At 71.7% G+C, this 56,112-nt stretch carries 53 protein-coding genes (2 of these 53 only partly in view); 36 read left to right on the forward strand and 17 right to left on the reverse strand.

Going from position 1 to position 56,112, the window contains the following annotated elements; translation table 11 throughout:
- The 3 genes in view from ORV05_RS10185 to ORV05_RS10195 are tightly spaced (at most 2 nt apart) and all read right to left on the reverse strand, a layout consistent with a single transcriptional unit that may run on beyond the window.
- A protein-coding gene (locus ORV05_RS10185; RefSeq protein ID WP_268758203.1) for a DUF58 domain-containing protein crosses the window boundary here: on the reverse strand, positions 1-258 show its 5' end (the start). It extends 867 nt beyond the left edge of the window; 258 of the gene's 1,125 nt are visible here — the first part of the coding sequence; it begins with the start codon at positions 256-258; its stop codon lies beyond the left edge, outside the window.
- 2 nt (positions 259-260) lie between these two features.
- On the reverse strand, positions 261-1,214 hold the full coding sequence (locus ORV05_RS10190) for an AAA family ATPase (RefSeq protein ID WP_268758204.1): 954 nt from the start codon (positions 1,212-1,214) through the stop codon (positions 261-263).
- Positions 1,186-3,339, reverse strand: coding sequence for a fibronectin type III domain-containing protein (locus ORV05_RS10195; protein ID WP_268759751.1), 2,154 nt, complete (start codon positions 3,337-3,339; stop codon positions 1,186-1,188). The genes ORV05_RS10190 and ORV05_RS10195 overlap by 29 nt, the downstream gene beginning before the upstream one ends.
- Positions 3,340-3,752: 413 nt before the next feature.
- Here ORV05_RS10195 and ORV05_RS10200 point away from each other — a divergent pair, with 413 nt between their 5' ends.
- The 6 genes from ORV05_RS10200 to ORV05_RS10225 are packed head-to-tail and all read left to right on the forward strand — an operon-like array spanning position 3,753 to position 12,060.
- Positions 3,753-5,456, forward strand: a complete 1,704-nt coding sequence (locus ORV05_RS10200) for a S1 family peptidase (RefSeq protein ID WP_268758205.1) — start codon at positions 3,753-3,755, stop codon at positions 5,454-5,456.
- The gene (locus ORV05_RS10205) at positions 5,453-7,702 is read left to right on the forward strand and encodes a serine/threonine-protein kinase (protein WP_268758206.1); all 2,250 of its coding nucleotides are present in this window, start codon (positions 5,453-5,455) and stop codon (positions 7,700-7,702) included. The genes ORV05_RS10200 and ORV05_RS10205 overlap by 4 nt, the downstream gene beginning before the upstream one ends.
- 10 nt (positions 7,703-7,712) lie before the next feature.
- Entirely contained in the window at positions 7,713-9,155 is a 1,443-nt protein-coding gene (locus tag ORV05_RS10210) for a VWA domain-containing protein (RefSeq protein ID WP_268758207.1), read from the forward strand.
- Entirely contained in the window at positions 9,152-10,348 is a 1,197-nt protein-coding gene (locus ORV05_RS10215) for a hypothetical protein (RefSeq protein WP_268758208.1), read from the forward strand. The genes ORV05_RS10210 and ORV05_RS10215 overlap by 4 nt, the downstream gene beginning before the upstream one ends.
- Positions 10,339-11,706: an ABC transporter substrate-binding protein gene (locus ORV05_RS10220; RefSeq protein ID WP_268758209.1), complete on the forward strand. Its 1,368-nt coding sequence runs from the start codon at positions 10,339-10,341 to the stop codon at positions 11,704-11,706. The genes ORV05_RS10215 and ORV05_RS10220 overlap by 10 nt, the downstream gene beginning before the upstream one ends.
- Before the next feature lie 21 nt (positions 11,707-11,727).
- Positions 11,728-12,060 (forward strand): CU044_2847 family protein, encoded by a 333-nt coding sequence (locus ORV05_RS10225; RefSeq protein ID WP_268758210.1) that lies wholly within the window; start codon positions 11,728-11,730, stop codon positions 12,058-12,060.
- Between the two features lie 110 nt (positions 12,061-12,170).
- Here the strand turns inward: ORV05_RS10225 and ORV05_RS10230 are convergent, their stop codons facing one another.
- Positions 12,171-13,355 carry a patatin-like phospholipase family protein gene (locus ORV05_RS10230; protein ID WP_268758211.1) on the reverse strand — a complete coding sequence of 395 codons (1,185 nt, stop codon included), beginning with the start codon at positions 13,353-13,355 and terminating at the stop codon, positions 12,171-12,173.
- Between the two features lie 142 nt (positions 13,356-13,497).
- Here ORV05_RS10230 and ORV05_RS10235 point away from each other — a divergent pair, with 142 nt between their 5' ends.
- The gene (locus tag ORV05_RS10235; RefSeq protein ID WP_268758212.1) at positions 13,498-14,202 is read left to right on the forward strand and encodes a hypothetical protein; all 705 of its coding nucleotides are present in this window, start codon (positions 13,498-13,500) and stop codon (positions 14,200-14,202) included.
- A 21-nt stretch (positions 14,203-14,223) separates the two neighbouring features.
- Here ORV05_RS10235 and ORV05_RS10240 read toward each other — a convergent pair whose 3' ends face one another.
- From ORV05_RS10240 to ORV05_RS10250, 3 genes are read right to left on the reverse strand one after another with little or no spacing between them, the layout of a single operon-like run.
- Positions 14,224-15,225 (reverse strand): Gfo/Idh/MocA family protein, encoded by a 1,002-nt coding sequence (locus ORV05_RS10240; protein WP_268758213.1) that lies wholly within the window; start codon positions 15,223-15,225, stop codon positions 14,224-14,226.
- Positions 15,226-15,266: 41 nt separating this feature from the next.
- Entirely contained in the window at positions 15,267-16,760 is a 1,494-nt protein-coding gene (locus ORV05_RS10245) for a CoA-acylating methylmalonate-semialdehyde dehydrogenase (protein WP_268758214.1), read from the reverse strand.
- 7 nt (positions 16,761-16,767) lie between these two features.
- Positions 16,768-17,751 (reverse strand): LacI family DNA-binding transcriptional regulator, encoded by a 984-nt coding sequence (locus ORV05_RS10250; RefSeq protein WP_268758215.1) that lies wholly within the window; start codon positions 17,749-17,751, stop codon positions 16,768-16,770.
- Positions 17,752-18,105: 354 nt separating this feature from the next.
- Between ORV05_RS10250 and ORV05_RS10255 the strand changes: the two genes are divergently transcribed.
- From ORV05_RS10255 to ORV05_RS10295, 9 genes are all read left to right on the forward strand, one after another.
- Complete coding sequence (locus ORV05_RS10255; RefSeq protein WP_268758216.1) at positions 18,106-18,984, forward strand: TIM barrel protein; 879 nt, start codon at positions 18,106-18,108, stop codon at positions 18,982-18,984.
- 32 nt (positions 18,985-19,016) lie between these two features.
- Positions 19,017-20,012 carry a sugar ABC transporter substrate-binding protein gene (locus tag ORV05_RS10260; RefSeq protein WP_268758217.1) on the forward strand — a complete coding sequence of 332 codons (996 nt, stop codon included), beginning with the start codon at positions 19,017-19,019 and terminating at the stop codon, positions 20,010-20,012.
- Positions 20,013-20,025: 13 nt separating this feature from the next.
- Positions 20,026-21,069 carry an ABC transporter permease gene (locus ORV05_RS10265; RefSeq protein ID WP_268758218.1) on the forward strand — a complete coding sequence of 348 codons (1,044 nt, stop codon included), beginning with the start codon at positions 20,026-20,028 and terminating at the stop codon, positions 21,067-21,069.
- Complete coding sequence (locus ORV05_RS10270) at positions 21,066-21,851, forward strand: ATP-binding cassette domain-containing protein (RefSeq protein WP_268758219.1); 786 nt, start codon at positions 21,066-21,068, stop codon at positions 21,849-21,851. The genes ORV05_RS10265 and ORV05_RS10270 overlap by 4 nt, the downstream gene beginning before the upstream one ends.
- Positions 21,848-22,780 carry a 5-dehydro-2-deoxygluconokinase gene (gene iolC / locus ORV05_RS10275; RefSeq protein WP_268758220.1) on the forward strand — a complete coding sequence of 311 codons (933 nt, stop codon included), beginning with the start codon at positions 21,848-21,850 and terminating at the stop codon, positions 22,778-22,780. The genes ORV05_RS10270 and iolC overlap by 4 nt, the downstream gene beginning before the upstream one ends.
- A gap of 2 nt (positions 22,781-22,782) precedes the next feature.
- On the forward strand, positions 22,783-23,685 hold the full coding sequence (locus ORV05_RS10280; protein WP_456062019.1) for a Cgl0159 family (beta/alpha)8-fold protein: 903 nt from the start codon (positions 22,783-22,785) through the stop codon (positions 23,683-23,685).
- Entirely contained in the window at positions 23,682-24,578 is an 897-nt protein-coding gene (iolB, locus tag ORV05_RS10285; RefSeq protein ID WP_268758222.1) for a 5-deoxy-glucuronate isomerase, read from the forward strand. Before ORV05_RS10280 ends, iolB begins: the two co-directional genes overlap by 4 nt.
- Positions 24,575-26,410 carry a 3D-(3,5/4)-trihydroxycyclohexane-1,2-dione acylhydrolase (decyclizing) gene (gene iolD / locus ORV05_RS10290; RefSeq protein ID WP_268758223.1) on the forward strand — a complete coding sequence of 612 codons (1,836 nt, stop codon included), beginning with the start codon at positions 24,575-24,577 and terminating at the stop codon, positions 26,408-26,410. The genes iolB and iolD overlap by 4 nt, the downstream gene beginning before the upstream one ends.
- Positions 26,411-26,548: 138 nt before the next feature.
- Complete coding sequence (locus ORV05_RS10295; RefSeq protein ID WP_268758224.1) at positions 26,549-27,826, forward strand: aminotransferase class I/II-fold pyridoxal phosphate-dependent enzyme; 1,278 nt, start codon at positions 26,549-26,551, stop codon at positions 27,824-27,826.
- A 55-nt stretch (positions 27,827-27,881) separates the two neighbouring features.
- Here the strand turns inward: ORV05_RS10295 and ORV05_RS10300 are convergent, their stop codons facing one another.
- Complete coding sequence (locus ORV05_RS10300) at positions 27,882-28,691, reverse strand: TIGR02452 family protein (RefSeq protein ID WP_268758225.1); 810 nt, start codon at positions 28,689-28,691, stop codon at positions 27,882-27,884.
- 153 nt (positions 28,692-28,844) lie between these two features.
- Here ORV05_RS10300 and ORV05_RS10305 point away from each other — a divergent pair, with 153 nt between their 5' ends.
- From ORV05_RS10305 to ORV05_RS10320, 4 genes are all read left to right on the forward strand, one after another.
- Positions 28,845-29,330: a carboxymuconolactone decarboxylase family protein gene (locus tag ORV05_RS10305; RefSeq protein ID WP_268758226.1), complete on the forward strand. Its 486-nt coding sequence runs from the start codon at positions 28,845-28,847 to the stop codon at positions 29,328-29,330.
- An 86-nt stretch (positions 29,331-29,416) separates the two neighbouring features.
- Complete coding sequence (locus tag ORV05_RS10310) at positions 29,417-31,054, forward strand: ABC-F family ATP-binding cassette domain-containing protein (protein ID WP_268758227.1); 1,638 nt, start codon at positions 29,417-29,419, stop codon at positions 31,052-31,054.
- Between the two features lie 59 nt (positions 31,055-31,113).
- Positions 31,114-31,500, forward strand: a complete 387-nt coding sequence (locus ORV05_RS10315) for a nuclear transport factor 2-like protein (protein ID WP_268758228.1) — start codon at positions 31,114-31,116, stop codon at positions 31,498-31,500.
- 63 nt (positions 31,501-31,563) lie between these two features.
- Positions 31,564-31,875, forward strand: coding sequence for a winged helix-turn-helix transcriptional regulator (locus tag ORV05_RS10320; protein WP_268758229.1), 312 nt, complete (start codon positions 31,564-31,566; stop codon positions 31,873-31,875).
- Between the two features lie 90 nt (positions 31,876-31,965).
- On the opposite strand, the gene ORV05_RS10325 is transcribed toward ORV05_RS10320, so the two are convergent.
- Both ORV05_RS10325 and ORV05_RS10330 read right to left on the reverse strand, forming a co-directional pair.
- Positions 31,966-33,342: an acyl-CoA dehydrogenase family protein gene (locus tag ORV05_RS10325; protein WP_268758230.1), complete on the reverse strand. Its 1,377-nt coding sequence runs from the start codon at positions 33,340-33,342 to the stop codon at positions 31,966-31,968.
- A gap of 108 nt (positions 33,343-33,450) precedes the next feature.
- Positions 33,451-33,978, reverse strand: coding sequence for a DUF5946 family protein (locus ORV05_RS10330; RefSeq protein ID WP_268758231.1), 528 nt, complete (start codon positions 33,976-33,978; stop codon positions 33,451-33,453).
- A 222-nt stretch (positions 33,979-34,200) separates the two neighbouring features.
- On the opposite strand from ORV05_RS10330, the gene ORV05_RS10335 reads away from it, so the two are divergent.
- From ORV05_RS10335 to ORV05_RS10345, 3 genes are all read left to right on the forward strand, one after another.
- The gene (locus ORV05_RS10335) at positions 34,201-36,006 is read left to right on the forward strand and encodes an alkyl/aryl-sulfatase (RefSeq protein WP_268758232.1); all 1,806 of its coding nucleotides are present in this window, start codon (positions 34,201-34,203) and stop codon (positions 36,004-36,006) included.
- 78 nt (positions 36,007-36,084) lie between these two features.
- Complete coding sequence (locus ORV05_RS10340) at positions 36,085-37,941, forward strand: ABC transporter ATP-binding protein (protein WP_268758233.1); 1,857 nt, start codon at positions 36,085-36,087, stop codon at positions 37,939-37,941.
- Between the two features lie 130 nt (positions 37,942-38,071).
- Positions 38,072-40,312, forward strand: a complete 2,241-nt coding sequence (locus ORV05_RS10345) for an MFS transporter (protein ID WP_268758234.1) — start codon at positions 38,072-38,074, stop codon at positions 40,310-40,312.
- Between the two features lie 103 nt (positions 40,313-40,415).
- On the opposite strand, the gene ORV05_RS10350 is transcribed toward ORV05_RS10345, so the two are convergent.
- Together ORV05_RS10350 and ORV05_RS10355 are read right to left on the reverse strand one after the other, a co-directional pair.
- Positions 40,416-40,967, reverse strand: a complete 552-nt coding sequence (locus ORV05_RS10350) for a TetR/AcrR family transcriptional regulator (RefSeq protein WP_268758235.1) — start codon at positions 40,965-40,967, stop codon at positions 40,416-40,418.
- A gap of 14 nt (positions 40,968-40,981) precedes the next feature.
- Positions 40,982-41,797 carry a mycofactocin-coupled SDR family oxidoreductase gene (locus ORV05_RS10355; RefSeq protein WP_268758236.1) on the reverse strand — a complete coding sequence of 272 codons (816 nt, stop codon included), beginning with the start codon at positions 41,795-41,797 and terminating at the stop codon, positions 40,982-40,984.
- A 115-nt stretch (positions 41,798-41,912) separates the two neighbouring features.
- Between ORV05_RS10355 and ORV05_RS10360 the strand changes: the two genes are divergently transcribed.
- From ORV05_RS10360 to ORV05_RS10380, 5 genes are all read left to right on the forward strand, one after another.
- Positions 41,913-42,479 carry a TetR/AcrR family transcriptional regulator gene (locus ORV05_RS10360; RefSeq protein WP_268758237.1) on the forward strand — a complete coding sequence of 189 codons (567 nt, stop codon included), beginning with the start codon at positions 41,913-41,915 and terminating at the stop codon, positions 42,477-42,479.
- Between the two features lie 79 nt (positions 42,480-42,558).
- The gene (locus ORV05_RS10365; RefSeq protein ID WP_268758238.1) at positions 42,559-43,602 is read left to right on the forward strand and encodes a medium chain dehydrogenase/reductase family protein; all 1,044 of its coding nucleotides are present in this window, start codon (positions 42,559-42,561) and stop codon (positions 43,600-43,602) included.
- A 109-nt stretch (positions 43,603-43,711) separates the two neighbouring features.
- Complete coding sequence (locus tag ORV05_RS10370) at positions 43,712-44,218, forward strand: hypothetical protein (protein WP_268758239.1); 507 nt, start codon at positions 43,712-43,714, stop codon at positions 44,216-44,218.
- Positions 44,215-44,697 (forward strand): mycothiol transferase, encoded by a 483-nt coding sequence (locus tag ORV05_RS10375; protein ID WP_268758240.1) that lies wholly within the window; start codon positions 44,215-44,217, stop codon positions 44,695-44,697. The genes ORV05_RS10370 and ORV05_RS10375 overlap by 4 nt, the downstream gene beginning before the upstream one ends.
- Positions 44,694-45,875 (forward strand): MalY/PatB family protein, encoded by a 1,182-nt coding sequence (locus tag ORV05_RS10380; RefSeq protein WP_268758241.1) that lies wholly within the window; start codon positions 44,694-44,696, stop codon positions 45,873-45,875. The genes ORV05_RS10375 and ORV05_RS10380 overlap by 4 nt, the downstream gene beginning before the upstream one ends.
- A 16-nt stretch (positions 45,876-45,891) precedes the next feature.
- Here ORV05_RS10380 and ORV05_RS10385 read toward each other — a convergent pair whose 3' ends face one another.
- Positions 45,892-46,428, reverse strand: coding sequence for a CGNR zinc finger domain-containing protein (locus tag ORV05_RS10385; protein WP_268758242.1), 537 nt, complete (start codon positions 46,426-46,428; stop codon positions 45,892-45,894).
- A gap of 112 nt (positions 46,429-46,540) precedes the next feature.
- On the opposite strand from ORV05_RS10385, the gene fgd reads away from it, so the two are divergent.
- Together fgd and ORV05_RS10395 are read left to right on the forward strand one after the other, a co-directional pair.
- Positions 46,541-47,545 (forward strand): glucose-6-phosphate dehydrogenase (coenzyme-F420), encoded by a 1,005-nt coding sequence (gene fgd / locus ORV05_RS10390; protein ID WP_268758243.1) that lies wholly within the window; start codon positions 46,541-46,543, stop codon positions 47,543-47,545.
- A 139-nt stretch (positions 47,546-47,684) separates the two neighbouring features.
- Positions 47,685-48,050, forward strand: coding sequence for a VOC family protein (locus ORV05_RS10395; RefSeq protein WP_268758244.1), 366 nt, complete (start codon positions 47,685-47,687; stop codon positions 48,048-48,050).
- Here ORV05_RS10395 and ORV05_RS10400 read toward each other — a convergent pair whose 3' ends face one another.
- Positions 48,051-48,758, reverse strand: coding sequence for an SDR family oxidoreductase (locus tag ORV05_RS10400; RefSeq protein WP_268758245.1), 708 nt, complete (start codon positions 48,756-48,758; stop codon positions 48,051-48,053).
- A 103-nt stretch (positions 48,759-48,861) separates the two neighbouring features.
- Here ORV05_RS10400 and ORV05_RS10405 point away from each other — a divergent pair, with 103 nt between their 5' ends.
- The 3 genes from ORV05_RS10405 to ORV05_RS10415 all read left to right on the forward strand — a co-directional run bounded on the left by ORV05_RS10405 (position 48,862) and on the right by ORV05_RS10415 (position 51,378).
- Positions 48,862-49,701 (forward strand): helix-turn-helix transcriptional regulator, encoded by an 840-nt coding sequence (locus ORV05_RS10405; RefSeq protein WP_268758246.1) that lies wholly within the window; start codon positions 48,862-48,864, stop codon positions 49,699-49,701.
- Between the two features lie 100 nt (positions 49,702-49,801).
- Positions 49,802-50,770, forward strand: a complete 969-nt coding sequence (locus tag ORV05_RS10410) for an SLAC1 family transporter (protein WP_268758247.1) — start codon at positions 49,802-49,804, stop codon at positions 50,768-50,770.
- Between the two features lie 38 nt (positions 50,771-50,808).
- Positions 50,809-51,378, forward strand: a complete 570-nt coding sequence (locus ORV05_RS10415) for a TetR/AcrR family transcriptional regulator (protein ID WP_268758248.1) — start codon at positions 50,809-50,811, stop codon at positions 51,376-51,378.
- A gap of 105 nt (positions 51,379-51,483) precedes the next feature.
- Here ORV05_RS10415 and ORV05_RS10420 read toward each other — a convergent pair whose 3' ends face one another.
- Both ORV05_RS10420 and ORV05_RS10425 read right to left on the reverse strand, forming a co-directional pair.
- Entirely contained in the window at positions 51,484-51,909 is a 426-nt protein-coding gene (locus tag ORV05_RS10420) for an SRPBCC family protein (RefSeq protein WP_268758249.1), read from the reverse strand.
- A gap of 31 nt (positions 51,910-51,940) precedes the next feature.
- Positions 51,941-53,377 carry an aminotransferase-like domain-containing protein gene (locus ORV05_RS10425; protein ID WP_268758250.1) on the reverse strand — a complete coding sequence of 479 codons (1,437 nt, stop codon included), beginning with the start codon at positions 53,375-53,377 and terminating at the stop codon, positions 51,941-51,943.
- On the opposite strand from ORV05_RS10425, the gene ORV05_RS10430 reads away from it, so the two are divergent.
- Entirely contained in the window at positions 53,376-54,275 is a 900-nt protein-coding gene (locus ORV05_RS10430; protein ID WP_268758251.1) for a DMT family transporter, read from the forward strand. The two genes, ORV05_RS10425 and ORV05_RS10430, sit on opposite strands and share 2 nt — an antisense overlap.
- 6 nt (positions 54,276-54,281) lie before the next feature.
- On the opposite strand, the gene ORV05_RS10435 is transcribed toward ORV05_RS10430, so the two are convergent.
- Positions 54,282-55,352, reverse strand: a complete 1,071-nt coding sequence (locus ORV05_RS10435; protein ID WP_268758252.1) for a carboxylate-amine ligase — start codon at positions 55,350-55,352, stop codon at positions 54,282-54,284.
- Between the two features lie 134 nt (positions 55,353-55,486).
- On the opposite strand from ORV05_RS10435, the gene ORV05_RS10440 reads away from it, so the two are divergent.
- Together ORV05_RS10440 and ORV05_RS10445 are read left to right on the forward strand one after the other, a co-directional pair.
- Positions 55,487-55,672, forward strand: coding sequence for a CsbD family protein (locus tag ORV05_RS10440; protein ID WP_268758253.1), 186 nt, complete (start codon positions 55,487-55,489; stop codon positions 55,670-55,672).
- 171 nt (positions 55,673-55,843) lie between these two features.
- Positions 55,844-56,112, forward strand: the 5' portion of a protein-coding gene (locus ORV05_RS10445) for a toll/interleukin-1 receptor domain-containing protein (protein ID WP_268758254.1). 457 nt of this gene lie beyond the right edge of the window; the window shows 269 of its 726 coding nt (coding positions 1-269); it begins with the start codon at positions 55,844-55,846; its stop codon lies off the right edge, out of view.

Below are 56,112 nucleotides of genomic sequence, written 5' to 3' on the forward strand. Positions count from 1 at the left end.
GCCGCCGTGCCGCCGCCCGGTCCCGTTGCGGACGACCAGGGTCGCCAGCGCGGGACGGCCCCGTTCGATCCGGTCCGGGTAGACGGACCGGGTGACCTCGACCTTCGGCCGGAACCGGGTGAGGGCCACCGCCGCGGCCACGGCCCCCACCGCGATCCCGGCGATCGCGCGGAACAGGGTGTATCCGGCCAGCTCGCCCAGGAGGTAACAGCAGGCGGCCCCGGCGAGAACGGCGAAGCCGCGGCGGGTCAGCCGCACCGCTACCGTCCGATCGCGACAGTAGGCGCGGCGGTGTCGGCCAGCAGTTCGTCCACCACTTCCCGGGTGTTCCGCTGGTTGAGCTCCGCCTCGGGGGTGAGCACGAGGCGGTGGCCGAGCACCGGGTGCGCCACGTCCTTCACGTCGTCCGGGGTCACGAAGTCGCGGCCGTGGGTCGCGGCGAGGGCCTGTGCCGCGCGGATCAGCGCGATGCTGCCGCGCGGGCTGGCGCCGTACCGGATGGCCGGATGGGTCCGGCTGGCCGCGGCCAGCCGGACCGCGTAGGAGACGATTTCCGGCGCCAGATGGGACCGGCGGACCTGGGCGATCACCTGCTGCACGTCGTCGATGCCGAGCACCGGCCGCACCTCGTCCGGGCTGATCCCGGCGCAGTCGCCCAGCACCACCAGCACCTCGGCGTCGTGTTGCGGATAGCCGATCGACAGGCGCATCAGGAACCGGTCCAGCTGGGCCTCGGGCAGGCGGTAGGTGCCCTCCATCTCGATCGGGTTCTGGGTGGCCACCACCAGGAACGGCCGCGGCACCTCCTGGCTGACCGAGTCGACGGTCACCCGGCGCTCCGCCATCACTTCGAGCAGGGCGGCCTGGGTCTTCGGCGTCCCCCGGTTGATTTCGTCGGCCAGCACCACGTTGGCGAAGATCCCGCCGGGGTGGAACTGGAACTGCTCGGCGTTCTGGTGGTAGACCATCACGCCGGTGATGTCGCCGGGCAGGAGGTCCGGGGTGAACTGGATCCGGTTCCAGCGGCCCCCGATGCTGGCCGCGATGCACCGTGCCAGCGTCGTCTTCCCGACTCCCGGCACATCCTCGATCAGCAGGTGGCCCTCGGCGAACAGGGCGGCCACGGCCAGCCGGACGGTGTCCGGATGGCCGCGCAGCACCGTCTGCACGTTGTCGGCGATGAGGTCATAAGCCGCTTTGGGCGTGGGAGTCACGACGTACCTTTCTTGCGTTTCGCCGCTTTTTGCGGCCCAGCAGGGCCGGGAAGAACCAGAACACGAAGCCCCCGGTGGTCACCTGCGGAGTGCCCGTCCAGCTGTCCGTGCCGCTGCCTGCCGAATTCTTGATCGTGACCTTGATCGTGATGGCACCGGCCCACAGGACGTTCGAGATGGTCAGCTGGGTGGGACCGGAACAGGGCGTCCAGGGGGACGTGACTCCCATGAAGCTCGCCTGGCAGGTCGCGGCGCCGCCCTTGCCGTCGGCGTTGACGTTCACGAGCAGGGCGTTCGTGCTGCGCACACTGGTGATCTTCACGGTGGGCGGTCCCGTCGCCACGGCGACCTTCGCCGAGCCGGGGCTTCCGGTGAGCACCGCCGAACCGGCCCCGCCGTAGCGGGTGACCGCGCGGACCGTGACGGTGACCGCTCCGGTCAGCCCCTGGTAGGACGTGGTCGTGCCGGTCACCGAGCGGTCGCCCTGGCCCGAGGCGCTCACCACGTAGTGGTCCAGGGTGGCCCCGTAGAGGTTCGGGGTGGTCCAGCTGACCGAAACCCCGCCGGAGCCCGCGGTCGCGGTGACCCTCGGCGCATCCGCCGCGTGTCCCGGCACCACCGCGCCGGCGCTGACCGCCGCCCCGCGGCCCGCCGAGTTCTCCGCGGCCACGGTGATCACGTAGGACTTGCCGTTGACCAGCCCGGTCACCGTGGTGCTCGTCCGCGACCCGTCGACGGTCGTCGAGCCGCCCGGCCAGGACAGCCGGTACCGCAGGATCTTCGCGCCGTTGGCGGCGGGCGCGGTCCAGCTCACCCTGGCCGAGCCGTCGCCCGCCACCGCGCTGACGTTCCTCGGCGCGCCGGGCGGGCTCGCGGCGGCGACGGGCTGGGTGGGCTTGGCGGGCGGCGCCGCCGGGGGTGCCGGGTCCGCCGGACCGGCCGGTTCCGTGGCGGCGGGCGGGTTCGCTTCGGTGGTTCCGGTGGTGTGGTTGCGCGTCTGCTCGTCGACGTTCACGTCGTCGGCCGAGCCGTCCTTGCCGTCGACGACCAGGACGTGCGAGCCGTCCGGGCTGTCCACGTAGATCCGGCCGTCCTGCCCGAGCGCGGGCCGGACCTTGCCGTCCTGGCCGGGCACGTTCTTCACGCCCTTCAGCGAGCCCCTGCCGTCGTAGCTGAGCACGTTGTGGTGGGCCTCGTCGACCAGCACGACCGTGTGCGAGGTGGCGAGCGGTGCGGTGAACTTCCCGTCCTTGGGCAGATCGACCGTGACGGGAGGGGCCACCGGTCCGCCCTTGAGCAGCCCGGCGGCGTCGATCAGCTGCAGCTGGCCGCGATCGGGGTCGACGACGGCAAGGCGCCCGTCGACGGAGTTGCCCGCGATCTGGGCCGTGGACGGCAGGTTGATGCCGAGGTCGGCCGGATCACCGAGCCCGTCCTTGCCGACCGGGTTCAGGAGACCGGCCCTGAGGTCGACGGCCACCGGACGGTCGTCGACGACGGTCAGCGCCCCGTCGTGGCCTTGCGGCAGCCGGGCCGGGCAGGCCAGCAGGGCGGCGCCGCGCGGCAGCTGGCAGAGCGAACCGTCGTCGATCCGGTGGAGCCAGACGGTGCCGTCGGAGGTCGCCACCGGTGCGGACAGCGGCCCTCCCGCCGGGACCGTCGCGGCCGGGTCGCCGAGGCGCACGACCTGGCCCGCGTTGCGGTAGACCAGGTACGGGCCGTCCGCGATCTCCAGCACCACTGGTTCCTCGGGGGCCGGGGCAGTGCGGCTGCTTTCCACCGTGAGCGTCGACTTGCTGAACTCGGTGATCCGCGACCGTTCGACCACGTATCCGGAGCGCGCTCCCTGGGCGACGGGGCTGCCCTGTTCGGCACCGGGCACGCTCGCCCGCCCGTCCACCTGTCCGGTCGAACCGTCGACGTGGACCGCCGCCTGGGACGCGGTGTTGTAGACCCAGTGGCCGACCTGGATGAACTGCAGGCCGGTGGGCAGCGGTGCCTGGCCGGTCACCGCGACGCCGAGCGTGCCAAGGCAGCCGACGACCAGAACGACGACCGCGGCGCGGCTCCGCAGCGCCGCGAAGATCCGGCGCCGCGCGGGGGATTTCGGGCTGGTGGTGTCCATGGTCACCCGGCGACCCTAGACACGGGTGATACAGCGGTGATACATCCCGGAACCGGGCCGTGCCCGATGGGCACGCCGGGGCGCCACAGCGTTGCGTACACGAACGGTGACGCTAGCGGCGGGCGATGAAATATCGATGAACGGGGCCGTGTCATCCCGCGGGAAAGCCCTTTCCCGGATCCGGGGAGGTCCGCGTGACCGATCCTGGCACGACCCTGGCGCGCGAGCGAGTCCGTGTACCGGTGCCGCCGAACGGCCGAACGGCCCATTCCGCCCTTTGCTCATTGAACAATCTGCCAAGAAAATCGGGGCGGCGTTTGTCAAGTACCTGGGGAAGCGGCCGGAAGAAACGAAAGGGAAATGTGTGCGAAAAAAGGTCAACAACGCGGTGATCGAGCGGTTAGCATCGGGGCGTGGGAGATTATCCCTGGCGAGTGGGCATCGTGGGCCACTCGGGCGCACTGGTGGGGGCAGGGGTACTGCTGTCGGACCGGTACGTTCTGACCTGCGCGCATGTTCTCGCCGGTGACGACGAGGAAGAACCCGGGCCGGAAATCGGCATCGAGTTCGTCGGTATGCCCCACTGCCCGCCCGGCCTGGCCGGGGTGGCCGAAGACGGGTGGATTCCGCGGCGCGGGGACGAATCCGGCGACCTCGCCCTGCTGGAACTGAAGGATGTCGTGCCGGGCGCCCGCCCGGCGCCCCTGCTCGACATCGCCCTGCGCGACCGCGACCTCAAAGTGCAGGGCTATCCCGGCGGAAGCAGTTTCACCGCGGTGTGGGCCCGGCTCTGCCCGGCGGGCCCGAGCGGGCCCCACGACGAGTGGGTGCAGGTCGATCCGCGCGGCGCGGGGCCGAGGGTGCGCCGCGGGTTCAGCGGGGCCGGGGTGGTGGACGAGCGGACCGGCCAGGTGGTCGGCGTCCTGGTGGCGGCATCGAGCCGGACCGATCCGGACTGCGCCTGGCTGATCCCGGTGGACACGATCGCCGGTTACCTGGCTCCGGTGGCGCGGCTGGTGGCCGGTGAAGCGGCGACCGACCCGGTCTTCCTCATCTCGGCCCAGAGCCGCCTGGCCGAGGTGAGCGGCGGTGGGCGCCGGGGCGGCGCGAACGAGGGCATGGTCCGGGCTTCGCACGTCGTGGCCGACTGGCTGCGCCCGGCGGAACGGGGCGTCGTGGCGAACCTCGTCGGGCCCAAGGCGGAGCGGGTGGGCGTGCTGGCCGCCATCGTCGCACTGGCGGATCCGGTGTCCCGCAGGCGGTTGCCCGCCGAAGAGGTCGCGGTGGTGCCGCCGGAGCTGATGCTGCCGCTGCGCAGTGTCGATCTCGCGCTGGACGCGACGGGCCGGACCACCGCCGAGGTCGCGCGGAAGATCGCGGAGCGCATCGGGATCGATGCCGGGGCCGGTGACCGGGAGTCCGTGCCCGGCGTGGTGGCCGCGGCCGCCTCGATGTCGCTGGTGATCGACTCCGCCGACGAGGCGGCCACGCCGGATTCCCTGGCGCACGACCTGCTCGGCCCGCTGGCCGAGCGCGCACCCGGCCGCGGCGGCAGGCTGGTGCTGGGTTCCGGCGGGGAACTGCTGCCGGAACACACCGGCGAAGTGGTCTGCGTCGGCGTCTCCACCCGGCGGCGCCTCGTCCGGTTGCACGCGGTGGTCGCCGAACTCGACGCGGTCGAACGGCGGGCGTGGCGGTGCTACGCCCGCGTCGGTCCCAGAATCGCGGGTGTTCCCGAACCGCCCAGCCGCTCGGCAGAACTGCGGGTCCTGGAACTGACCCTGCGCGCGGGCGGTCTGGACGAAGGTGCCCTCGTCAACGCCGAACGCGACGTGTCGGCGGCGCTGCACGACGCCAGGAAGGTGCTGAAGGAATTGGAGGCCTCGCTCGCCAGGCGGGACGAGCTGCGCAGGGTGTTGGAGGCCAACAAGGCGAGAGCGGCCGGCGAGCTCGCCGAAGACCCCGGACTGGCACGGCTCTACGACCGGGCCCGCCGGGAACTGTGGCGCGGTCCCTGCGATCTGGCCGTCGCCCAGGACGCGGTCGACGCCTACGTGGAGGCCCTTCGCCGCGGGCTGGGGATCGCGCGACCGGACGAGACCGGAGCACGACCGTGACGCGCTGCCGTCGGCCGGGATGCCCCGGGACCATCGATGACACGGGCTTCTGCGACGTGTGCGGGCTGCAACCCGCCGAACCCGCCGAATCCGCTGCCGAACCCGATCCCGGGTGGACGGACGGCGACCGCGCGGACACCGGATTCGGGGAGCTGCCGCCGATCGGGGTGAAGGCGCCGGAAAGTCAGGTGCGGACGAACCCGGAGGTGCCGGAGCCGCACCGGGTCTGCGGCAGGTGCCGGGCGGAGGTCGGGCGCAGCACCTTCGGGCGGCCCGCGCTCGCCTCCGGGTTCTGCCCCCGCTGCGGAACCCCGTTTTCGTTCGTCCCGCGGCTGCGGCGGGGTGACCGGCTCGGGCACTACGAGGTGGTCGACCCGCTCGCGCACGGCGGGGTCGGCTGGGTCTACCTGGGCAGGGACACCCATCTGGACGGCCGCCACGTCGCGATCAAGGGGCTGATCAACGAAAACGACCCGGAAACGGTCGAGGCCGCGGTCAACGAGCGCAAGCACCTGATCGCGCTCGACCACGAGAACATCGTGCGCATCCACGACTTCGTCATCGGTCCCGGCAGCGAGGCGGACCGGCCGGCCGGGTACATCGTGATGGAGTACGTCGGCGGGAAGTCGTTGCAGGACATCAAGAAACTGGCGCGACTCAACCGCCGCACCCTGCCCGTCGAGGACGTGGTCACCTACGGGCTGCAGATCCTGGACGCGCTCGCGTACCTGCACGCCCGCGGCCTGGTCTACTGCGATCTCAAGCCCGGCAACGTGATCCACCGGGACCGGCGGATCAAGCTGATCGATCTCGGCGCGGTCTGCGAGCGCGGCTACCGCGGCGACGTCTGGGTGACCGAGCGGTACACGGTGCCCGAGTCGGAGCGGAGGTCCCGGGGCATGCGGCCCGACATGGACCTCTACTCCCTGGGCGTGACGCTGAAGGAGCTGCTGGTCAACAGCCCGGAGGGCAGGCCGCCCGGCGCTCGGGGGGCTCTTCGGGCCGGGCTCGCGTCACTCGAACTCGCGCTGACCCGGGCCACCGAGCCCGACTGGCGCAGAAGGTTCCCCTCCGCCGAGGAGATGCGGGAGCAGTTCGAGGGCATCCTGAGGCAGATCGCCGCGTTGCGCGGCACGGAACTGCCGCCGAAGCCGTCGAGCCGGTTCGCGCCCGCCGTCGAACTCCTCGATGCCGAGCTGTACCGGCCGCCGCCGCTTTCCCGGTGGACCGGTCCGGCGGACGAAACGGCGCTGGAAACCGACCGGATCCCCGACAGCAGGCCACTGCCGCCCCGGGTGGCGCTGGAACTGCCCGCCCCCCTGCCGGATCCGCGCGATCCGGCGGCCGGTTTCCTCGCCACGGCCACCACCGGGGATCCGCGCCGCCTGCTCGCCGAGCTGGACGGTTTCCGCGGGCGTTCGATCGAAGCCGGGCTCGTCCGGTGCCGGGTCCACCTGGCGCTGGCCTGGCAGGCCGGGGAGGCGCAGGAGTTCGCGGCGGCGGCAACGGCGCTGGAGGAGGCCGGGGACCTGGCCTTGGAGGAACGGCGGCGACGGGAAGCCGCACAGGAACCGGCCGAAGACTGGCGGATCCACTGGCATACCGCCCTGCTGGCGCTGTACCGGAGAAAGAGCGACGAGGCCGCGGCCGCTTTCGAGGAGGTCCGGCGGATCCTGCCCGGCGAACTGGTGCCGAGGCTCGCGCTCGGCTACTGCGCCGAGGTGCGGGACCGCCCTTCCCCGGCCGCCGCGCACTACGCCGTCGTGTGGCGGACCGACCGGACGGAGGCCAGCGCCGCCTTCGGGCTGGCGCGGACCCACCTGGCCGGTCCCTCGCCGGATCGGGACGCCGCGGTGTCCGTAGTGGACTCGGTGGGACCGGCGTCGAAGCACTACGACGCGGCCCGGACCGCCGCGATCCGGTTGCGCGCCGGGCGGATCGGCGAGGCCGGGCCAGGCGCGGCGGACCTCGAGGACGCGGTGCGGCGGCTCGCCGTGCCGGGCCACGACCGCGCGGGACGGGCCCGGCTGGTCACCCTGGTCCGTCAGGCGGCACTCGGCCTGCTGGCGGACGGATCGCCGGAACTGCCCGAGGGCGAGATCCTCGGCAGCCGGGTCACCGGACCCGGGCTGCGGCTGCTGCTGGAGGACTCGCTGCGGGAGCTGGCCGCGCAGGCCACCGACGACGACGAGCACGACACGTTGATCGACCTCGCCAACACTGTCCGCCCGAGGAGCCGGTGGTGATCGCCCACAGATGAGCGCGCGGGAGAGCGGTTTCACCGTTTCGGTGAGCCAGAACAAGTACCTCGCCCGGAACGACCGGGAGGTGGAGGCGGTGATCACGGTGACCGCGTCCGGGCTCGGCGGCGGGCCCGGGGCCGCCGGTGCCGCCCCGAAGGCCGCGGAGATCATCATCGTCGACTGCTCCGGGTCGATGGACATGCCGCGCGCCAAGATCATCGCCGCGCGCCGGGCCACCCGCGCGGCGATCGACGCGCTGCGCGACGGCGTGCTGTTCGCGGTCGTCGCGGGCACCGGCTACGCCGAACTCGCCTACCCGCCCGAACCCGGCCTGGTGCCCGCGTCCCCGGTGACGAAGGAGGACGCGAAACTCGTCGTGGACCGGCTGGTGGCCAACGGCGGCACCGCGATGGGCACCTGGCTGACGCTGGCGGGCAGGCTGTTCGAACCCCATCCGGACGCGGTGCGGCACGCGATGTTGTTCACCGACGGGCGCAACGAGCACGAGACACCCGAGGAACTCGGCCGCGTGCTGGACGAGGTCCGCGGCCGCTTCGTCTGCGACGTCCGGGGAATCGGCGACCAGTGGGAGCCGCGGGAGCTGCTGCGGATCGTGGCCGCCCTCAACGGGGAAGCCGGCGGGGTGGCCGAATTCGGCGACATGACGGCCGAGTTCCGCGAGCTGATGCGCACCGCGATGCGCAAGGTGGTGCCCGACGTCGATCTCCGCCTCCGCACCCTGGGCGGCGCGCGGCTGCGGTACCTCAAACAGGTCTTCCCGAGCGTGGTGGACCTGACCGGTCAGCTCGCACGCGAGGACGAGCTCACCGTGAAGCTGGCCACCGGCGCCTGGGCGGACGAGACGCGCGAATACCAGCTCTGCCTGGAGGTCGACCCCACCGGCAAGCCGTTCGAGCAGGACACCCTGGCCGCGCGCGTCTCGCTGGACGTCCGCGGCGCCGGGGGCCGTATCTCCGTCCCGCCCGAGCTGGTGCTGGCGCACTGGACCGACGACGTGCTGCTGGTCACCCAGCTGGATCCGAAGGTCACGCACTACACAGGGCAGCAGCGGCTCGGCGACGCCGTTCGCGACGGCTGCGCCGCGGCGGACGCGGGCGAGCGCGAGACGGCTGAGGAGCAGCTGGGGCTCGCGGTCCGGCTCGCCACCGAATCGGGCAACCGGAAGATGCTGGAACTGCTCGCCGGGCTGGTGGACATCGTGGACGCCGGGCGCGGCGAGGTGCGCTTGCGCGGCGATTTCCGGCTGGGGGAACTGAAAAGGCTGGACGTCACGGCGAACCGCAGCAGCCGGTTCCCCGGCCGTCGCCCGAAGGTCGCCACCGTGGCCGGCGGACCCGTGCGGGAGTGCCCCGAGTGCGCCTGGGGCAACGTGCCGGACGCGAACGTGTGCGAGCGATGCGGGCACCGGCTCGAGCCGGTGGGGGAGCGGTCGTGACCGCCCGCCTGCTCGTCCGCGAAAAACGCGGCGCCCCCGGACCGATGTTGCGCAAGGCAGGGCTTGTCTTGTTGTCGCTTTCGCCATCGTGGCTGCGTGACCGGCGGGAGGAAACCGGAACGCCGCCGTGGAGGCGGAAAAGCCGCACCGCGTGGACGCTACGGCGGCTCCGGCTGGCGCTGGTCACGCTGACCCTGCTGGTACTGGCCACTTCGTCGGTGGTGTTCGATCTCGTGCACCAGACCGTGGATTCGGCCACCCAGCGCACCATGCCGTCGATCATGGCGGTGTCCGCCGCGTCGCAGGCACTGGCCGAGGCGGACAGCGCCGCGGTGCGCAGCTTCGGCACCGGCGTCGCCCCGGTCATCGGGCCCTCGAGCGACTACCAGACCCAGATGAGCCTCGCCGGGCAGAACCTCGAGCAACTGGCGGAACTGAGCGAAGCGGGGCCGCGCGGCAGCGCGCGGCTGCAGTTGATCGACAGCAGGCTGACCGAATACCGGCAGCTCGTGGAGCAGGCCCACGCCGACTACGCGGCGGGATCGGCGGCACTCGGCCAGGTCGAGGTGATCTACGCGTCGCGGCTTCTGCACGACACCGTGCTCACCGAACTGGACAGCGTGCGGGACGCCGAGCGGCAGCGGCTCGCCGGCCAGTCCTCGTCGTTCTGGTTGTCCGGCTGGGCCGTGCCGATCTGGGCGCTGCCCGTGCTCGCCCTGCTCGGCGTGCTGCTCTCGGCGCAGCGCTACCTGAGCCGAAGGTTCCGCCGCACCTTCAACCGCGGTCTCGCCACCGCCACGCTGCTCCTGCTGGCCCTGGGCGCGGGCACCGCGTTCTCCCTGGTGGCGGAGCACCGGCTGCGGGACGCGCGGTCGAACGTCGAACAGCTGGTGCAGGCCCGCACCGCGACCTTCGGCCCGATTCCCGCCGAAGACGTGCCCGGCGCCGCCGGAACCATGACCCGGCTGAACCAGCAGTGCGTCCGCGACGGCACCGCCTGCGCCACGGTGACCATGGCGCAGCCGTACCGCAGGCAGGTGGAGCTGGCCGGGAACGCCACCGAAAGCGGGGCCGCGGCCGACACCGGTTACGGACTCGACTACATCCTGCCCGCGCTCGGCCTGCTCATCGGGGTGCTGGTGCTGGGCGGCCTGCAACCCCGCATCAAGGAGTACCGGAACCGATGGACATGAACCGGCGCGGATTCGCCGTCCGCCTCCTGCTGGCCCTGCTGGCCGCCGTGCTCGCCGCCACGGCCTGCACGTCCGCGAACGGCGGCGACGGCCCGGTCACGGTGCTCGCCAGCTGGTCCGGGGAAGAGCAGAAGGCCTTCGAGGCGGTGCTGGCGGAATTCACCGCGCAAACCGGGATCCGGGTGGAGTACCGGCCCGCGACCAGGGCACTGGACCAGGAACTGCGGAAAGACCTGCAGACCGGTACCCAGGCCGATCTGGCGGTGCTGTCCAGCCCCGGTCAACTGGCACCCTTCGCGGCCGAAGGAGCGTTGCAGCCGCTCGACGACGTGCTCGGCGACCAGAACGGCCGCTACGGCCCGCAGTGGTCGTCCGTGCAGAGCGTCATCGATCCCGCCGGCGGCACCCGCACCTACGCCGTGCCGGTCAAGGTGAGCCTGAAAAGCGTGATCTGGTACAACCCGGGCGCGCTGAAGCAGTTGCTCGGGGCCGACTGGACCGAACCACCGAAGACCTGGGCGCAGCTCGTCGACCTGACCGGCCGGATCGCCGCGCACGGCGGCACGCCCTGGTGCCTCGGCATGGAGTCGACCCCGGTCTCCGGCTGGCCCGGCACCGACTGGATCGAGGACATCCTGTTGCACCGCTTCGAGCCCGCCGTCTACCAGGGCTGGGCCGACGGTGCGGCGCCGCGGTTCGACTCGCCGGAGCTGGCCGAGGCACTGACCGCCTGGGCCGAACTCGTGTCGGAACCGGGACACGTCAACGGCGGCAGTGAGGGCGCGCTCCTGACCGGGTTCGCCGACGCCGGGCAGGCGCTGTTCACCACGCCGAAGCCCGGCTGCTACCTCTACCACGCCGCGTCCGTGGACAACACGAAGAACCGGCTCCAGCCGGGGAAGGACTTCGACTTCTTCCCCTTCCCGAAGACCGGCGAGGCCTCCTCCGGCGTCAATGAGGTGTCCGCCGATTTCGCGGTACTGGTGCGGCAGACCCCGCAGGCGAAGGAACTGGTGAAGTTCCTGGCCTCCGACGCGGCGCAGGGGATCTGGCCCGCCCGTCCCGGCAGCGGTGCGCTGTCGCCGGACCGCGCCATCGGGCTCGGCGTCTACCCCGACGAGGTGAGCAGGTCCATGGCGCGGATCCTGACCGGGTCCCCGATCTGCCTCGACGCCTCCGACCTCATGCCGTCGAGCCTGAGCAACGCGTTCAACCAGGCGATGCTCGCTTTCCTGAGCGACCCGGCCCGCTACGCCGACCCGGCGAACGTCCACGCGCTGCTGGCGAACCTGGACAAGGTGGCGGCACAGGCCTATCCCGGCAACCGCGCCCTGAACTACCACTGTGGACAGTTCTGAAAGGACAGGGAGGAAGATCCGGTGACGCAGCTGACCAGGTTCCGGCTCGACGACGGCAGTTCGGTGGTGGTCGAGGTCGCGGGGGAGGAGGGGTTCACCAGGGCGGGCCGGACGGGCCGCGTCGTCGACGCGGTGGGGGAGTCCTTCGAACAGGCCCTGCAGAAGGTGCAGCACGCCGCGAGCGCCGCACTGGACCAGTTCCGGCAGATGGGCCGCCGCCCGGACGAGGTCAAGCTGAAGTTCGGCGTCAAACTGGACGTGGAGGCCGGGGCGGTGATCGCGAAGACCGGGGTGGAGGGCAACCTGGAGGTCACCCTGACCTGGCGGGCCACCCCACCCCCCTCCGCGAGCTGACCCGCCTCCCACGCTCCCGCCGTGTTGGGTGCCCTGATGGTCGCCTTGAGGGTCATAAACGCCCTCAAGGTCGCCTTGAGGGCACAACCCTGGTGGCCGCCGCCAGCCGGTCATCGCTGAAGCGGACGATCGGGGTAGGGGAGGGTTCCCCTGCCGAGGGTGCCGTCCTGGTGGCGCCGCAGGCCGGTGTCGCAGATCGCGTAGCCCCAGTTGATCAGGAGGTCCTGCTGCTCGTCGTCGAGCGGGGCGAGGCGGGTCGGGAGCGCCGCGAGACGGCCGGTCAGCTCCGGGTCGGCCGGGATGGGGTCTTCGAGGTGGTAGTCGGCGACCTGACTGCGGATGCCGAGGTACAGCCCGTCCCTCTCGTGGCTCTTCAGTGCGGCGATCACCTGGCGTTTGCGTAGCGCGCGGACCTGGTTGTCGACGACGTCCAGGACCCGGAGCAGCTGCCTCGGCCAGTCGGGGTGCGGGTCGGCCTGCGCCCCCAGATGGCCACCACCGTCGCTCACCAGGACGGTCCGGTACAGCTTCCACACCGTCTCCAGGCCGAGGTTGTCGTACACACCGCCATCGGTGAGCCGGACCCGGCCGCGGTACTCCGGTCCGGTGAGGTCGTTGCCCGGGTCGGTGATCCAGTTTTCACCGGTCAGATCGACGGTGCACGGTGACAGGAAGGGCGGGAACGCGGAGGACGCGGCGACGGCGACCGCCAGGGGGAGCGTGGGGTCCGGCACGCGCCCGACCCGGTAGTCGGCGAGGAAGGGGCGGCTGAAGCGCATCAGCACCCCCGACCCGAGGTTCGTCGCGTTGAACACGAAGCGGGGCCGGACCGGCAGGTCGTGCAGAGTGACGTCGCCGAACAGGTGTTGCCGGTAGGCCTTCGTGACCCGGTCGGCGATCGAGGTGGCGGGCAGGGCGGCTCCGGTGAGCACCGCGGGGATGTCGATGTCCCGGCGTGCCATCGCGCGCAGGGGCTTCACCACGAGGGCTTCGAAATCCGCCGCGACACCGGTGCCGCCGAAGTCCAGCGCGTTCCAGTACCGGGCCAGGGCACCCGCGGTGAGCGAGCCGCCCGACACGCTGGATATCCGGTCGAGGCCGGGGAGGCGACCGGCCTCGTTGAGCCGCCAGAGAACACCGGCGTGGAACAGCATGGCCCGGAATCCGCCGCCGGAAAGGCACAGCCCGGTGCCTTGCCGGGGTGTCTTCGCCTCGTCGCCCGGAATGCAGCGGACCGGATCCGCCGGACCGGGGACGCCGTCCGCCGCATCGCCCGCCGGGATGTCCTGTGCCATGTCCCTCGCCTCCCACCGCGGTCATTGTGGAGGAGGGGGACCGGCGGTGCCACCGGAACGAAAACCGTCCATTGTGGACAAAAGAGCGGTTGGTTCCCCGGCTCCCTTCCCCCGGCGGCGGGGGACAGTATGATCCGGGCCCATGACGTACGGGGGATTCGGTCCGGGGCCGCAGCAGCAGCCTGGCTGGCAGCAGCCGCCACAGCCAGGGCAGCCGCCACAGCCAGGGCAGCCGCCACAGCCGGGGCAGTCGCCGCAGTGGCAGCAGCCGTCGCAGTGGCAGCAGCCGTATCCGCCACAGGCGCCGCCCCCGGAGCCGCCGCTGACACTGCCCGGCTGGGGCGCCATCCCGGCCCTGCTCGGTGTGGCGCTGGCCATGGTCGGCCTGTTCGCCTTGAAATGGGTCGGCGACGCGAGGTTCGCCGACATCAGCAAGGTGGTCCAGGAGGCGGCGAGCCGCGCGACCGGACTCACCGGCGCCCAGCGGTGGGTCAAGATCTACGTCGGGCAGGGCGTGTTCATCGCACTGGTGCTCGCCGCCGTCGTGTCGATTCCCTGGGCGCTGGGTGCGCTTCGCTCCCGCAAGAACGTCCAGCGACGGGGCGGGCTGACGAAGAAGAGCCTCGCGGAGGGCAGGACCGGGCCGACCCGGGTCCTGCTCTCCGTCCTCGCGGGCCTTTGCCTGGCCTACCACGTGACCACCCTGCTGGTCATGACCGACGGTGGCGACCACCTCGGCGATCTGGGCCCGGGCCCCTGGCTGCTGGTGGCGGGTGCCGCGCTGTCGGTCGCCGGTGCCGCGATCGGCCCGCGAGTGCCCCGCCGTCCCGGCCTTCCGCCTCGCTAGGCCGCTGCGACTTTGCCGGGGTCAGCGGCGGACTTCGGCGAGGCGGACCGGACGGCGTTCGCGCCGCGAGATCTCGCACGCCTCGGCGATGGAGAACGCTTCGAGGGCGTCCCGGACCCCGCACGGGGACGGCGCGCGGCGCGCGGCGACGTCGAGGAAAACGCGCAGCTCGGCCGTGTAGGCCGGGCGGAAGCGTTCCATGAAACCGGGGTACGGCGGGCCGGGCAGCGGTGCGACGCCCGGTTCGACCGACCGCAGCGGCGCCCGGTCGTCGAGGCCGACGACGACGTTGGCCACCGAGCCGAGCGCCTCGAGGCGGACGTCGTAGCCCGCGCCGTTGTACCGCGTGAGCGACACCGTGGCGAGCGTTCCGTCGTCCAGGGTCAGCGTCGCCGCCGCGGTGTCGACGTCGCCCGCGTCGGCGAAGAACCGCTCGCCGCGGTTGGCGCCGACGGCGTAGACCTCCTCGGCTTCCCGGCCGCTGACCCACCGGATGATGTCGAAGTCGTGCACGCCGCAGTCCCGGAACAGCCCGCCGGAGTGCGCGACGTATTCGGCGGGGGGCGGCGCCGGGTCGAAGGTGGTCGCGCGCAGTGTGTGCAGCCGGCCCAGCTCGCCGGACGCGACCGCCGCGCGGGCCGCGCCGTACCCGGCGTCGAAGCGGCGCTGGAAACCGATCTGCACCGGCACGTCCGAGCCCTCGATCCGGTCGAGTACGGCGAGGGTCCCGGCGAGGTCCGCGGCGACCGGTTTTTCGCAGAACACCGGGATGCCCGCGTCCACCGCCGCGATGATCAGCGCGGGGTGGGCGTCGGTGGCCGCGGTGACGACCAGGCCGTCCAGCCCCGCCGCGAACAGCGCGTCGATGCCTTCGGCCGCTTCCACGCCCAGCTTCGCCGCGGTGGCCCTGGCCCGCGCGGGGTCGACGTCGGCCACCACCACCGAATCGACTTCGTCGAAGCCCTTCAAGGTCTCGGCGTGGGCGGTGCCGATCCGGCCGGTGCCTGCCAGTCCCAACCTCATCGTGTCTTCCCCTCCTTCGTTCCGGTTCTCATCCGTCTTGCTCAGCGATGGGTGGGAAAGCCCAGGTCGATCCCGTGCGCCTGGCGCGGCCACCGCGTGGTGACCGCCTTGGCGCGGGTGTAGAACCGGACGCCCTCGGCGCCGTGCACATGGGTGTCGCCGAACAGCGAGTCCTTCCAGCCCCCGAACGAGTAGTAGGCCATCGGCACCGGGATCGGCACGTTGATGCCGACCATCCCGGCGGTGACCCGGCGCTCGAACTCGCGCGCGGCAAGCCCGTCGGTGGTGAACAGCGCGGCGCCGTTGCCGTACGGGTTGGCGTTCACCAGTTCCAGCGCGGCTTCGAAGCTGTCCGCGCGCACGACGGACAGCACCGGGCCGAAGATCTCTTCGGTGTAGACCGGCATCGCCGGGGTGACGTGGTCGAGCAGCGTCGGCCCGACCCAGAACCCGGATTCGTGGCCTGCCGGGGCCTGGCCGCGCCCGTCGACGACCGGGCGGGCACCCGCCGCCTCCCCGGCGTCCACAAGGGACACGATGCGGTCGCGGGCGGCGGCGGTGACCACCGGGCCCATCTGCGACGACTCGTCGCTTCCCGGTCCGGTCTTCAACGCGCGGGTGCGGGCGGCGATCGCCTCGACGAGTTCGTCGCCGCGGTCGCCGACGGCTACCACGACCGAGATCGCCATGCAGCGCTCACCCGCGCTGCCGTAACCGGCGGACACGGCGGCGTCGGCGGCGGCGTCGATGTCCGCGTCGGGCAGCACGACCATGTGGTTCTTCGCCCCGCCGAGCGCCTGGACGCGCTTGCCCGCCGCGGCGGCGGTGGCGTAGACGTGCTTCGCGATCGGTGTCGAGCCCACAAAGGACACCGCGGCGATGCCGGGGTGGTTCAGCAGCGCGTCGACCGCCTCCGCGTCGCCCTGCAGGACGTTGAGCACGCCGGGCGGCAGCCCGGCCTCGGTGAACAGTTCGGCCAGGCGCACCGACGCCGAGGGGTCGCGGTCGGAGGGTTTGAGCACGAAGGTGTTCCCGCAGGCGATGGCGACCGGGAACATCCACATCGGCACCATGACCGGGAAGTTGAACGGGGTGATCCCGGCGACCACACCGAGCGGCTGGCGCAGCGAGTGGGCGTCGACCCCGCGGGAGATGCCGTCGGAGTGCTCGCCCTTGAGCAGATGGGCGATCCCGGTGGCGAACTCGACCACTTCGAGCCCGCGCTGGACCTCGCCGTCGGCGTCGGAGAGCACCTTGCCGTGTTCGGCGGTGATCAGCCGGGCGAGTTCGCCGCGATGTGCGTCGACGAGTTCCCGGAACCGGAACAGGATCCTCGTGCGCGCCGAGAGCGAGGTCTCGGCCCAGTCGTGGGAGGCCTTGGCCGCCGAGGCCACCGCGGCATCCACATCGGACGGTCCGGCTAGTGCGACCTCACGGGCCACCTCGCCGGTCGCGGGCTGGAAGACCGGACCGCGGCGTTCGGACCCGCCGGGCGTGCGGGCGCCGTCGATCCAGTGCGGGACGAGCTCGGACATGCTTCTCCTAGATGTGCGCCGTGGTGGAGCGGACCACCAACGAGGGGTGCAACAGGTGCCGGACCGGCTCGGTGCGCTCACCGCGCACGCGTTCGGCCAGTGTTTCGAAGGCCAGGCGCCCCATTTCGGTGCGCGGCTGGTCCACAGTGGTCAGTGACACGTGCCGCAGCGCGGCGAGCGAGGTGTTGTCGTAGCCGACGACGGAAACGTCCTCGGGCACGCGGAGCCCGGCCTCCTCCAGTGCGGAGATGGCACCGAAGGCGTTGAAGTCGTTGCCCGCCACCAGCGCCGTCGGCAGGTTGTCCCGCTCGAAGCCGGCCAGCAGCTCGCGGACGGCCCGTTCGCCACCGGTGTCGGTGTGTTCGCTGCGCACCACGATCGGCGCCAGCCCGTGGCGCCGCATCGCGCGCTGGAACCCGCGGCGGCGGGCCGCGGCTCCGGCCGCTCCTCCGCCGTCGAGGTGCGCGATGCGGCGATGGCCGAGAGCGGCCAGGTGGTCCACGGCCAGCGCCGAGCCCGCTTCGCCGTCGTCGTTCACCGTGTCCACCTGGGAGGAACGGCTGGAGCGGGACACCAGTACGACCGGGCACTGCGTGGCGGCGGCTTCGATCGCCGACGCGGGAACCACCGGGGACAGCAGGATGATCCCGGCGGGGCGGAAGGACAGCAGGCCGCGCAGAGCGCTCGCCTCCCGCGAGGGGCTGCGGCCGCCGGTGTTGAGGATCAGGTCGAAACCGGCCGCCTGTGCCGCCGCGTCCAGTCCCTCCACGACGTCGCCGAAGAAGGCGTTGCGCAGGTCGGAAACCATCACGCCGAGCACCGTCGAGGTCCGGCTGGCCAGGGACCGTGCCAGCACGTGCGGCTGGTAGCCCAGCTCTTCGGCGGCCCGCAGCACGGCGGCCCGCCGCGTGTCGGAGACCTTCGGGGAATTCCTCATCACCAGGGAGACGAGCGCGCGGGAGACGCCCGCGCGGGCGGCCACATCCTCCATGGTCGGACGCACCCTTCGACCGCCTTCCCTGGCCCGGGGTCACGGCCCGGAAATGGGCCCTTGACTTTGCTGTGACGGACGCTACAAGATTAGAGCGCTCTAATCAATAGAGCGCTCTAAGACCTGTGTTGGGAGTGGTTTGCGTGGCGGTGCGGGTAGCGGAACCTGACGCGGCCCCTCGCTGTGGGATCTCCTCCTCATGAATGCCAATTCACTGTGTTGAACGCAGTCGGAGCTGGCAGTGTCGTTTCTGCGAGGGACCACGTCAGAACCCGCGGCGGTGCAAGCTGACAGCGTGGCCCAAGCGGCTCCGCCGCCTGGGAAATAACCTAACGACCTCCGGGGAGAGCATCGATGACAACGACGTCGAAGATCCGGATCGCGGCCGCACCGATTTCCTGGGGCGTGTGCGAGGTGCCCGGCTGGGGCCGGGTGCTGGAGGCGGCGACCGTGCTCGGCGAGATGGCGCGACTGGGGGTGGCGGCCACCGAACTCGGGCCGCCCGGATACCTCCCCCGTGACCCGGCCCGGCTGCGGGAACTCCTCGCCCGCCACAGCCTGACCCTCGTCGGCGGTTTCCTCGCCGTCGTGATGCACACCGGCCAGGAAAAGGCCCTCGCGGAGGCCGGGGAATCGGCCGCGCTGCTCGCCGCCTGCGGCGCGGAGGTCCTGGTGCTGGCCGCCGCGACCGGCCTCGACGGCTACGACGAGCGCCCTGAGCTCAGCGGCGCGGAATGGGCCACGCTGATCGGCACCGCCGGGAAGATCCGGGACCTCGCCGCTCGCCACGGCCTGCGCACCGTGCTGCACCCGCACGTCGGCACGCACGTGGAACGGCGGGCCGAGGTCGAGCGGTTCCTCGCCGATTCCGACCTCGCCCTGTGCCTGGACACCGGGCACCTGATGATCGGCGGGACCGATCCGGCCGAACTGGCCGCGCGCCACCCGGACCGGGTCGGCCACGTCCACGCCAAGGACGTGCGCGGGGAACTGGCCGCCGAGGTCCGCGCGGGGCGGCTCGGCTACACCGAAGCGGTCGGGCGGGGCCTGTACGTGCCGCTCGGCGAGGGGGATGTGGACGTGGCCGCGATGGTGCGCTCCGTCCAGTCCGCCGGGTACGAAGGCTGGTACGTCCTCGAACAGGACACCGCCCTCGGCGAGGCGAGCCCGGACGATCGACCTCGACGGGACGCCGAGCGGAGCCTGGCCTATCTCACCAAGATCACCGAGTGATGTTTCCCTTCCCTGGTCCCAAAGGAGTGACTGTGTCCCTATTCGGAAAGCGCTTCACGGCGGTCGCGGCACTGGCCGCGGCCTGCCTGGCCCTCGCCGCCTGTAGCGGCCCGAGCGCCGACAAGCCCGCCGCGAGCACCGGTGCCACCGCGGCCGCGCCCGGCGGCGGCGGGCCGTTGAAGGTCGCGGTCGTCACGCACGGCAGTGCGGGCGACGCGTTCTGGAACGTGGTGAAGAACGGCGCCGAGCAGGCGGGCAAGGACCTCGGCGTCGGGGTCGACTACTACTCCGACGGCGACCCGGGCAACCAGGCCAAACTCATCGAGAACGCGGTCGCGCAGAAGGTCGGCGGCCTGGTCGTGTCGATGGCCAACCCGCAGGCACTGCAGACCGCGGTGCAGGACGCGGTGAAGGCGGGCATCCCGGTCGTCACGATCAACTCGGGGGAGGACTTCAGCGCCGCGTTCGGCGCGATCGCCCACGTCGGGCAGAGCGAGGGCCTGGCGGGCCAGGGGGCGGGCCAGCGGCTGAAGGCGGCGGGCAGGACCAAACTGCTGTGCGTCATCCACGAGGCGGGCAACATCGGGCAGAACCAGCGCTGCGACGGGGCGAAGCAGGCCTTCGGCGACGTCACCACGCTGCAGGTCGACATCTCCAACCCGGCCGACGCCGAGTCGCGCATCCGCGGCGCGCTGCAGTCCGACCCGTCGATCGACGCCGTGCTGGCGCTGAACTCCCAGGTCGCGGCCCGCGCGGTGAGCGCGGCGAAGAGCGCGAACTCCAAGGCGCAGGTCGCCACCTTCGACCTCAACGCCGACGTGGCCGCGGGGATCAAGGACGGCAGCATCCTGTTCGCGGTGGACCAGCAGCAGTACGAACAGGGCTACCTGCCGATCGTGATGCTCAAGCTGTACAAGGAAAACGCCAACACGCTCGGCGGCGGCCACCCGGTGCAGACCGGCCCCGGCTTCGTCGACAGGACCAACATCGACACGGTCGCGCCGTACGTCCAGCGCGGCACGCGGTGACGGGAGGCCGGTGATGACCGCGACGTTCCAGGCACAACCCGACGAACGGCTGGCCAGGCCCCGGCTGGCCGACCGGCTCGTGATCCGGCCGGAGATCGGCGCGCTGCTCGGCGCGATCCTGGTGTTCTTGTTCTTCTCGATCGTCACCGGCCAGTTCCTCAGCCCGCTGGGCGTGGCGACCTGGCTCGACGACTCCTCCGCCCTGGGCATCATGGCCGTGGTGGTCGCGCTGCTCATGGTCGGTGGCGAGTTCGACCTGTCGGCCGGGGTGATGACGGCGTCGACGTCGCTGGTCACCGCGATCCTGGCGACGCAGGCGGGCTGGAACGTCTGGCTCGCGCTGCTGGTGTCGCTGGTCTTCGCCCTCGCCGTCGGCGCGTTCAACGGGTGGCTGGTGATGAAGACCGGCCTGCCCAGCTTCATCGTCACGCTGGGGTCGTTCCTGGCCCTGCAGGGCCTCAACCTCGGCGTGACGCGGCTGGTCACCTCGACCGTGCAGGTTTCGGGCATGCGGGCCACGGACGGCTACGAATCGGCGGGGGCGCTGTTCGCCTCGACGTTCGACCTCGGCGGCACGCGGTTCCAGTCCTCGATCCTGTGGTGGGTGGCCGTCACCGCGGTCGCGGCGTGGGTGCTGGTGCGCACCCGGTTCGGCAACTGGATCTTCGCCGTCGGTGGCGCCCAGTTCGCGGCCCGCTCCGTCGGCGTGCCGGTGGTGCGCACGAAGATCCTGCTGTTCATGACCACCGCGCTGGGTGCCTGGCTGGTCGGCTCGATCAACATCCTGCGCTTCGCCAGCGTGCAGGCCAACCAGGGGATCGGGCTGGAGTTCCAGTACATCATCGCCGCGGTGATCGGCGGCTGCCTGCTCACCGGCGGGTTCGGCTCGGCGGTGGGCGCCGCGATCGGCGCGCTGATCTTCGGCATGGCCCGCCAGGGCATCGTGTTCGCCCAGTGGAACAGCGACTGGTTCATGCTGTTCCTCGGCATCATGCTGCTGGCCGCGGTCCTGGTCAACAACGCCTTCCGGCGGCGAGCGGAAAGGGTGCGGCGATGACTCCGCTGATCGAAGTCCGCGAGGTCGGCAAGACCTACGGCAGCGTGATCGCGCTGCGGGACGTGTCCACTGTGGTCCGTGCCGGTCAGGTCACCTGCGTGCTGGGGGACAACGGCGCCGGGAAGTCCACCCTGATCAAGATCCTGGCCGGGGTGCACCAGCACGATCGCGGCGAATTCCTGGTCGAGGGCACTCCCGTGCGGTTCTCGTCGCCGCGCGAAGCCCTCGACCGCGGCATCGCGACGGTGTACCAGGACCTGGCGGTGGTACCGCTGATGAGTGTGTGGCGCAACTTCTTCCTCGGCTCCGAACCGACCGTCGGCTGGGGCCCGTTCCGCGCCCTGGACCGCAGGAAGGCGCGGGACACGACGAAGAAGGCCCTCTCCGACATGGGCATCGACCTGCGTGACGTGGAGCAGCCGGTCGGCACGCTCTCCGGTGGCGAGCGGCAGTGCGTGGCGATCGCGCGGGCGGTGCACTTCGGCGCGAAGGTGCTGATCCTCGACGAGCCGACGGCCGCGCTCGGGGTCAAGCAGGCCGGGGTGGTGCTGAAGTACGTCGCCCAGGCCCGTGACCGGGGCCTCGGGGTCGTGCTGATCACGCACAACCCGCATCACGCCTATCCGGTCGCCGACCGCTTCCTGCTGCTCAAGCGGGGCGCCGCACTCGGGGCGTACGAGAAATCCGACATCGACCTGCCGGAGCTGACGAGGCAGATGGCGGGCGGCGCGGAACTGGAGGCGCTGGAGCACGAACTGCGGCAGGCGGGAACCGCCGGATGAGCCGTGTCGAGGCGTTGACGATCGGCCGGGTCGGGGTGGACCTCTATCCCGAGCAGAGCGGGGTTCCGCTGGCCGGGGTCCGCACCTTCGCCAAGTCGCTCGGCGGCACCGCGACCAACGTCGCGGTCGCCGCCGCCCGGCTGGGCCGCTCCACGGCGGTGCTCACCAAGGTCGGGCCGGACGGCTTCGGCGACTACGTCCGCCAAGCGCTCGCCGGGTTCGGCGTGTCACCCTCCTATGTGGGCACCACGGAGGGCCTGCTGACCCCGGTGGTGTTCTGCGAGCTGAACCCGCCCGCCGACCCGCCGCTGCTGTTCTACCGCGCCCCGATCGCGCCCGACCTCACGCTCACCGGCGAGGACGTGCCGTGGGAGCTCGTCGAGTCGGTGCCGCTGCTGTGGGTGACCGGAACCGGCGTTTCGGCGGAGCCGGCCCGGGCCACCCAGCACCGGATCCTGCGGGCCCGCGGGCGGCGGGAGCACACCGTGCTGGATCTGGACTACCGGCCGATGTTCTGGCCGGACGCGGCGACCGCGCGGGCCGAGATCGGCGGGATGCTCGACCACGTGACCGTCGCGGTCGGCAACCGCGCCGAGGCCGAGGTGGCCGTGGGCACCGCCGATCCGGAGATGGCCGCGGACCGGATGCTGGCGCGCGGGGTGCGGCTGGTCCTGATCAAGAAGGGGGCGGACGGAGTGCTCGTCGCCACGCCTCAGGGCCGGTGGACGGTGCCGCCGAAGCGCGTCGAGGTGGTCTGTGGGCTCGGTGCCGGAGACGGCTTCGGCGGCGCGCTGATCCACGGGCTGCTGTCCGGCTGGGACCCGGTGCGGACGGCCGAGTACGCCAACGCCGCCGGCGCGCTGGTCGCGTCGCGCCTGGCCTGCGCGGACGCCATGCCCACCGCGAGCGAGATCGAGGAGCTGCTGTGACCCTGGAGACCGTGGATAGCCTGTCCGAGGAGCGCTGGCGCGAACTGCTGCGCGTCCGGGCGAGCGATCCGGGGGCGGTGCGGCGGGCGTACGCGACGCGGAAGCGGCGGAGCCGTCTGCTGTCGGAGGCCGGGACGCTGTTCCTGGTCGCCGCCGATCATCCGGCCCGGGGCGCGCTCGGCGTCGGCGGCGACCCGCTGGCCATGGCGGACCGGCGCACGCTGCTGCGGCGACTGCTGATCGCGCTGGCGCACCCCGCGGTGGACGGGGTGCTCGGCACGCCGGACGTGATCGAGGAACTGCTGCTGCTGGACGCGCTGCACGACAAGGTCGTGATCGGCTCGATGAACCGCGGCGGGCTGGCCGGGGCGGACTGGGAGATCGACGACCGGTTCACCGGGTACGACGCCCGTTCGCTGGCCGAATACGGGCTCGACGGCGGCAAGATGCTGCTGCGGCTGGTCGATTCGGACCGGGGCACGGTGCCGACGCTGCACGCCTGCGCCGAGGCGGTCACCGCGCTGGCCGCCCACGGGCTGATGGCCATGGTCGAGCCACTGCCCTACGCATGGGCTGCCGGGAAACTGGTGCTACGCAAGGATTCCGCCGCGCTGGCGCGGGCGGTGACGGTGGCTTCCGGGCTCGGTACGACCTCGGCCCACACCTGGCTGAAATTGCCGTCCACGGACGATCCGGCGGTGCTCGGCGCCACGACGCTGCCGGTGGCCGTCCTCGGGGGTGTGCCCTCGGGTGATCCGGCGGCCGACCTCGCCTCGTGGGGCCGCACGCTGAGCCACGAGGTGGTGCGGGGCCTGGTCGTCGGCCGCACCCTGCTCTACCCGCCGGACGGGGACGTCGGCGCCGCCGTGGACGCCGCCGCGAAGATCCTGGAGGCCGCGAAATGACGCACAGCCGGTTGCACCGTCCACTGGGGACACTGTCCGACGGCGCCGATCCCGTCCGGCTGACCCCGGAGATCGCGGGCTGGGACTACACCGGGCTCCGGGTGCTCCGGCTCGCGCCCGGCGAGGCCCGCGTGCTGCACACCGGCGAGTTCGAGATGTTCGTGCTGCCGCTGGCCGGTTCGGTCACCGTCGAAGTGGACGGGCTGGCCTTCGAGCTGGCCGGGCGTTCCTCGGTGTTCACCCGCGTGACGGACTTCGCGTATGTCCCCCGTGACGCCGTAATGAGACTGTCCACAGTGGAGGGAATCGAAGTCGCGCTGCCGATGGCGAGGTGCGCGCGGCGGCTGGAGCCGAAGTGCGGCCCGGCCGAGGAGGTCCCCGTGGAAGTCCGCGGCGCGGGGCAGGCGACCCGGCAGGTGACCAACTTCGGCGTGCCCGGGGTGTGGGAGCACGCGGACCGGCTCAGCGCCTGCGAACTGATCACGCCGGACGGGAACTGGTCGTCGTACCCGCCCCACAAGCACGACGAGGCCACCGAATGTGAAGTGGTCAACGAGGAGATCTACTACTTCCGCATCGCGGGGCGGGACGGGACCACGCCCTCCCGGGAGGGTTTCGGTCTGCACCGGACGTACACTTCGGACGGTGCGCTGGACGAGGACGCCGCGGTGCGCGACGGTGACGTCTTCCTCGTCCCGCGCGGCTACCACGGACCGTGCGTGGCCGCGCCGGGGTACCCGATGTACTACCTGAACGTGCTCGCCGGGCCCGGGGCGCACCGCTCGATGGCGTTCTGCGACGACCCGGCGCACGGCTGGATCCGCGACACCTGGGCCGGGCGGGAACGCGACCCCCGCTGCCCGGTGACGAGTCACGAAGGACGTGTCCGATGAGGCTGACGACGGCGCAGGCGCTGGTGAAGTGGTTGCTGGCCCAGCGTTCGGAAACCCTGGACGGCCGGGAGGTCCCGCTCTTCCCCGGGGTGTTCGCGATCTTCGGGCACGGCAACGTGCTCGGTCTCGGCTCCGCACTGGAGGAGCATCGCGACGAGATCCCGGTGTGGCGCGGGCACACCGAGCAGGGCATGGCGCTCGCGGCGATCGCGTACGCGAAGGCGGCGCACCGGCGCCAGGTGTGCGTGGCGACCTCGTCGATCGGGCCCGGCGCGCTGAACATGGTCACCGCGGCCGGGGTCGCGCACGCGAACCGGCTCCCGGTGCTGCTGCTGCCGGGCGACACCTTCACCAGCCGCGCGCCCGATCCGGTGCTCCAGCAAGTCGAGCACTTCGGCGACGCGACCACGACGGTCAACGACGCCTTCCGCGCGGTGAGCCGGTATTTCGACCGGATCACCCGGCCCGGGCAGCTGATCGCCACGCTGCCGCAGGTGGCGCGCGTGCTCACCGATCCGGCCGACTCCGGGCCGGTGACCCTGGCCCTGCCGCAGGACGTCCAGGCCGAGAGCCACGACTTCCCGGACTCGTTGTTCACCCCGGTCACGCACCGGCCGCCGCGCCCGCGCCCGGACGCGCGGTCGGTGGCCGACGCCGCCGGTGTGCTGCGGGCGTCGCGGCGGCCCCTGCTGGTCCTCGGCGGCGGCGTCCGCTACTCCGGTGCCGCGGCGCGCGCCCTGGATTTCGCGGAGCGGCACGGCATTCCGGTCACCGAGACCACGGCGGGCCGGACCCTGGTGCCGCACGCCCATCCGCTGTACGCCGGGCCGCTGGGCATCACCGGCTCGTCGTCGGCGAACGCGCTGGCCGCCGAGGCGGACGTGGTGCTGGCGGTGGGCACGCGGCTGCAGGACTTCACCACGGCGTCGTGGACGGTGTTCTCGCCGGAGGTCCGGCTCGTCACGCTCAACGCGGCCCGGTTCGACGCGGTCAAGCACGGCGCGCTGGCCGTGGTCGGCGACGCCGACGCCGGGCTGGCGGATCTCGGCGAGCGGCTGACCGGCTGGCGGGCCGGGTCTTCGTGGTCTTCGCGAGCCGCCGCCGAACGGGCCGAATGGGACGGTCGCATCGACGCGCTGCGCGGCGCGGACGCGGACGTTCCGTCGTACGCGCAGGTCGTCGGGGTGGTCAACGGGCTTTCCGAGGCGCACGACTACGTGATGACCGCGTCCGGTGGGCTGCCCGGCGAGCTGATCGGCGGATGGCGTGGCTCCGGCCGGGTGAGCATGGACGTCGAATACGGCTTCTCGTGCATGGGCTACGAGCTGTCCGGCGCCTGGGGTGCCGCGATCGCGCACGAACCGGGCCTGGTGACCACGCTGCTCGGCGACGGCTCGTACCTGATGTTGAACTCGGAGCTGTTCTCGGCGGCCTTCGCGGGACACCCGTTCGTCGCGGTGGTGTGCGACAACGACGGTTACGCCGTGATCGCCCGGCTGCAGGAAGGCCAGGGAGCCAAGCCCTACAACAACTTCTACGCCGACTGCACCACATCGCACGCCTCCCCGCCCCGCGTCGATTTCGCGCGCCATGCCGAGTCGCTGGGCTGCGTGGTTTTTTCGGCCTCCACTGTGGACGAATTACGCGCGGCGTACGCGCGGGCGAGGGAGGCGGCGGTGGCCGCGAAGCGCCCGGCGGTGGTCGTGGTGAAGACGCAGCCGTCGGCCTGGACCGAGGCCGGGGCCTGGTGGGAGGTCGGCGTGCCGGAGCACCTGGCCGGGCGAGCCGCCTTCGACGCGGCGAAACCCGGCCAGATCCGCTACCTCGGCTGAGACGGCTGCTTGCGGTGAAAGCGGCTTCGGGGCGGAACATATCGCGCGGGAAGCCGCGCGAACACCGAGAATTTGCGGGGCCCTGCCGGCGGCATAGGGTGTCAGGCGTCGTCCATCTTGCACAGTGAAGGGACTCCGGTGACCGCTCCAGCCTTGACCATCGAAGAGCTGACCGCTCAGCGCGATCGTGCCCGCCAGGACTACCTGGCCCTCTCGGCGCGCGGCCTGAAGCTGGACCTCACCCGGGGCAAGCCGTCGCCGAGCCAGCTCGACCTGTCCGACGGGCTGCTGGAAGCGGCCGGGCCCGCGGTCGCCGCCGACGGCACCGACGTGCGCAACTACGGCGGGCTGCAGGGACTGCCGGAGCTGCGGGCGATCTTCAGCGAGGCCCTGCAGGTTCCGGTGGAGCGGTTGCTGGCCGCCGGGAACTCCAGCCTGGAACTGATGCACGACGCCGTGGTCTTCGCGATGCTGGGCGTGCTTCCGGGGGCGCAGCGGCGCTGGGTCGAGGAGCCGGAGGTGGCGTTCCTGTGCCCCGTGCCCGGCTACGACCGGCATTTCGCGGTGTGCGAACGGCTGGGCGTCAAGATGATCCCGGTGCCGATGACGGGCGACGGTCCGGACATGGACGTCGTCGAACGGCTCGCGGGCCAGGACCCGAGGGTGAAGGGCATCTGGTGCGTGCCGAAGTACAGCAACCCGGACGGGGCCGTCTACGCGGACGAAACCGTGCGGCGGCTGGCGGCCATGACCACCGCGGCCCCGGACTTCCGGATCTTCTGGGACAACGCCTACGCGGTACACCACCTCACCGATGAGCCCGCCGAGATCGCCGACCTGCTCGCGCTCTGCGCCGAGCACGGCCACCCCGACCGCGCGTTCGTCTTCGGCTCCACCTCGAAGATCACCTTCGCGGGCGGCGGGGTCGCCTTCTTCGGCTCCTCCGAGGCCAACATCCGGTGGTGGCTGAGCCACACGTCCAAGCGCAGCATCGGGCCGGACAAGGTCAACCAGCTGCGGCACGTGCGGCTGCTGCGGGACGCCGAGGGGCTGCGGGAGCACATGCGCCGCCACGCGGCGCTGCTGCGGCCCAAGTTCGACGCCGTGGACAGGATTCTCACCGCCGAGCTGGGCGGCACCGGCCTGGCCTCGTGGACCCGCCCGGCCGGCGGCTACTTCGTCAGCCTGGAAGTGCCCGAGGGCTGTGCGCGCGAGGTGGTCGCCAAGGCCGGGGAGGCGGGCATCGTGCTCACCCCCGCCGGGGCCACCCACCCCTACGGCGACGACCCGGCCGACCGCCTGATCCGCATCGCCCCGAGCTACCCCGCCCTGCCGGAGGTCGAGGCGGCGATCTCGGGCCTGGCCACCTGCGTCCGCCTCGTCGCCACCGAGAAACTCCTCGCCACCCGCTCCTGACCCGTGCCGTGAAGGGACCCTTCACGGCTCACCCCAGGCGGGCCACGCACCGGAGTTACCGGATGCTGAGCCGGCCCAGCACGTCGGCGAAGGCGGTGTAGGTGCGGTGCCCGGGACGGCGGTCCAGGACCGCGAAGGTCACCTGGCTGAACCACGGGCTGTCGGCCAGGGCGGCGGCGAACGTGCTGGCCACGAGTTCCGGGTCGTTGCCGAACACCCCGCAGCCCCACGCGCCGAGCACGAGCCTGCGGTGGCCGTGCGCGGCGGCCACCGCGAGGACGCGGCGTGCCCGCCGTGACAGGATCGCCGGGACTCCGGCCGCCCGTTCGGGCTGGTTGCGGGCGAGCGCGGCGCGGTTGGGCGCCGCTGCGGTCAGGAACGACACCGGATACGGCTCGGTCAGCAGCGTGTCCTCCTCGTCACGGAACACCGGCACGCCGGGGGAGTAGATGACCCGGTCGCTGTAGGTGAGTCCGGGCCGCGACCGGTGGTGTGCGTAGAATTCCGGAGCCGCACGGAGACAGGCGTACAGCGCGGAACCGCGGGCGATCGTCTCCTCCTGCGCCTGCGCGCCGTTGAGGAAGCCGCCGCCGGGGTTGCGGGCCGAAGCGAACACCAGGCAGGCAGTGCCTTCACCGAGTCGCCGGGCGGCCGTCAGGCTCGATTCGTTGGTGACTTCGACGGCGGGCGGGCCGTCGAGCCGAGGGGGTTCCGGCAAGGGCTCGTCCGGCAGATGCAGGCGCGTACCGGCGACGGCGCGGCCCACGGCGTCACCGATCGCGACCTGCCCGCCGAACGCCTGATAGGACCCGCGGTCCACGATTTCGACCGTCTCGTGCGCGATTTCGCGCAGTCGCTTGCTCATCGCGTGCATCGTCGCAGGCGATGCGACGGCCGCCAACCGGTTTACCGTATGCCCACCTCCCTGTGGCGCCCGTCACGAAGGCGCGCTGTCACAAGGCGGGGGCAGCCGGTGTCTGGTGTTCGTTCCGCAACACCAACGAGTGAGGACGAAGTCATGAACGCTCGATTCGATCTGCTCGGCAACGAGCTCGCCGTCAAGTTCAGCAAGCGGTTCGCCAACGCCAGTCTCGTGATCGAAGGCTCGCCGTTGCCGAAGGCAACCCGGGAACTGGTGTCGCTGCGCGCCAGCCAGATCAACGGCTGCGGCCTCTGCATCGACATGCACACCAAGGAACTGGCGGCCGCCGGTGAGGCCGCGGTGCGCATCAACCTGGTCGCCGCCTGGCGCGAGGCCACCGTGTTCACCGAGGCCGAGCGGGCCGCGCTGGCATTCGCCGAGGAGGGCACCCGGCTCGCCGACGCCCACCAGGGCGTGTCCGACGAGACCTGGGCCGAGGTGCGCGAGCACTACGACGACGACCAGATCGCCGCGCTGGTCTGCCTGCTCGGCGTGATCAACGCGGCCAACCGGATGAACGTGATCGTGCGCCAGCCGGCGGGTTCCTACGAGCCCGGCATGTTCGAGAGCATGATGAGCTGAGCGGCGGCCGGATCCCGGCCGGGCCCGCGCCTCCCGGCGCGGGCCCGCGGCCGCGGGAAACGGCGGCCACTAAGCTCGGCAGCCTGATGAGCGCAACTCTTGTGGTGAAGGGCCTCGCCGCCTCCTACGGCGAGCGCACCCTGTTCTCGGACCTGGACCTGGTCGTGCCGCCGGGTGAGGTCGTGGGCCTGATCGGGGTCAACGGCGCGGGGAAGTCGACCCTGCTGCGGGTGCTCGCCGGCCTGGCCGAACCGGACAGCGGCGAGGTCCGGCTGAACCCGCCGACGGCCACCGTCGGGCACCTGCCCCAGGAACCGGAGCGGCGGGAGGGCGAGTCGGTGCGGGCGTTCCTGGCCCGCCGCACCGGGGTCGCCGCGGCGCAGGCCGAACTGGACACCGCCACCGAGGCGCTGGCCACCGGCGCGGATGGCGCCGACGACGCCTACGCGGCCGCGCTGGACCTCTGGCTGACGCTGGGCGGCGCCGATCTGGACGACCGCGCCGAGGAGGTCGCCGCCGAGCTGGGGCTCTCCGTCGGCCTCGATCAGCCGATGACCTCGCTCTCCGGCGGGCAGGCCGCGCGCGCCGGGCTCGCGTCGCTGCTGCTGAGCCGGTACGACGTGTTCCTGCTCGACGAGCCGACCAACGACCTCGACCTGGACGGCCTGGCCCGGCTGGAGCGGTTCGTCGGCGGGCTGAGGGCGGCGACCGTGCTGGTCAGCCACGACCGCGAGTTCCTCGCCCGCACCGTGGACCGGGTCGTCGAACTCGATCTCGCGCAGCGGCAGGTCAACACCTACGGCGGTGGGTACGAGTCCTACCTCGAGGAGCGGGCCGTCGCCCGTCGGCACGCGCGGGAGGACTACGAGGAGTACGCCGCCACCAGGGCCACCCTCGAAACCCGGGCCCGCACGCAGCGCGCGTGGATGGAGAAGGGCGTCAAGAACGCCCGTCGCAAGGCCTCCGACAACGACAAGATCGGCCGCAAGTTCCGCGCGGAGGCCACCGAAAAGCAGGCTGCCAAGGCTCGCCAGACCGACCGGATGATCGAGCGCCTGGAGGTCGTGGAGGAGCCGCGCAAGGAGTGGGAGCTGCGGATGGAGATCGCGGCGGCACCGCGCGCGGGCGCGGTGGCCGCCACCGCGCGCGGCGCGGTCGTGCGCCGCGGCGGTTTCACGCTCGGCCCGGTCGACCTGCAGATCGACTGGGCGGACAAGGTCGCGATCACCGGTGAGAACGGGGCCGGGAAGACCACGCTGCTGGCGGCGCTGCTCGGCCGCGTCGAACTCGACGAGGGGGCCGCGGCGCTGGGCCCGGGCGTGGTGGTCGGCGAGGTGGACCAGGCACGGCGGCTGTTCCTCGGTGACGTGCCGCTGGCCGAGGCGTTCGCCCGCGAGGTGCCGGAGTTCGCCGACGCGGAGGTCCGGACGCTGCTGGCGAAGTTCGGGCTGACCGCGGCGCACGTGCTGCGCCCGGCGGCGACCCTGTCACCGGGCGAACGGACGCGCGCCGCGCTGGCCCTGCTGCAGGCGCGCGGCGTGAACCTGCTGGTGCTCGACGAACCGACCAACCATCTCGACCTGCCCGCGATCGAACAGCTCGAGTCCGCTTTGGACAACTATCCGGGCACACTGCTGCTGGTGACCCACGACCGCCGCATGCTCGACGCCGTGCACCTCACCCGTCGCCTGGAAGTGGCGGACGGCAAGGTCACGGAAGCCTGAGGGTGACCGGTTCCCGTTCCCGTGGTGATCACGCGCAGGTTTGCCTCTAAAATAGAGGCATGAGTCCTTCTCCGGTTCTCGCCGCCTGGGCCTCGGGTGATCACGGCCCGCTCTCGGAGGCCCTGGCCGAGCACGTGACGTTTTCGAGCCCGGTCGCCGACTACCACGGGCGCGGCGACGTCGCGCACATGCTCGGACTGATCGCGGGCGTGCTCGAAGGGGTCGAACGGACGGGGGAGTGGGGCGACGAGCGGGATGCCGTCTATGCCCTGGTGGCCCGGGTCGGCGGCCAGGATGTGCAGGGCCTGCTGCGGGAGGAGCGCACCGGAACCGGGGAGCTGGCCCACATAACCCTGTTCCTGCGGCCCTACCCGGTCCTGCGGACGGCGATCGGCCGGATGCGGGAGGCGCTCGAACGGACACCACTGCCCTCCGTGCGGGGGTGAGCGATGCCGGGCACACCGCAGCCGGGGCACCCCGTTCGCGGGTCCACCACCGGACGACCCGTCATGGCGCTGTTCGACCTGGTCGGGCGGCGATGGACACTCCGGATCATCTGGGAGCTCGACCGGGCGGACAGGCCGCTGACCTTCCGTGAACTGCGTGCGTCCTGCGGCGACCTCTCGTCGAGCGTGCTCACCCGGCGGCTGCACGAACTCACCGGCGCGCGGATCGTCGAACGGGCCGGTGGCGGCTACGTGCTGACCGCGACCGGCAACGGCCTCGTCGGCAGTCTCGAACCCCTGCTGGACTGGGCACAAGCCTGGAGCCGTGAACTCCGGTCGGCCGAGGGCGGTGAGGGACGGCCTCACGGCGAATAGGTGTCGGGTGCCCTCAACGTCGCCTTGAGGGCACACATCCGATACGAGGACCGACAGGCCGCCCTCCCGCCGCCGAGGGACCAGGTGCGGTTATTGCTTCACGAAGCCGGGTTCGGCGACCTTCGGGGATGGGATCGTCGGTTCGTCGGTCTTCGGGCCGGGGATCGTGTCGATGCCCTCCATGCCCTTGGTGAAGTCGACCGGTTCGTCGTCCATGAAGGCGCGCGGGTTGAAGGTCTCGTCGACCATGACGCCGTGCACCCGCCGCCGCTGCATCCCGAAGTTTCCGGCGTCGTAGAGCGGCAGCAGTGCCGCTTCCCGCAGGTAGCGGTCGAACCGGTGCTTGCGGTCGACCGCGTTGACCCCGACGACCTGCATGCACTTGTACACGCAGTCGAACATCATCTCGGTGCAGTGCACCTTGCACATCGCGCCGAGCATTTCGCCGTGGTAGCCGTGCTGGTCCAGGTAGTGCGCCGCCTTCCAGCAGAAGTACCGAGCGGCCTCGATCTTGGCCGCGACGTCGCCGAGGACGTAGCCCGGGTACTGGTAGTTGATGATCGGGGCGGGCCCGCCCGCGGTGTAGGTCTTGGCCCAGCGCAGGGTCTCCTCGTAGGCCGTCCTCGCCACCGCGACCGCGCCGATCCCGGCGACCGGGCCGGACCAGGCGAAGTTCCGGTTGATCACCAGGTCGCCGTTGCCCCGGGTCCCCTCGATCAGGTTGTCGGCGGGCACCCGCGCGTTGTCGAAGATGATTTCGCAGTTGGGTGTGCTGCGCTGGGCGCTGGTGCTGATCGACCGGTAGGTGATGCCCGGGGTGCCCCGCTCGATCATGAGCGCGGACAGGCCGACGGTGCCGCCGGCGCGGGGGTCGGTGCGCACGATCACCAGGTTCAGGTTGGCGCCCTGGTTGTCCCAGCCGCCGACGTTGCAGGGCCAGTACTTGCGGCCATTGACGACGTATTCGTCGCCGTCGCGCCGCGCGGTGACCTGCATGCCCGCCCCGTTGATCGCCGGGGCGTCGAAGTTCGCGGTGCCACCCGGCGTGCCCGGCGGTTCACTGGCCGCGTATCCCACGATGAATTCACCGCTCTGATCGGCGGTCGCGGTGCCGATGAACCGTTTCTTCTGCTCCTCGGTTCCGTAATACCAGACCGGCAGCAGCCCGAGTCCGTTCACCAGTACGGTGGTGCCGAATCCGGGATCGACCGCCTGGATCTCCTCGGCGGCGATCACGAAATCGACATTGGACAGTCCGCCCCCGCCGTATTCGGCAGGGAGCATGGAGAACGCGATACCGCGCTTGCACGCCTCGGCGTAGGCGTCCTTGGTGAGCTGGAAGCCCTTCAACGGATCCGGTTCTGCGTCGATCTTGTCGGTCAGCGGGGCCAACTGGCTCTCCGCGAAGGAGCGGGCGGACAACTGGATCTGCCGCTGTTTTTCGGTCAGTGTGAAGTCGATAGCCATAGTGCTACCTCAACCTGATTTCGAAAAAGGAGAGAAAACGAGAATGGAATGGAGTTTTCATGTGGCGCGGATCACAGTCTACCCCGCGCCGTGTCCGCCTGCCGGGCGTCAGTGCCCCGGCCGGCCTTCGTGATCCCGCCATGCCGTGACGGTGGCCTTGGCCCAGGCGATGACGCGTTCCGGGAAGCCGTCGGCGGGGAATGTGCCGTCCTGGGCAACGTCGGCGATGGTGACACCGAAGACCGTGGGTGACGAAGTCCCGGACGGGGCGGGCGCGGCGGGGGAAAGGTCCGGGAGCGCCGCACCCCGGTGGCGGTGGGAGTTGGCGCGTCGGGCCCGTTCGGTGAGTCGTGAGGTGGCGGAGAGGCCCTCGTTGAGGTAGGTGTGCAGAATCGTCCAGGAGCGCACCCGTTCGGAGACGGGCAGACGGCTGGGGTGCTGGAGCAGGAAGCAAGAGACCGTGACCCCGTGCAGGGGGCCCCAGGGCGGGCGCCGGGAGTGGTCGAGCGCGAGCACGGTGTGGAAGAGCTCTTCACACGACTGGGGTTGGGCGGGCGCTCCGCATTCGGGACAGCGGCCCGGTGCCTGCTCCCTGTCGATCGGCGTGCGACCCCCGCGTTCACCGTGAACAGCCACTTCTACTCCTGCCGAGACGGACCGATAGGTATCGGTGCCGCATGGTAGGGGCACCAGCCACGGGAGAGTCGACCAGCTTCGCGGTCGAATCCGGTGCTGCCGAAGCATTTCCCGTGAGGGCCCCGCACGCCGGCCGGCTCATCCGGAACGGGTGTTCACGTCTCCCTCCGGTCGATGCGAAGTTGGACCGAGTGCCGGTTTCGCAGGTGGTGGAGGGCATCCATGGGGTTGGACTATTCCGACCGGACGGACTTCGACAACGCCACCCGGGGACTGGTCGACCGGCTCGATCCGTGCACGGTCGAGGCCGCCGACGGCAGGCTGGTGTGGGATCTGCGGCCCTACGACTTCCTCGACGGCGAGTGCCCGGACACGGTGCACCCCAGCCTGTGGCGGCAGGCGCGGCTGTGCCGGGCACACGGCCTGTTCGAAGTGACCGGCGGGATCTACCAGGTGCGCGGCCTGGACCTCTCGAACATGACCCTCGTCGAGGGGGACACCGGCGTCATCGTCATCGATCCGCTGACCTCGGCCGAAACCGCGGCCGCGGCGATCGCCCTCTACCGGCGGAACCGGGGGAACCGGCCGGTCACCGGGGTGATCTACACGCACTCGCACGTCGATCACTTCGGCGGTGTGCGGGGGGTACTGCCCGAGGGCGCGGGCGAGGTCCCGATCCTGGCGCCGGAAGGCTTCCTGGAGCACGCGGTGTCGGAAAACGTCTACGCGGGCACGGCGATGGCCCGCCGCGCGAGCTACATGTACGGCGCGCCGCTCGGCGCGGGCCCGGCCGGGCAGGTGAGCAACGGCCTGGGCATCGCGCTCTCCCGCGGCTCGATCGGCCTGATCGCGCCCACCACCGACATCACCCACACCGGTCAGGAGGAGACCGTCGACGGGGTGCGCATGGTCTTCCAGATCACGCCGGGAACCGAAGCACCCGCGGAGATGAACTTCCACTTCCCCGGTCACCGCGCGCTTTGCCTGGCCGAGAACGCCACGCACAACCTGCACAACCTGCTGACCCTGCGGGGCGCGCAGGTCCGCGATCCGCGGCGGTGGTCGCGGTACCTCAACGAGGCGATCGAACAGTTCGCCTCCGGCACCGACGTCGCCTTCGCGTCCCACCACTGGCCCACCTGGGGCACCGGCGACATCGTGCGTTTCCTGACCGAACAGCGCGATCTCTACGCCTTCCTGCACGACCAGACCCTGCGCCTGCTGAACAACGGCCTGACCGGGCCCGAGATCGCGGAGCGGTTCACGCTTCCCCCGGCGCTGGAATCGGCCTGGCACGCCCGCGGCTACTACGGGTCGGTCAGCCACAACGTCAAGGCCGTCTACCAGCGCTACCTTGGCTGGTTCGACGGCCATCCGTCGTCCCTGTGGCTGCATCCGCCCGAGGCGGCCGCCGTGCGCTACGTCGAGGTGATCGGCGGGCAGCAGGCCGTACGCGACAAGGCAAGGCACTATGCCGAAGAAGGGGACCTGCGCTTCGCTGCCGAACTGCTCAAGCATGCGGTGTTCGCCGACCCGGGTGACGACGCGGCCCGGGACGCGCTCGCCGAAGTCTGCGAAAAGCTGGCCTACGGCAGCGAAAACGCGACCTGGCGCACGTTCTACCTCACCGGCGCCCACGAGTTGCGCCACGGCGTCGAACCCCTTCCGCTGACTCCGTCCCGCGGACTGCTGGCGGCGCTCACCGTGGAGCAGGTGTTCGACGCACTGGCGATCCGCCTTGACGGTCTCCGGGCGGCCGCCGAATCCCTCGTCATCGACTGGCGGTTCACCGACTCCGGCACCACGGTGCGCCTGGCACTGTCCCACGGCGCGCTGATCCAGACCTGGAATCCGAAGAGCGCGGTGCGGCCGGATCTCACCCTCACCCTGGCCAAGCGGCACCTGCCCGGCCTGCTCGCCGGGCAGGGGCTCGACGACATCGAGCACGAAGGCGATCTCTCGGCGCTGGCCAGGCTGAGGGGACTGCTGCAGACGCCGGACGAATCCTTCCCGATCGTCACTCCCTAGAAAACCGGTCGCTTCTCCGTCTCCCTTGCGACAGCATGGATCCTCGCCGAGCGGCCGCCGGGCCGGGGAGGGGGAGGGATGTCCGAGCCCGCCGAACGGGACGACGACGCGGATACGTTCAGGAAGTCTTCGCGCCGGAAGGACGCCATGCTGCTGGCGCTGCGCCATTACGGGCGTGTGCTGGCCCGGCACCGGACGGTCGCCGTGCCGGGACTTCTGGTGCCCGCACTGGGAAACACCTGCCTGGCCTATCTCGCGCCACTGGCCATCGGTGCGCTCGCTGGGAAGCTGTCCGGAAACGGCGCGGGAATCGCCGTCCTGCTGCCGTACCTGCTCGCCTTCGCCGGTCTCCTGCTCGCGGGAGAGTTGTTGTGGCGCCTCGGTATCCACTGTCTGGTCAGGACGGACGCCCGCGGGATCGAGGACCTCTACCTCACCGGCATGGACGAGCTGCTGGCCAAGGACGCGGCGTTCTTCCACGACAACTTCGCCGGTTCGCTGACCAAACGCCTGATCAGCTTCGCCGCCCGCTTCGAGGATTTCGCCGACACACTGGCCTTCAACGTGATCGCCAACATCGCACCGCTGGTGTTCGCCTCGGTGGTGCTCTGGCGTTACGACCCGCTGCTGGTGGCGGTCCTGTTCGGCATGATCACGCTGACCGGGCTGGTCGTCGCGCCGCTGGTGCGGCGGCGCCAGGCGCTGGTGGACGGGCGGGAGGCCGCCTCGGCCCGGGTGTCCGGGCACATCGCGGACAGCCTGGCGAACATGGAGACGGTGCGGGCCTTCGCGGCGGAGAAACGCGAAGCCGCCGAGCACCGGGCACGGGTCGGGGAACTGCGCCGCCTCAACATCCGCTCCTGGGACTACGCGAACCTGCGCATCGACAGCGTGGTCACCCCGCTGTCGGTGCTCACCAACGTGCTCGGGCTGCTGATCGCGGTCGGCGTGACCGGCGGGAAAATGGGTGTCGAGGCGATCGTGGTGACGTTTTCGTACTACACGAGCGCCACTCGCGTGATGTTCGAGTTCAACCAGATCTACCGGCGGCTGGAAAGTTCGCTCACCGAGGCCGCCCAGTTCACCTACCTGCTGCTCGATCCGCCGACCGTGCTCGACCCGCCGTCACCGGAACCGCTGCGGGCGGCGCGGACCGGCATGTGCAGCGGCACGGGCGTCGAGGTGCGCTTCGAGGGCGTGCGGTTCGGGCACGCCGGTGCGGCGCCCTTGTTCACTGGTCTGGACCTCATCGTGCCGGGCGGCAGCAAGCTCGGCCTGGTCGGCCGGTCCGGCGGCGGGAAGACCACGCTGAGCCGGCTGCTGCTGAGGATGATGGACGTCGACGGGGGCCGTATCCTCGTCGGCGGCCAGGACATTTCGCGGCTGCGCCAGGAGGATCTGCGCGGCCTGATCGCCTACGTGCCGCAGGAACCGGCGATGTTCCACCGGACGCTGCGCGAGAACATCGCCTTCGCCCGCCCCGGCGCGGGCGACGAGGAGGTGTACCGCGCCGCCAAGGCCGCGCACGTCACGGAGTTCGCCGAAGCGCTGCCGGACGGGTTCGACACCCTGGTCGGGGAGCGCGGGGTGAAGCTCTCTGGCGGGCAGCGGCAGCGCGTCGCGCTCGCCCGCGCGATCCTGCGGGACGCGCCGATCCTGCTGCTGGACGAGGCGACCAGCGCGCTGGACTCGGAGAGCGAAATCCTGGTGCAGGACGCGCTGTGGCGGTCGATGGAGGGCCGGACGGCGCTGGTGGTGGCGCACCGGCTGAGCACCGTGGCGCGCATGGACCAGCTGGTGGTGCTCGACCACGGCACGATCGTCGAGCGGGGCACGCACGCGGAACTGCTGGCCCGCGAGGGCACCTACGCCCGCCTCTGGGCCCACCAGTCCGGCGGCTTCCTCACCGACGACGCCCCCGCCCCCACCTTCTGACCCCGGCGCCTCCCGAGGCCGGGGTGTGCCGAGAGGGGGTCCCTCGCGGCCGCGGGGCCCGACGCTCCTCTAAAGTAAGGCAATCAATTGATTTAAATCTGTGCGCGCACCGAGGACGGGAGAGCCACCCATGACCCATGCCCTGACCAGACCCACCGACGCGCAGGCACCGCCGCCCGGGGTCCGGCCGGACGCCGTCGTGGCCGTACTGGCCTTCTCCGGGATCGTGGTCTCGCTCATGCAGACCCTGATCATCCCGCTGGTGCCCGTACTCCCCCAGCTGCTCAGGGCCTCGGCGTCCGACACGAGCTGGGCGATCACCGCCACGCTGCTCGCGGCCGCCATCGCCACGCCGACCATGGGGCGGCTGGGCGACATGTACGGCAAGCGCCGGATGCTGCTGCTGAGTGTCGCGATGCTCGTCGTGGGCTCCGTCGTGTGCGCCCTGTCCTCCGCGCTGGCGCCGATGGTCGTCGGCCGCGCCCTGCAGGGCCTGTCATCCGGCGTCATCCCGCTGGGCATCAGCATCATGCGGGACGAACTGCCCGTCGAGCGGCTCGCCGGGGCGACCGCGCTGATGAGCGCCTCGCTCGGCGTGGGCGGCGCGCTCGGTCTCCCCGCGGCCGCCTTCCTCGCCCAGAAGGCCGACTGGCACGTGCTGTTCTGGACGGCCGCGGGCCTCGGCGCGGTCGCCGCCGTGCTCGTGTTCTCACTCGTGCCCGAGTCGAAGGTCCGGGCGGGCGGGCGGTTCGACCTGCCGGGCGCGCTCGGCATGTCGGTCGCGCTGCTGTGCCTGCTGCTGGCGATTTCGAAGGGCAGTGACTGGGGCTGGGGCAGCGGTCTGACCCTGGGGTTGCTCGGCGCGGCGGTGGTCATCCTGCTCGCCTGGGGCCGGTGGGAACTGCGCACCCCGCAGCCGCTGGTGGACCTGCGCACCACCGCGCGCCGCCAGGTGCTGCTGACCAACATCGCCTCCGTCGTCTTCGGGTTCGCGATGTTCGCCATGTCACTGGCGTTCCCGCAGCTGATCGAGTTGCCGAAGAGCAGCGGATACGGACTGGGCCAGACCATGCTCGTGGCGGGCCTGGCGATGGCGCCGGGGGGCCTGCTGATGATGGCCACGGCACCGCTGTCGGCGCGGATCTCGCGGACCATGGGCCCCAAGGTCACCCTCATGACCGGCGCCGTGGTGGTCGCCGCGGGCTACGGCCTGAGCGTGCTGCTGATGTCGGCGGTGTGGCAGCTCATGATCGGCGCCGCCGTCGTCAGCGCCGGGATCGGTCTCGCCTACGGTGCCATGCCCGCACTGGTGATGGGTGCCGTGCCGGTGTCCGAGACGGCCGCCGCCAACAGCCTCAACACGCTGATGCGGTCGATCGGCACCTCGGTGTCCAGCGCGGTCGCCGGGGTCGTCCTGGCCCACGTGACCATGAAGCTCGGCCCGGTCACCCTGCCCGCGCAGAACGGGTTCCGCATCATCCTGGCCGTCAGCGCGTGCGCCGCGCTCGGCGCGCTGGTGATCGCGGCGTTCCTCCCGGGGCGGCGGCCGTCCGTCACGGCGCGGCCCGCCGCCGAAAGCGCTGTCCCTCCGGCCGAACCGCCCGCGGCGGGCGAGATCAGCGGTTCGCTGCGCACCGCGGCCGGTGCGGTCGTGGCCGACGGCACCGTCACGGTGACCGGTCCCGACGGCCGTCAGGTCAGCCGGGCCCGCGCCGGCGCCGACGGGGGTTACGCGGTGCGCGGGCTGCGGCCGGGCACCTACACGATCATCGTCACGGCGCCGGGGTTCCAGCCGGAGGCGGTGTCGGTCTCGCTCAACGGGGCGGGCGCGGTCCGCGACTTCGCACTGGCCGGGGGCGGTGTGGTGACCGGTGTCGTCCGCCGTATCGGCGGCGCCGCTCCGGTCGCCGGTGCCACCGTGGCCGCCACCGACGTCACCGGCCGGGTGGTCGGCAGCACCGTCTGCGCGGAGGACGGCACCTTCTCCCTCGCCGGGCTGCCCGCCGGGGAGATCACCGTCGTCGCGCAGTTGCCGAGCCATGTGCCGCACGCGGAAACCGTCGTGATCACGGGGCAGGAGCCCGCCGTGGCCGACCTGTTCCTGCGGGCGATCGGACGGCTGCACGGCACGGTCACCGACCCCGGCGGCCGGGGTCTGGCCAGGGCCACCGTCTCCGTCACCGCCGAGGACGGCGACCTCGTCGCCAGCGTCGTGACCGACGACGACGGCCGGTACGAACTGCGCGACCTCGCTCCCGGCGAGTACACCGTGGTGACCAGCCTCTATACGCCGACCGTGCGGCACGTCAGCCTCACCGTGGGCGAGCCCGCGATCGTGGATGTCGACCTGGTCGCCACGGAACCGCGCTAGGAACCAACGGACAGCGGGGCGCCGCGAGGGGACCCCTCACAGTCGTATCGACCGTGCGGGGTCCCCTCACGGCAACGCGCAGCCCCCCTTCGCAGGCGTGCCATCAGGTCAGGCCGTGGAGCAGGAGGTCGGCGACGGCGCCGGGGACGAGCGGGTCGGCGTCGGGCGTGAGCGCGTTGGCCGAGGAGGCCGCGACGAGCATGCGGGCCGCGGTGCGGTGCCGTGCGGTCGGGGCCGGGTGCCCGGTGATCCCGGTGAGGTAGGCGGTGATCGTGTCGGTGATGTGGTCGTGGATTTCGCGGGCGCGGGCCTGGAGTTCGGGGTGGTGCTCGCCCTCCCGGAAGACGATGCGGTGCATCGGGGTCTGTTCGCCCAGCAGGCGGCACAGCCGGGCCCACAGTTCGGTGATCGCGGCGCGGGGGTCGGCGGGCGGAGGGGCCGGGACGAGATCGGCCAGGGTCTGGGTGGACCGTTCCCGGATCAGGGCCAGCAGCAGGCCCTCCTTCGTGCCGAAGTGGTAGAAGATCAAGCCCTGCGGGACCTCGGCCGCCGCGGCCAGCCGGGCGGTCGAGGTGCGGGCGTAGCCGCGCTCGGCGAACAGGTGCTCGGCCGCGGCGAGGATGCGGTCGCGGCCGGAGGGGCGTTCGGCGGTCACGGTGGCCGAGTGTGTCAGAACTCGGTGACCCCGGCGTCGGGTGCCAGTTCGTGCGCCGTGACGTACTTGGACTCGTCGGAGGCGAGGAACAGCACGGTGTCGGCGACGTCCTCGGGTTCGGTGATCGTCACCGGCAGCAGGTTGGTGAGCATGCCGGCCAGCCGCGGATCGCCCTCGAAGCCCTTCGCGAAGGCCGCGCCGAGCGTTTCGCCGGCCATCGGGGTGTTGACGCCGGTGGGGTGCACGCTGTTGACCCGGATGTGGTGCCGGGCCAGTTCGGTGGCGAAGGCCTTCGCCATCCCGCGCACGGCCCACTTGCTGGTGGTGTAGGGCAGCAGGAACGGCTGCACCTTCAGCCCGGCGGCGGAGCTGATCAGGATGATCGAGCCGCCGCCGCGTTCGACCAGGTGCCCGGCGCCCGCCATGACGGTGTTCCACACCCCGCGCACGTTGACGCCGAGGGTGTCGTCGAAGATCTGCTCGGTCACCTCGTCCCAGGGGCGTGGCACGCAGATCCCGGCGTTGGCCACGATGATGTCCAGCCCGCCCAGTTCCGCCACGGCGGGTTCCACGCCCGCGCGCAGGGCCGCCAGGTCCCGCACGTCGGCCTGGACCGCCCGTGCCCGCCGTCCGGTCTTCTCCACCAGCCGGACCGTCTCGTCCAGGTCCGCCGGTGTGGGGGAGGGGTAGGAGACGCTCGGCAGCGGGCCGGCGATGTCGACGGCGATGACGTCCGCGCCCTCCTGCGCCAGCCGGATCGCCTCCGCGCGGCCCTGCCCCCGGGCCGCGCCCGTGATCAGCGCTACCTTGCCCGCCACTCGTCCCGCCATGGTGAACCTCCGTCTTCCGCACCGCGTCGTGGGTGCCGTCATCCTGTCCCTGAGTGATCACTCAGTCAAGAGACCCGGCTTGTGGCGGAAGAAGAGTGAGTGTACGGTCACTCACGTGACGAAGCGCGGTGCCACCCTTTCCACGTCCGATGTCCGGCGCGACGCCGTGGTCGAGGCGGCCATCGCCGAGTTCGCCCGGTCCGGCTACCACAGCACGCCGATCAGCGCGGTGGCCGCACGGGCGGACATCTCCCCGGCGTACGTGTTCAAGCTGTTCCCCGGCAAGGTGGCGCTGTTCGTGGCCGCCCTGGACCGCTGCTACGAACTGGTCCTGCGGGCGCTCGCCAACGGCGCGGCGCGCGCGGACGGCGGCGATCCGGACGCCGTGCTGTCCGAGATGGGCGGCGCCTACGCCGAACTGATCGGGGACCGGAACCTGCTGATGCTCCAGGTGCACGCCCAGTCGGCGGCCGACGTCCCGGAGATCGCCGACGCCGTGCGCCGCGGCCTGGCCCGGGTGACCGAGTACGCCAAGACCCGTTCCGGCGCCGGTGATGCCGAGGTGCAGCGGTTCATCGCCTACGGCCAGTTGTGCCACCTGATCACCACGCTCGGGCTCGACGGGAACCGGCAGGGGTGGGCGGAGATCCTCAACGCCGGTATCCGGCACCCCGGGCGGTGAATCCACCGCCCGGAGGCTCGGGCATTTTTTTCGACCGTCGAGTGATTGACCAGTCACACACCACAGGAGGAGAAGACCGATGACGACAGAAACCTCCCGCGTCACCGCGGTGGAGATCGTCCTTCCCGGCCGCGTCGAGCCGCGGGGACTGGTGGTCAGCCGGCGCGAACTGCCGGGCCTGGAGCCCGGACAGGCTCTCGTGCGGGTCGAGGCCAGCGGCGTCTCGTTCGCCGAACAGCAGATGCGCAGGGGGAAGTACTACGACCAGCCCCCATTCCCGTTCGTGCCCGGTTACGACCTGGTCGGCACCGTCGTGGCGGTCGGCGCCGGGGCGGACCGCGCGCTGACCGGGCGGCGGGTGGCCGCGCTGACCAAGACCGGCGGCTGGAGCAGCCACCGGGTGCTGGCCGCCGCCGACCTGGTCCCCGTACCGTCCACACTGGACCCCGCCGAGGCGGAGACCTTCGTGGTCAACGGGATCACCGCGTGGCAGATGCTGCACCGCGTCGCCAAGGCCCGGGCCGGGCAGACGGTACTGGTGCACGGGGCGAACGGCGGGGTCGGCTCGACGCTGGTCCAGCTCGCCCGGGCCGCGGGCATCCGGGTGATCGGCACCGCCTCGGCCCGCAACGCCGCCGCCGTCGAAGCGCTCGGCGCCACTCCCGTCGACTACCGGGGCGACGTCCCCGCCCGGGTCCGGGCGCTGGCGCCCAGGGGAGTGGACGCGGTGTTCGACCACGTCGGAGGCCCCGGCATCGTCGATTCGTTCCGCCTGATGGCGCCGGGCGGGACGCTTGTCGCCTACGGCACGGCGTCGACGAAGGACGAGGAAGGCAACTCCCGGCTGCCGGTGCTGAAGCTGCTCGGCCGTCTGCTGCTGTGGAACCTGTTGCCCAACAAGCGAAACGCGCACTTCTACAACATCTGGGCCGGCAAGGGGAACGCGAGCCGGTTCCGCGCCCGGATCGCCGAGGACCTGACCGCCGTGTTCGACCTGGCCGCGCGCGGGACGCTGCGCGCCCAGGTGGCGGCCACGTTCCCCCTGACCGAGGCGGCCGAGGCGCTCGAACTGGCCGAGTCCCGGACCGTCACCGGCAAGGTCGTGCTCGTCCCCGGGCACTGAACATCCCGCCGCGACCAATGCCGTCACCGTCTTGACAGTAACGGAATCGGCCCGCAGACTTCGGTGACTGTTTAGACGGTGACGGATGTGCTCCAGGGAAGGAAGCGGCATGTCGGTAGGGACATCGCGGGAAGACGGCGCCCTCTCGCCACCCCGCAACGGCACGGAGGCGGGTGTCGCGGCCCGCCTGGAGCGGCTCCCGCTGTCGCGGTACCAGCGTTCGCTGTTCCTCGTCATCGCCACCGCGTGGCTGTTCGACTCGGTCGACCGGCATCCCCGGCTTCCTCTCGGCCGCCTGCCTCATCGAAAAGGCGGGCCGCAAGGGATGCCTGGCGGGCTACACCCTGGCCGCGGCCCTCGCCGCTTCGCCTACGGCCACGCGGGCGACACCGCGAGCCTGCTCATCGCCGGGTCGTTCCTGCAGTTCTTCTTCTTCGGCATGTGGTCGTCGATCTACGCCTACACCCCCGAACTCTTCCCGACCAGGCTGCGCCGCCTCGGCGCGCTCATCGGCCCGTCGCTCGTCCCGCTCGTCCTCACCGCCGGAGGCACGACCCTCGTCGTCGCCTTCCTGCCCGAAACGAAGCACCGCACCCTGGAGGAGATCTCCCGATGACCGCGCAGGCCCCGGTACCGCCCGACGAGTACCTGTACTTCCTCAACCGCGCCTTCGGCGGGATGCTGTCGGCGCTGGTCGAACTCGGTGAGCCGCTGGCCACCGCCCGGCCCGCGCTGGACGGTGCGAACAGCGCTTATTCGATCGTGTTCCACTGCGCCGAGGTGGCCGAATACTGGATCGGGCACGTGTTCGCCGGGCGGCCCTCCGCACGCGACCGGGCCGCCGAGTTCGCGGCGGCGGGCACCCTGGACGAACTCCGGACCCGGATCGACGCCGTGACGGCCCGGATCCGGGCGGATCTGCTCGGCGCCGATTTCGCGGCCCCGCCGTCGAACCCGCCCGAGCCCGGCTACGAAGGGCCGGAACGGCCGCTGACCCGCGTGGGGGTCCTGCTGCACGTACTGGAGGAACTGGCGCAGCACCACGGCCAGGTCCAGCTCACCCGCGACCTCCTCCTGGCGGGAGTGAAGCGATGACGACGGGCGCGACGGACCCGCTGTTCGACGATCTCCGTGTCGCGGACCTCCGGAAGAGCCACGGCGTGAAATGGGGCAGGGTCACCGGAGACGTCCTGCCCGCCTGGGTGGCGGACATGGACTTCCCGGTGCCGGAGGTGGTCTCCGACGCGATCGGGGAGGCGATCCGGAACGGGGCGCTGGGCTATCCGGACTGGCCGGACGGCAACCCCCTGAGGGCGGCGTTCGCGCAGCGGATGCGCGAACGCCACGGCTGGGAGATCGACCCCGCCGCCGTCCGGGAGCACACCGATCTCATCCAGGGGCTGCAGCTCCTGCTGCACCTGGCCACCAGCCCCGGTGACGCGGTGGCCGTCCAGACCCCGAACTACCCGCCGTTCCTCGCGACCATCACCACGATGGGGCGGCGGCGGGTCGATTCGCCCTGGAAGCGGACCGCCGACGGATGGGAACCGGACATCGCGGGGCTCGCCCGCGCGGTCGCCGCCCACGACTGCCGGGTGCTCCTGCTGGTCAACCCGCACAATCCGACCGGACGCGTGTTCACGCGCGACGAACTCGGCGAGATCGCCGCGCTCGCGCGCCGGCACGACCTGCTGGTGATCAGCGACGAGATCCACGCCGAACTGACCCATGCGCCGCACCGGCACATCCCGTTCGCTTCGCTGAGCGAGGACACCGCGAAGCGGACCGTGACGCTGACCTCGGCGGGCAAGGCGTTCAACCTCGCGGGCCTGCGCTGCTCGGTGGTGCACTACGGTCCGCCGCGCCTGCTGGCCGTGCGGGACGCGCAACCCCCCGACCTCTACGGCACGGTGTCGACGCTCGGTGTGGCGGGCACGCTGGCCGCGTGGCGGCACGGGGCGGGGTGGCAGGCCCGGCTGGCCCGGGTGCTCGACCGGAACCGGCAGCGCGTGGCGGACGCTTTCGGCGAGTGGGCCGGTGCGGCGGCCGAACCGCCACCCCAGGCGGGATATCTGTACTGGTTCCGGGCGGACCACCTCGGTGTGAGCGCCGCGGACCCGGTCGCCGAGGTGCTGGAGCGGGCCGGGGTCCTCCTCGACGGCGGGGCGGGATTCGGCGCGGACGGCCAGGCCCACCTCCGGTTGAACTTCGCGACCGGCGCGGCGGTGCTGGAGGAGCTCCTGGCCCGGCTGGGCGCCCTCGTGCGCCGCTGAACCCTTCCGGCGCGGTCTACGCCTGTTCCGCCAGGCGTTGCCTGCGCCGGTAGTTCGCGGCCTTGACCCGGTTGCCGCATTCGGCCATGCCGCACCAGCGCCGCGGCTTGCCGCGCGAATGGTCGACGAACAGGCGCGTGCACTCCGGGCGGCCGCACTCGCGGACCCGGTCGAGCTCCGCCGACCCGATCAGCTCGATCGCGTCCCGCGCCACGGTCGACAGCACGGCGACCAGGTCGCCCTGGCGCTCGAGGGCGCCCTCGGCGGTGAGCACGGAACGGACCGGCGGCGGGTCCGCCAGCGCCTGCAGTTCGGCCGTCGCGACCCGGCGCGGCGCGTCCACCCGTACCGCCGCGTAGACGAGTTCGCGCAACCGCCGGACCGCCTCCGCGTCCGCGCCGTCCAGCCGGGGCGGCTGCGTGAGCAGCTGCGCCTCGACGATCCAGCCTGCCGCGCTCGGACCGTCCGGCAGCAGCTCCTCCGGCTCGTCGCGCCGCCACTTCAGCGTCCCGGCCAGGTCCAGCGAGATACGGCCGCTCACGAACACATGCACGTCACCATTCTGACGGTGACGTCAAGCGGTCGCGGTGGCGGAGTGCGCGAGTTGCGGCGCGGCCCGCGCCAGTAGGTTGGAGGGGAAGACTTGCCGCGAGGGAGGAAGAAACGTGCGTCTGAAGGTGGGTTACAAGGCGTCGGCCGAGCAGTTCGGGCCCCGTGACCTGGTCGAGTACGCCGTGCGCGCCGAGGAACTGGGACTGGATTCGGTCATGGTGTCCGACCACTTCCTGCCGTGGCGGCACGAGGGCGGGCACGCGCCGTTCGCGCTGGCCTGGATGTCGGCGGTGGCCGAGCGGACCAGCCGGGTGCAGATCGGCACCAGCGTGCTGACCCCGACGTTCCGGTACAACCCGGCGGTGATCGCGCAGGCGTTCGCCACCATGTCGCTGCTGTCGAACGGCCGGGTGCTGCTGGGTGTGGGCACCGGTGAGGCGCTCAACGAAATCGCCGTCTCGGGCCGGGAGTGGCCCGAGTTCAAGGAGCGCTTCGCGCGCCTGCGCGAGGCGATCAAGCTCATGCGGGAGCTGTGGACCAGCGACAACGTGTCGTTCGATGGCGAGTACTACCAGCTGGTCAACGCCAAGATCTACGACCGGCCGGACCAGCCGGTGCCGGTGTACGTCGCCGCGGGCGGCCCGGTGGTCGCCAAGTACGCGGGCCGGTCCGGGGACGGGTTCATCTGCACCTCGGGCAAGGGCATGGAGCTCTACACCGACAAGCTGATGCCCGCGGTCGCCGAGGGCGCCGCGGCGGCGGAGCGGGACGTCGAGGGAATCGACCGGATGATCGAGATCAAGATGTCCTACGACCGGGATCCGGAGCAGGCGCTGGCCAACACGCGGTTCTGGGCGCCGCTTTCGCTGACCCAGGAGCAGAAGCACAGCGTGTCCTCCGCCGAGGAGATGGAACGGCTGGCCGACGAACTGCCGATCGAGCAGGTCGCCAAGCGGTGGATCGTGGCCTCCGACCCGGACCAGGCCCTCGCCCAGATCAAGCCGTACGTGGACGCCGGTCTCAACCACCTGGTCTTCCACGGCCCCGGCCACGACCAGGAGCGTTTCCTGACCCAGTTCACCGAGGACGTGCTCCCGAGGCTGCACGCCCTGGGCTGACGAGGCGGCCGTTCGCGGGGGAGGACACCCGCGAACGGCCCGCCCGGAACCGGCGCCGCAGCCGCTGTTCCGGAACCCCGGTCCTTACCTCGCCCGCTACGCTGGTCCGGCGTTGATCGGCGAGACCGGGAGGCCAGTCGTGATCCACCATGTGCAGGTCTGCTGCCCCGAAGGTGCCGAGGACCGCATCCGGCAGTTCTACGGCGGGACGCTGGGCTGGACCGAACTGCCGAAGCCCCCGGTGCTGGCGGCACGCGGTGGCTGCTGGTTCCGCGTGCCCGGCGTCGGTGGCCCCGACGGTGAACTGCACGTCGGCGTCGATCAGGACTTCCGGCCCGCACTCAAGGCCCATCCGGCGTTCGTGGTCGAGGTCGACGCGGTCGCGGAGGCGCTGGCGCGGGACGGATATCCGGTGCGGTGGGCGGACCCGGCGGAGATCCCCGGCCGGCGTCGCTTCCACACCGACGACCCGGTTGGCAACCGGCTGGAATTCCTTTCCGCCTGATCACCAGGGGAGGGGGCCCGAGGCGTCGAAGTAGCCCCCGGTGGGGCCGTCCGGGCCCACCTGCGCCATCCGGACGATGATCTCGGCGCCCTCCTCGACGGTCTGCGTGCCCGTGCGGCCGTTGAGGTCCGTCGCGGTGTAACCGGGCTCGACCGCGTTGATCCGCAGGCCCGGGAACGCCTTCGCGTACTGCACGGTGAGCATGTTGACCGCGGCCTTCGAGGCGGGATAGGCGACCCCGGGGTAGGCGTGCGTCGGAGTGTCCGGAGTGGACATCCTGGTGAGCGAGGCGAGGCCGCTGCTCACGTTGACCACGACGGGGGCGGGGGAGGCCAGCAGCAGCGGCAGGAACGCGTGGAGGACGCGGACCACACCGAAGACGTTGGTGTCGAAGGTCGTGCGCATCAGTTCCGCGGTCAGTTCCGCCGCGCCCGGCACCCCGTTGTCCGGATTCCGCGGTTCGATGCCGGCGTTGTTCACCAGCACGTCCAGCCCGCCGTCGGCCTCGACGGTCTTCGCCGCCGCGGCGACGGACGCGTCGTCGGTGACGTCGAGGAGGACCAGCCGCGCACCCAGCCGTTCGGCGGCCCGGCGGCCGCGCTCGGCGTCGCGGCAGCCGAGGTAGACGGTGTGACCCGCTTCGACGAGGCGGCGGGCGGTCTCGAAGCCGAGTCCCTTGTTGGCTCCGGTGATCAGTGTTGTCGTCATGGCCCCGACTCTCCGCCCCGGCGCCGTGACCGGCCAGTCGTCCCGTCTTCCTGGGACCACGGGTACCAGGAAGTTCCGTGCGGTCCCGGGCAGACTGGAGGGCGTGGCGGCGACGGAATTCGGGCGGGCGGTGCGGCGGTGGCGTGACCGGGTGCCGCCGGAGGCCGTGGGGCTGCCCGCGGGCGGGCAGCGGCGCGCGGCGGGCCTGCGCCGCGAGGAACTGGCCATGCTGGCCGGGATCTCCGCCGACTACGTCACCCGCCTCGAGCAGGGCCGCGCCGCCAACCCGTCGGGGCAGGTGGTGGACGCGCTGGCGCGGGCGCTGCGCCTGTCGGCGACCGAGCGCGGGCACCTGTTCCGGCTCGCCGGGCAGGTGCCGCCGGGCCCGGAGATGGTACCGGCGTACCTCACCCCGAGCGTCCAGCGGCTGGTGGACCGGCTGGCCGACACCCCCGTCGGCGTCTACGACGCGGCATGGACGCTGCTGCTGGCCAACCCGCTGTACGCGGCGTTGATGGGGGATCCGTCCGGATGGACCGGCAACGAACGCAACGGTGTGTGGCGCAACCTGGTCGGCCCCGGCAGCCGCGTTCGCTTCACCGTGGACGAACGGCGCGCGTTCGAGGCCGCGCTCGTCGCCGATCTGCGCGCGACCGCGAGCCGGTATCCGGCCGACCGGAACCTGCGGCGCCTGATCATCGAGCTGCGGGCGAACAGCGCCCGGTTCGCCGAGTTGTGGGATTCCGGCGTGGTCGGCTCGCACGTGGCCGCGCGCAAGACCATCGACCACCCGCGGGTGGGTGCGCTGACCCTGGACTGCGACATCCTCACCGTGGCGGGCAGTGATCTGCGGGTGATGATCTACACGGCCGAGCCGGGCAGCGAAGACGCCGAACGGCTCGCGCTGCTCTCCGTCCTCGGCACCCAGTCGCTCGTGGGCTGAGTCAGCCCGCGGGTTCCGTGCATCACACCTCCGACGCCATGCCTTGCCTTCCAAGACGACCGGTCATATTGTCGGTGTCGATCACGGAAGGGAAAGAGCAATGGAAACCAAACCCCGGCTTCCCCTCAACACGCTCGGCATCGGCTTCGGTCTCGCCGGTCTCGCCGGGACCTGGACGGCGGCGGGACCGGCACTCGGTGCGCCCAAAGCCGCCGGTGAGATCCTCTGGGGGGTGGCGGCCGTCGCCTGGCTCGTCACGCTCCTCCGGTACGCCGCCGCGGCCCGGCTCCGCGACATCGCCGAGGACCTGCGCCACCCGGTGCTCGGACCGTTCGCCGCGCTCGCCCCGACCACCGGTTCGCTGCTCGCGGCCCATCTCGCGACCTTCCTTCCGGCCACCGGCCGGGTGCTGGTCTGGGTGATGCTCGCGGCCGCCGTCGCGTTCGGTGCCTGGTTCCTGGCCTCGATGCTCACCGTGCCGCGGCAACTCGCGACGCTGCACGGCGGTTACCTCCTGCCGACGGTCGCGGCCTCGCTCATCGCCTCGCAGTCCCTCGCGACCATCGGCCACCGCGATGCGGCCACGGCCCTGTTCGCCGTGGGAATCCTGTTCTGGCTCCTGATCGGCGCCGTCCTGCTCGGGCGGTTCGCCACGGGCGACGCGCTGCCCGGGCCGCTGCTGCCCACGCTCGCGATCTTCTCGGCGCCGCCGGCGGTGGCGGGCAACGCCTGGTGGGCGATCGCCGGTCCGCGGATGAGCACCATGCACGAGGTCCTGCTCGGCACCCTCGCCGCGCTGCTGCTGCCGCACCTGTTCCTGCTCCGCCGCTATCTGCGCCTTCCGTTCGTGCTCGGCTTCTGGGCCTTCACCTTCACCACGGCGGCGAGCGCGACCTACGGCGTGCGGCTGCTGACCCTGGCGCCGTCGCCACTGCACACGATGATCGCCTGGCTCGTGGTCACCGTCGCCACCGTGCTCATCGGCGCGGTCGCCGGGCGTTCGCTCGCCCTGTTGAACCCGCCCCGGCGACTGCGCGAAGAGGACCGGTCGCCCGCGGCGGTCCGATGAGGCTTGACAGTGCTAAGATGAACGGTCATATTGGAACCATGCCGCAGGTAAGCGTGAAGAACAAACTGGTCGAACACGCCGAGGACGTGTTCCGCCGCCAGGGATTCAACGGCGCGAGCGTGCAGGACATCACGAAGGCCGCGGGCGTGCCGAAGGGGTCGTTCTACAACCACTTCGCCAGCAAGGAAGCGCTCGCGGCGGAGATCATGCACCGCTACGCGCGATCCGTCGACTACTCCGCCCTCAAGGAGGACGGTCCGGTGCTCGCGCGGCTGCGCAAGCACTTCCTCGCCCAGGTCGCACGCACCCGGGGCACCGGGGTGGAGTTCGGGTGCCTGCTCGGGACGTTCGCCAGCGACAGCGTGACCGCGGGCGAGAAGGTGCGTGCGGCCGTGCGGGAGACGCTCGACCACTGGACCGCGACCGTGGCCGAGGCGATCAAGGCGGGTCAGGCCGCCGGTGAGATCACCGCGGACCGCCCCGCCGCGACGCTGGCGGCCTTCCTGATCGACTCCTTCGAGGGCGCCACGCTCCGCGCCAAGACCCGGGGAGACCAGTCGGGCGTCGACGACGAACTCGACCTCGCCCTGGCCGCCCTCCGCGCCTGACCCACCCATCCCGCCGGAGGACTGGGGCGAGCCGTGAAGGGTCCCTTCACAGCTGAATCGACTGTGAAGGGACCCTTCACGGCCGACGCCCTCACCCGGACCGGCTCAGGGCGTCCGCTCGCACCGGCGCTTGAGGCAGGCGCCTTCCCGGTCGACATAGCGCCGGGTCCGTGAGCCGGTGAGCAGCCACAGCAGCGGGGCCAGCGGTCCCGTCACGTCCAGGGTGAGGCGCGCCCGGGTCCCCTCGCCCGCGAGCGGGGTGAGGAAATGGCCCCCTTCGATCACGTAGCCCGGCCCCTTCGTGCGCCAGGTGAACGAACTGTCCGGGGTCAGTTCGGTGACCTCCCAGGTCAGCTCGGTCATCTTCGGCTGTTTGACCCGGGCGCGGGTCCCCACGCCGAAGGGGCCGTCGCCGAGCAGGCTCACCCGTTCCACGGTTTCGCACCAGTCGGGCCAGTCCGTCACGTCCCGCAGTACGGGCCAGACGGCATCCATGCCGGCCTGAATGTCCACAATGGTCTCATGTCGCATGCCGCCCTCCAGTGGCTTCGTCGCCCGGTGATCACGATAGTGCCCGCCAGGCCCGGCCGAGGCGGTGAATTCCCTCCCGGATCCCTTCCGTGCTCGCGGCGCCGAGGTAGCTCAGGCGCAGGTGCGGCGCGGGGGCCTCGGCCGGGAAGTACGGCCTGCCGGGGGTGACGGCGACCCCGGCGGCCAGCGCCGCCGCGGCGAGTGCGGTCTCGTCGGTGCCGTCCGGCAGGCGCAGCCACAGGTGATAGCCGCCGCGCGGTATTGCGTTCAACGGCAGGGGAAGTTCTTCGCGCACGGCTTCGGCCATCGCGTTCCGCCTGTCCCGCAAGGTGTCCGCGAGGGTGCGGAGATGCCTTGCCCAGGCGGGGGAGCCGACGAGTTCGAGTGCGGTTTCCTGAAGCGGGCGGGAAACGAAGAAGCTGTCGATCACCTGGATGGCCCGCAGTCGCTCCATCGCGGGCCCACGCGCGGTGAGCGCTCCGACCCGGAGACTGGGCGAAGTGACCTTCGTCAGCGACCGCACGTGCACCACCATGCCGTCGGGGTCGTCGGCCGCGAGCGGTCGGGGGAGGGGCGGCGCGTCGGTGTGGGCGAGACGGCGGGCGAAATCGTCCTCCACGACGAAAGCGTTCGCCCGACGAGCGATCCGCAGCACCTCGTGCCTGCGGGCGGCCGACAGGCTCACACCGGTGGGGTTGTGGAACAGGGGCTGGCAGACGAACGTCTTCGCCCCCGTCGTCCGGAAGGCCTCCTCCAGCAGATCGGTCCGCACTCCCTCGGCGTCCACGGGCACCGGGACCGGGCGCAGGCCCGAGGCTCGTGCGGCGGCGAGGATGCCGGGATAGGTGGGTGATTCCACGAGGACGGGGGCGCCCGGGGCGGTCAGCGAGCGCAGCGCGGTGTTGAGCGCGCTCTGGCCACCCGCGGTGACGAGGACGTCGGCCTCGCCGAGGGCCTGGTCCGGGCCCGCGATGTCCCGGGCGAACCAGGCCCTGAGGTCGGGAAGTCCTTCGACCGGGGGCCGGTCCCAGGTGCCGGGCCTCCGTCCCGCCCTGGCGAGCGCGGCGGCGAGGGCGCGCTCGGGTTGCAGCGAGGGGTGCGGATAGCCGCCGTTGAGGTCGATCGAGCCGGGCGGCGGCGCGGTGAGGGTGGCCAGCAGGCCGGACGCGTCCGCGCCACGCGGCTCGATCCGCCCTTCGCCCGCGCCGAGAGTGACCTCCTGCCAGGACACGTCACCCCGGGGCGGCGGCCCCGGCCGCCGCCCGCCGCGGAAGACCCCCGCGCCGGGACGGGAGATCACCAGGCCTTCGGCGGCCAGTGCCGCGATCGCGCGGGAGACCGTCACCGGACTCACCCGGTACCGCTCCATCAGGGCACGACTGGACGGCAGTTTGCCGCCTTCCGGGTAGCGCTTGAGCTCGTTTCGGAGAATACCGGCAAGATGAGCCACACTGCTACCATCATTCATGACAGCTCACGATAGCGCTACTCTGCCCGGTGCGATAGCGGCGAACCGCGGCGGAACGGCCTTCGCCGCGCTGGGCGTGCTCCTCTTCTCCTTCAGCTTCCCCGCCACGGTCTGGGCGCTGACCGGCTTTGGCCCCTGGACGGCCACCGGCGCACGCGGCGTACTGGCCGCGCTCGCGGCCGCGGTGTGCCTGGCCGTGAGCCGGGTACCGGTCCCTGGGCGGCGGCACTGGCCGGGGCTTCTCGTCGTCGCCGGGGGATGCGTGGTCGGCTTTCCGCTGCTGACCACGCTCGCGCTGCGAACCTCCTCGACCGCCCACTCCGCGGTGGTCATCGGCCTGCTGCCCCTGGCCACTGCCGTGATCGGCGCCGTCCGCACCGGTGCGCGGCCTTCGCGGCTCTTCTGGGCCGGGGCGGTGACCGGCGCGGTCGCGGTCATCGCCTTCACGCTGCTGCAAAGCCACGGCAAACCGACCGCGGCCGATCTGTACCTGTTCGCGGCGCTCCTCGTGTGCGCCGCCGGTTATGCCGAAGGCGGGCGGCTCGCCCGGCACATGCCGGGGTGGCAGGTCATCGCCTGGAGCGTGCTCGCGGCGCTGCCGGTCACCCTCGTCGCGACCGTGCTGGCCCTTTCGTCGGAACCCGCCCACCCCACCGCCCTGGCGCTGACGGGCCTCGGCTACGTCGCCGCGATCTCCCAGTTCGGCGGTTTCGTCGTGTGGTACCGGGGAATGGCCGCCATCGGGGTCACGAGGGCCAGCCAGCTCCAGCTCGCTCAGCCGCTGCTCACCCTTGCCTGGTCGGTGCTGCTGCTGGGAGAACGGGTGTCGCCGGTCGTGCCGTTCACCGCGGTGATCGTGCTGGTCTGCATCGCCGTGACGCAGCGGGCGCGGGGCTGACGGTTTTCAGTTCACCGCGAGGAAGTCGACGACGTCGGCGAACCGCCCGCGCCGCGCGTACGCGGCGCGCTGGCGGTTCGCGCCGCCGCCGGTCTCGTGGAGCCGGGCCAGTTCCTCGCGCGCGAACTCCAGATCCCCCGCGGTTTCGCGCAGCACCGGGGCGACCCGGTCCAGAAGCTCGTCCAGTTGCGCGAGCACGGGCATGAGTTCGCCGGTGAGCGGGTGCAGGCAGCAGCCGGGAACGCCGTCGCGGGCGGCGCGCCAGAGGTTGCCGCGCAGCACTTCCTGGGACACCGCGGGCGGCGGCGCGTCGAGATCGTCCAGTGCCAGACCGGCCAGGCCGCGGGCGAGAAGCCCCAGCAGCGTCGCTTCTCCGGGAGTGGCGGCCACGTCGCTGACGCGGAATTCCAGGGTGGGCTGCTTCTCGGAGAGCCGGATGTCCCAGTAGACCATCCCGCGGTCGAGCAGGGCGCCCGCGTGCAGCAGCGCCTCGACGAGGGACTCGTAGTGATCGGCGGAGGCGAAGACCGGTGGCGGTCCGGCGGAGGGCCACCGGGACCACAGGATGTGGCGCCAGCTGGCGTACCCGGTGTCTTCCCCGTCGTGGAACGGCGAGTTCGCGGTGAGCGCGAGCAGCACCGGCAGCCAGGGGCGGGCGTGGTTGGCCACCCGGACCCCGGTTTCCCGGTCCGGGATTGCCACGTGCACATGGCATCCGCAGGTGGTGCCGGTGTGCGCGAGGGCGCCGAAACTTCGGGCCATGCGACGGTAGCGCGGGGTGGGTGTGATGCGGGGAGGTACCGGTTCGGGCAGCAGCGGGCTCGCGGTGGGCACCAGGCGCAGCCCGCGTGCCCCGGCTTCGACGGCGAGCCGCTCCCGGAGCCGGTGGAGCTGCCCGGCCAGTTCACCGGCGCTCGAGCAGACACCGGTCGCCGATTCCACCTGGCACCGCGCGAGCTCCGGCTGCAGTTCGCCTTCGGGCTCCTCGGTCGCCTCGGCCACCTCGGGACCGCCGGGTGCGAGATGCCCGTCCGAATCGAGCAGCAGGAACTCTTCTTCGACACCCACGGTCAGCACTCGCCGGGGGTACCCGCGGCAGCGGACGGCCAACCGTCCTCAGTGGACCGTATAACGACCTATACGGCGGGTCTGGTTAGCGCCGCGGGCGACGGGGTACCCGGACAGTGTCCCCAACGACGAAAGGTATGGCAATGACTGCATCGGACAAGGCCGGAAACAAGGCGGAAGAGATCAAGGGACAGGCCAAGGAGAAGCTGGGCGAGGCCACCGGCAACGAGCAGTGGGAGGCCGAGGGCAAGAGCGACCAGGCCAAGGGCAGCATCAAGCAGGCCGGCGAGAAGGTCAAGGACGCCGTCAAGGGCGTGTTCGACCGGTAACGACCCCGCGCCGGGCGACGCGGTGGCCTCGATGTCCGAGGCCACCGCGTTGTGCTGTTGCCCGCAAGCCGCCGGAGGAGGAAACGGGAAACCTCCGGTTTCCGGGGCGGAGGGGACGTTTTCTTCGCCATAATCTCCGGTGCCAGTAACCGGAGATCAGGAGGAATCGTCGTGCCGGAAATCTTCGTCAACTACCGGACCGGGGACGGCGAACAGGCCGCCGCCCTCCTCGAACGGGAGCTGTCGCGTCGCTTCGGGACGAACAGCGTTTTCCGTGACAGCAAGTCGATCCGGCCGGGAGACGACTACCGGATCGCGCTGAACACCGCCTCCGCCGGCGCCCGCGTCCTGCTCGTCATCATCGGCGAAAAGTGGCTGGACGCCCTCGATAGAAAGGGAAACCGGGCGCTGGACAACGAGGAGGACTGGACTCGCCGGGA

Origin of the sequence: Amycolatopsis cynarae, assembly GCF_026802195.1 — a bacterium.
Taxonomy (GTDB): domain Bacteria; phylum Actinomycetota; class Actinomycetes; order Mycobacteriales; family Pseudonocardiaceae; genus Amycolatopsis_E; species Amycolatopsis_E rhizosphaerae.

Excerpts from the sequence above, each read along its gene's own strand:
- ORV05_RS10195 (WP_268759751.1), bottom strand. The coding sequence starts at position 3,339 with ATGGACACCACCAGCCCGAAATCCCCCGCGCGGCGCCGGATCTTCGCG.
- ORV05_RS10210 (WP_268758207.1), top strand. The coding sequence starts at position 7,713 with ATGAGCGCGCGGGAGAGCGGTTTCACCGTTTCGGTGAGCCAGAACAAG.
- ORV05_RS10220 (WP_268758209.1), top strand. The coding sequence starts at position 10,339 with ATGGACATGAACCGGCGCGGATTCGCCGTCCGCCTCCTGCTGGCCCTG.
- ORV05_RS10230 (WP_268758211.1), bottom strand. The coding sequence starts at position 13,355 with ATGGCACAGGACATCCCGGCGGGCGATGCGGCGGACGGCGTCCCCGGT.
- ORV05_RS10235 (WP_268758212.1), top strand. The coding sequence starts at position 13,498 with ATGACGTACGGGGGATTCGGTCCGGGGCCGCAGCAGCAGCCTGGCTGG.
- ORV05_RS10240 (WP_268758213.1), bottom strand. The coding sequence starts at position 15,225 with ATGAGGTTGGGACTGGCAGGCACCGGCCGGATCGGCACCGCCCACGCC.
- ORV05_RS10245 (WP_268758214.1), bottom strand. The coding sequence starts at position 16,760 with ATGTCCGAGCTCGTCCCGCACTGGATCGACGGCGCCCGCACGCCCGGC.
- ORV05_RS10250 (WP_268758215.1), bottom strand. The coding sequence starts at position 17,751 with ATGGAGGATGTGGCCGCCCGCGCGGGCGTCTCCCGCGCGCTCGTCTCC.
- ORV05_RS10255 (WP_268758216.1), top strand. The coding sequence starts at position 18,106 with ATGACAACGACGTCGAAGATCCGGATCGCGGCCGCACCGATTTCCTGG.
- ORV05_RS10265 (WP_268758218.1), top strand. The coding sequence starts at position 20,026 with ATGACCGCGACGTTCCAGGCACAACCCGACGAACGGCTGGCCAGGCCC.
- ORV05_RS10270 (WP_268758219.1), top strand. The coding sequence starts at position 21,066 with ATGACTCCGCTGATCGAAGTCCGCGAGGTCGGCAAGACCTACGGCAGC.
- iolC (WP_268758220.1), top strand. The coding sequence starts at position 21,848 with ATGAGCCGTGTCGAGGCGTTGACGATCGGCCGGGTCGGGGTGGACCTC.
- iolB (WP_268758222.1), top strand. The coding sequence starts at position 23,682 with ATGACGCACAGCCGGTTGCACCGTCCACTGGGGACACTGTCCGACGGC.
- iolD (WP_268758223.1), top strand. The coding sequence starts at position 24,575 with ATGAGGCTGACGACGGCGCAGGCGCTGGTGAAGTGGTTGCTGGCCCAG.
- ORV05_RS10300 (WP_268758225.1), bottom strand. The coding sequence starts at position 28,691 with ATGAGCAAGCGACTGCGCGAAATCGCGCACGAGACGGTCGAAATCGTG.
- ORV05_RS10305 (WP_268758226.1), top strand. The coding sequence starts at position 28,845 with ATGAACGCTCGATTCGATCTGCTCGGCAACGAGCTCGCCGTCAAGTTC.
- ORV05_RS10310 (WP_268758227.1), top strand. The coding sequence starts at position 29,417 with ATGAGCGCAACTCTTGTGGTGAAGGGCCTCGCCGCCTCCTACGGCGAG.
- ORV05_RS10315 (WP_268758228.1), top strand. The coding sequence starts at position 31,114 with ATGAGTCCTTCTCCGGTTCTCGCCGCCTGGGCCTCGGGTGATCACGGC.
- ORV05_RS10320 (WP_268758229.1), top strand. The coding sequence starts at position 31,564 with ATGGCGCTGTTCGACCTGGTCGGGCGGCGATGGACACTCCGGATCATC.
- ORV05_RS10325 (WP_268758230.1), bottom strand. The coding sequence starts at position 33,342 with ATGGCTATCGACTTCACACTGACCGAAAAACAGCGGCAGATCCAGTTG.
- ORV05_RS10335 (WP_268758232.1), top strand. The coding sequence starts at position 34,201 with ATGGGGTTGGACTATTCCGACCGGACGGACTTCGACAACGCCACCCGG.
- ORV05_RS10340 (WP_268758233.1), top strand. The coding sequence starts at position 36,085 with ATGTCCGAGCCCGCCGAACGGGACGACGACGCGGATACGTTCAGGAAG.
- ORV05_RS10345 (WP_268758234.1), top strand. The coding sequence starts at position 38,072 with ATGACCCATGCCCTGACCAGACCCACCGACGCGCAGGCACCGCCGCCC.
- ORV05_RS10355 (WP_268758236.1), bottom strand. The coding sequence starts at position 41,797 with ATGGCGGGACGAGTGGCGGGCAAGGTAGCGCTGATCACGGGCGCGGCC.
- ORV05_RS10365 (WP_268758238.1), top strand. The coding sequence starts at position 42,559 with ATGACGACAGAAACCTCCCGCGTCACCGCGGTGGAGATCGTCCTTCCC.
- ORV05_RS10370 (WP_268758239.1), top strand. The coding sequence starts at position 43,712 with ATGTCGGTAGGGACATCGCGGGAAGACGGCGCCCTCTCGCCACCCCGC.
- ORV05_RS10375 (WP_268758240.1), top strand. The coding sequence starts at position 44,215 with ATGACCGCGCAGGCCCCGGTACCGCCCGACGAGTACCTGTACTTCCTC.
- ORV05_RS10380 (WP_268758241.1), top strand. The coding sequence starts at position 44,694 with ATGACGACGGGCGCGACGGACCCGCTGTTCGACGATCTCCGTGTCGCG.
- ORV05_RS10400 (WP_268758245.1), bottom strand. The coding sequence starts at position 48,758 with ATGACGACAACACTGATCACCGGAGCCAACAAGGGACTCGGCTTCGAG.
- ORV05_RS10410 (WP_268758247.1), top strand. The coding sequence starts at position 49,802 with ATGGAAACCAAACCCCGGCTTCCCCTCAACACGCTCGGCATCGGCTTC.
- ORV05_RS10415 (WP_268758248.1), top strand. The coding sequence starts at position 50,809 with ATGCCGCAGGTAAGCGTGAAGAACAAACTGGTCGAACACGCCGAGGAC.
- ORV05_RS10420 (WP_268758249.1), bottom strand. The coding sequence starts at position 51,909 with ATGCGACATGAGACCATTGTGGACATTCAGGCCGGCATGGATGCCGTC.
- ORV05_RS10430 (WP_268758251.1), top strand. The coding sequence starts at position 53,376 with ATGACAGCTCACGATAGCGCTACTCTGCCCGGTGCGATAGCGGCGAAC.
- ORV05_RS10425 (WP_268758250.1), bottom strand. The coding sequence starts at position 53,377 with ATGAATGATGGTAGCAGTGTGGCTCATCTTGCCGGTATTCTCCGAAAC.
- ORV05_RS10440 (WP_268758253.1), top strand. The coding sequence starts at position 55,487 with ATGACTGCATCGGACAAGGCCGGAAACAAGGCGGAAGAGATCAAGGGA.